The organism is Micromonospora antibiotica (assembly GCF_017599305.1).
Classification (GTDB): domain Bacteria; phylum Actinomycetota; class Actinomycetes; order Mycobacteriales; family Micromonosporaceae; genus Micromonospora; species Micromonospora antibiotica.
Genome location: NZ_JAGFWR010000003.1, coordinates 169136 through 226806, shown reverse-complemented (window position 1 = coordinate 226806; position 57671 = coordinate 169136). Strand labels below are relative to the sequence as shown.

The following is a 57671-nucleotide window of genomic DNA, read 5'->3' as shown; positions in this document are numbered from 1 at the left end:
ACAAGCGGTGGGAACCGTACGCCTCGACCAGCCCCCAGGCCACCGCGATCCTGCGGAAGACCACCCGACTGGGCTCATTCCTCGACGACATCGAGGGATTCGACGCGGACTTCTTCGGCATCTCTCCCCGGGAGGCGGACTTCCTCGACCCGCAGCAGCGGATCGTGTTGGAGTTGGCCTGGGAGGCGCTGGGCAACGCGGGTGTGCCGCCGTTGTCGCTGCGCGGTTCGGACGCCGGTGTCTTCGTGGCGGCCAACTCCAACGACTACGGCCGCCGCCTGCTGGAGGACATTCCGCGGACCGGGGCGTGGGCGGTCAACGGCACCACCTACTACGGCATCGCCAACCGCATCTCGTACTTCCTGGACCTGCGGGGCCCCAGCATGGCGGTCGACACCGCCTGCGCCGGTTCCCTCACCGCCCTGCACCTGGCCTGCCAGAGCCTGCGCGAGGGGGAGATCCCGCTGGCCGTCGTCGGCGGGGTCAACATCATGGCCAGCCCGACCCTGTTCGTCGCCCTGGACGCGGCCGGGGCGACCGCCCCGGACGGGCGCAGCAAGGCGTTCGCCGCCGACGCCGACGGCTACGGCCGGGGCGAGGGCGCCGGCGTGGTGGTGCTCAAGCGGCTGTCCGACGCCCGCCGTGACGGCGACGAGGTGCTCGCGCTGATCCCCGGCAGCGGGGTGTTCCAGGACGGCCGCTCCGACGGGATGATGGCGCCCAACGGCTCCGCCCAGGAGCACATGCTCCGGGTGGCCTACGAGCGTGCCGGCATCGCCCCGGAGACGGTGCACTACGTCGAGGCGCACGGCACCGGCACCCCGGTCGGCGACCGGGAGGAGGCCAAAGCGTTGGCCGCCGTCTTCGGCGCCGGACGGCCCGCCGACGAGCCCTGCCTGATCGGTTCGGTGAAACCCAACATCGGTCACGTCGAGGCGGGCTCGGGCATCGCCGGTGTGATCAAGGCGGTGCTGGCGTTGCGGCACGCCGAGATCCCGCCGAGCCTGCACCGCGAGCCGAACCCGGACTTCGACTGGGCCGGCTCCGGGCTGCGGCTGATCGGCGAGCGGTCCCCGTGGCCGGCCGGCGACAGCCCGCGCCGGGCCGGCGTGTCCAGCTACGGCGTCGGCGGGTCCATCTCGCACGTCATCCTCCAGGAGGCGCCGCCCGCCGTGGCCGCCTCGACCGGGGCCACAGCGGACCCGGCGCAGGCCGGAACCGCCTCGACCGAGGTCGTCGCCGGGGCCCGGCCGTCGGTGTACCCGCTCTCGGCGATGTCCGAGGCCGGGGTGGCGGCGCTGGCCGGCCGCACCGCCGACTGGCTGGTGGAGCACCCGGGGGCGTCCCTGCCGTCGGTGGGGCACACCCTGGCGCAGCGCCGCTCGCACCTGCCGCAGCGGGCCGCCGTACTGGCCGCCTCACCCGGGGAACTCGTCGAGCGGCTGCGGGAGGTGGCCGACGGCCGCACGACCCCGCAGGTCGCCCGGGGCCGGACGGTGGCCGATCCGGCCCCGGTGGTCTGGGTCTTCTCCGGCCACGGCGCGCAGTGGGCGGGCATGGGCCGGCAGCTGCTGCGCGACGAGCCGGTCTTCGCCGCCGCCGTCGACGCGCTGGCCGAGGTGTTCCGCGAGGAACTCGGCTGGACGCCCCGCGAGGCGCTCACCGCCGGCGGCCCGTGGAACGGCGTCGAGGTGCAGGCGTTGACCTTCGCCACCCAGGTCGCCCTGGCGCAGACCTGGCGGTCCCGGGGGCTCACCCCGGCCGCCGTGATCGGGCACTCGGTGGGGGAGATCGCCGCCGCCGCCGTCGCCGGCAGCCTGGACGTGCTGGCTGCCGCCCGGTTCGCCTGCCAGCGGGCGCGCGCCCTGGAACGCCTGCAGGGACAGGGCGGGATGGCCATGGTCGGGCTCGGCTTCGACGAGGCCCGGCAGCGGCTCGCCGGTTCGGTCGGCGTGGTCGCCGCCATCTCGGCCAGCCCCACCTCCACCGTGCTGTCCGGGGACCGGGAGACCGTCGAGCAGATCGTGACGCACTGGCGCGAGGAGGGGGTGGCGGTGTGGCGGGTCGACACCGACATCGCCTTCCACAGCCCGCACGTCGACGCCGCGGTGGCCGAGGTCGCCGCTGCGGCCGGTGCGCTGCGGCCCGGAACGCCCCGCACCCCCCTCTACAGCACCGCGTTGACCGACCCCCGGTCGACCGCGCCGCGCGACGGCGCGTACTGGGTGGCGAACCTGCGTGAGCCGGTGCGCTTCACCGACGCGGTGACGGCGGCGGTCGCCGACGGACACCGGGTCTTCCTGGAGGTCTCCACCCACCCGGTGGTCACCCACTCCATCGGGGAGACCCTCGCCCACCTCGGCGTCGAGGACGCCACCGTCGTGCACAGCCTGCGCCGCGACACCGACGAGGAACGTGCCCTGCTGGCCGGCCTGGCCCGGCTGCACTGCGCGGGCGCGGCGGTGGACTGGGAGCGGCTGCACCCGACCGGTTCGCTGCTGCCGATGCCCTCGGTGGCCTGGCAGCACCGGCCGTACTGGATCTTCCCGGAGGCCCGGGCCGAGTCCGGTCCCGGCGGGGGGCACGACCCGGAGCGGCACAGCCTGCTCGGCGGCCGGATGACGGTCTCCGGCGCCCCGCCCCGGCAGGTGTGGCAGACCTACCTGGACATGTCGTCGCGGCCCTACCCGCTCGACCACGAGGTGGTCGACGTCGAGATCACCCCGGCCGCCGTCCTGATCAACAGCTTCGCCCTGGCCGCCGCGGAGGACGGCCGGCTGCCCGCGCTGGCCGACATCGTGCTGCGTACCCCGCTGGCCGTCGCGCCGCCCCGGGTGGTGCAGATCGTCCTGTCGGAGAACACCGCCCGGCTGGCCACCCGGGTCGCCCCGCAGGACGGCGCCCCCGTCGTCGACGACGAGGAGTACGAGTGGATCACCCACTCGACGGCGACCATCGACTGGAGCACCGAACTGGTCGACGGCCGGGTCGACGTCGACGAGGTGCGGGCCCGGTGCCCGCAGGAGTGGTCCTGGCAGCGGGTCGACGAGATGTTCCGCCGGATGGGCGTCGGCGGCTACGCGTTCCCCTGGGACGTCGTGGAGCTGCGCCGCAACGACGAGGAGCAACTCGCCGACATCGTCATCGTGCCGCCCCCGGCGCAGACGGCCACCAGTTGGGCGCACGTCATCGACGGCGCGCTGACCATCAGCGCGGTGCTGGTCACCCCGGAGTACGCCAGGCACCAGTGGATGTCCTCGCACATCGAGTCGGTCGTCTTCTCGGGGGAACCACCGGCGCACATCACCGTCCACTCGGTGCGGTCGCCCAGGTCGCCGCAGGACACGGTGGACGTGCAGGTGGCGAACGAGCACGGCGAGGTCGTCTGCCAGGTGCGCGGCCTGCGGTTCTCCGCCATCTCGGACACCGACAGCGCGGTGGCCGCCCCCCGCGAGCTGGTGCACGAGGTGGTCTGGCGGTCGCTGGACCTCACCGTCGACGGCAGCAGCACCGAGCTGTCCCGGGTGGTCGTGGTCGGCGGTGACGCCGCCGCCGGTGACCTGGCCGGGGCGCTGGCCGGCACCGGGCTGCGTACCGTGCGGGTGGACGGCCCGGACGAGCTGGCCACGGTCGGTCTCACCCCGCGCGACGCGGTCCTGGTCGCACCGGGTGCCGGCGACGCCGGCGAGTCGGCCGAGCAGGCCGCCGAACGGTGCGGCTGGGAGCTGATCCACAGCGCGCAGGCGCTGATCGAGGCCCAGGCGGCCGGGGGCGACCCGGCGGCCGCCCAGCCCCGGCTATGGTGCCTGACCCGGGGTGTGCGGCAGGCGGTGGCGGAGCGGTCGCTGGCCCACGCCCCGCTGTGGGGCATCGCCCGGATCATCGCCGGGGAACACCCGGACCTGTGGGGTGGGGTCGTCGACCTCGCCGACGACGCCGACGTCCCCGCCGAGACCCTCGCGACGGTGCTGCGCCGGCTCACCGGCGACGAGGACGTCGTCTCGGTCACCGGTGGTGAGGTGGCGGTGCAGCGGCTCGGGCAGGTCGAGCGGCCCGCCGACGGCACCGCGTTGCAGTGCCGGCCGACCGACACCTACCTGATCACCGGTGGTCTCGGGGCACTCGGCCTGATGGTGGCCCGGTGGCTGGCCGACCGGGGGGCCCGGCGGATCCTGCTCGCCGGCCGCCGGGGCCTGCCGCCGCGCGCCGACTGGGACGGCGACCACGACGTGCGGACCCGCCGGCAGATCGACGGGGTGCTCGAACTGGAGGCGCTCGGGGTGACCGTCCGGACCCTGGCGTTGGACATCACCGACCCGGTGGAGGTCGCGGCGGCGCTCGACCCGGCCTCGCACGGCATGCCGGCGGTACGCGGCATCGTGCACGCCGCCGGCGTGGTACGCGACGCGATGGTGGACAAGGTCGACCGGGAGGGGCTGCACGACGTCCTCGGGCCCAAGGTGAACGGGGCGATGGTGCTGCACCGGCTCTTCCCCCCGGGCACGCTGGACTTCTTCGTGATGTTCTCGTCCTGCGGGCAGTTCACCCGGCTGACCGGGCAGACCACCTACGCGGCGGCCAACTCGTTCCTGGACGCCCTCGCGGCGCACCGGCACGCCGACGGTCACACCGAGACGACCAGCCTCGGCTGGACGTCCTGGCGCGGGGTCGGCATGTCCGAGTCGATCTCGTCGACCATGCTGGAGGCCAACTCCCGTGGCCTGGACGCGATCTCGGTGACCGAGGCGTTCCGGGCCTGGGCCTTCGCCGACCGGTTCCACAGCCCGTACCACGCGATCCTGCGGGTGCTGGCGCCCACCACCAACGCCCCCCGGCTACCGATGCTGCGGGAGCTGACCGCGACCAGGTCGACCACCGAGGGGGGCACCGGTCAGGCGTTCAGCGTCGACTGGGTCGACACCCCGGAGCAGGAGCTGCGGGAGCTGGTCACCGCCGACGTGCGGGAGCAGGCCGCCGCCGAGCTGAGCCTGGCCGCCGAGGACCTGGAGCTGCGCCGGCCGCTGGTCGAGCTGGGCGTGGACTCGGTGATGACGGTGGCGCTGCGGGTGCGGCTGCAGGGCCGGTACGGCCTGGAGCTGCCGCCGAACATCCTGTGGAACAAGCCGACCATCGCCGCCCTGGCCGACCACATCGTCGACAGTCTCCGCCCCGCGGAGCCCACCGACGACGACCCGGCCGACGACCCGGCCGCGTTGCGGGTGGGCTGACCCCCACCTGCGGCGATCCCGCCGTACCCCGGCCGGTGCACCCACCGGCCGGGGTACGGCTATTTCTCGTCCCGCCCCCGGAAACGATTTCTCGGAAACGGTCTCCGACATCGCAATCGGGGAGATGTCAGCGGTGTCGGACCGCCGGAGGATAGGGGGGACGGACGGACCGTTCGGGGGTGAATGTGTCCACTGTCCGCAGTAGTCCCAGGAGAGGAAGCGACCACGATGTCCACTGGTACCCAGGTGGCTCCGGCCATTGACGGAGAAAAGGCACTCGACGCGTATTACGGGTCGTTCACCAGCGACCAGGAAAAGGAGGTCCTCACCGTTCCGTTGCGCCTGGTGCAGGCCTGGTCCCGCAACGACGCCGCCGGGGTGGCGAATGCGTTCACCGAGGACGGCGTGATGATCCTGCCGGGTGACGTGTTCAAGAAGGGCCGCGACGAGATCCGCTCGTTCATGGCCGCCGCGTACGCCGGGCCGTTCAAGGGCACCGGGGTCACCGGCCGCCCGGTCGACGTGCGGATCATCGCCGACGACGCCGCCCTGATCCGTACCCACGGTGGCATCCTCGCCGCCGGCCAGACGGAGATCGCGGAGGAGCTGGCCGTGCGTTCCACCTGGGTCGTCGTCAAGCGCGACGGCCAGTGGCAGCTCGCCGGCTACCAGAACAGCCCGCGTGGCGCCGGCGCGACGCTGCGCTGGTGACCGGTCACCCACTCGGACAGGAGGAGACAGCATGAGCACCGAGGGCGCATCGCTCGTGGCCGGCGCCAAGCAGTGGGCCTCGTACTACGGCGACTTCCCCAACGGGGTGGAAGGGGCGGTGCTGACCGCGCCGCTGCGCTGCCGGGCGGCGTGGGACGCCAACGACGCCGAGGGCTTCGCCTCCCTCTTCATCGACAACGGCAGCATGCTGGTCGGCGACAACCAGCTGATGAGCCGCGACGAGATCCGGTCCTACCTCGGCGAGCTGTTCGCCGGCCCGTACAAGGGTTCCCGGTTGGCCCTGGAGTTCAGCGAGATCCAGGTCGTCTCGGAGTCGATGGCGCTGGCGGTCAGCGTCGGCGGGGTCGTCTACGCCGACGCCGCCGCCCTCGCCCCGGGCGACAACGTCCGCATCATGTGGGTCGTCGTCAAGCAGGACGGCGACTGGCGGATCGCCTCCTACCAGAGCAGCCCGGTCACCGGCTGAGACCGGTCCCGGCTGCGCCGGGGTGACCAGCGGGCCGTCCAGGGCCGGGACGACGAGGGGTCGGCCCGGCCCTGGACGACGAGAGGAGAAGAGGAACCGATGACCACGACCATGGCACCCTGGGGAGACGCCTCGGCGCTGCTGGCCGCCGCGGGCGTCCCCGAGGACCCGTCCTACTACCGGGGGTACACCGACGCCGACGAGCGGGCGGCGTTGACGGTGGCCATGCGTATCCAGGCGGCCTGGGCGGCCAACGACGCCGACATGTTCGCCGACGTGTTCACCGACAACGGCAGCCTGCTGATGCGCGACGAGCAGCTCACCAGCCGGGAGGAGATCCGGGCGTACATGTCCCGGGGTTTCGCCGGGCCGCTGCGAGGCGCCCGGGTGAAGGGTTGGCCGGTCGAGGTCACCTTCCTCACCGACGACGTCGCTCTGGTGGTGACCGAGGGCGGCATCATCATGGCCGGCCAGGACGACATCGCGCCGGAGAACTTCATCCGGGCCACCTGGGTGATGCTGCGCCAACCCGACGGCCAGCTCCGGCTGGTCTCGCACCAGAGCAGCCCGATCAGGGGCTGACGCCGACGCGGTCGACGACGACCGCCCGACCGCCGCGGTCGTGGTGACGACGGGATCCCGATCACGGATCACCACGGCCCCGGGGCACGCCCGGCGGGGACCGCCCGGTCCCCGCCGGTGGCGCGGAGACCCGCGACCGACAACCGAGAACCTGACCTTGGAGGGTGCAGTGGTGTACGACTACGTCATCGTCGGCGCGGGATCAGCGGGGTGTGTCCTGGCCGCCCGGCTCACCGAGGACCCCGACGTCACGGTGTGCCTGATCGAGGCGGGTCCCCGGGACACCGCCGACAACATCCACGTCCCGGTGGCCTTCGGCACCCTGTTCCGCACCGCCCTGGACTGGGACTACGACACCCACGAGGAGCCGGCGCTGGGTCGGCGGCGGGTCTACCTGCCCCGGGGGCGGGTGCTGGGCGGCACCAGCTCGATCAACACGATGGTCTACATCCGGGGCGCGCGCGGCGACTTCGACGGTTGGGCGCAGCCCGGCTGGGGCTTCGACGACCTGCTGCCGTACTTCAAGCGGTCCGAGGACAACGAGCGGGGGGCCTCGACCTACCACGGGGTCGGCGGGCCGATGGCGGTCTCCGAGGGGCGGGCCAACAACCCGATGTCGTCGGCGTTCGTCGAGGCGGCCACCGACGCCGGCTACGGGGTCAACGACGACTTCAACGGCGCGGGGCAGGAGGGTTTCGGCTTCTTCCAGCTCACCCAGCGCGACGGCCGCCGGGAGAGCACCGCGACCGCGTTCCTGCACCCCGCCCTCGACCGGCCCAACCTGACCGTGGAGACCAACGTCCACGTGCACCGGGTGCTGATCGAGAACGGTCGGGCGGTCGGGGTGACCGGGACCCGGCTGGACGACACGCTGACCGTCACCGCGTCCCGGGAGGTCATCCTCGCCGCCGGGGCGTACAACTCGCCGCAGCTGCTGATGCTCTCCGGGGTCGGCCCGGCCCCGCTGCTGGGCGCGCTCGGCGTGCCGGTGCTGCTGGACCAGCCGCAGGTGGGGCAGAACCTCCAGGACCACGCGCTGATCCCGCTGGTCTACACCCACTCGCAGCCGATCAGCCTGCTCGCCGCCAACCAGCCCGAGCACCTGCAACGCTTCATGGCCGAGGGGCGTGGCCCGATGACGGCCAACGGGCCGGAGGCCGGCGGCTTCGTGCGTACCCGCGACGACCTGACCGCCCCGGACGCGGAGTTCCTGGCCGCGCCGGTGATGTTCGCCGACAGCGGGCTCGGCACCCCCACCCACCACTCGATCTCGTACGGCCCGTCGATGATCGCCCCGCGCAGCCGGGGGTACGTGCTGCTGGCCTCGGCCGACCCGACGGCCAAGCCGAAGATCGTGCACAACTACTTCCAGGACGAGCGCGACCTCGACGACGCGGTCGCGGCGACCCGGATCGGCATCCGGATCGCCCAGCAGAAGGCGCTGGCCCTGTACACCGAGGGACAGTTCGCGCCGCCGGCCTCGGACTCCGACGAGGACCTGCGGCACTACGTCCGGCAGTACGCCCACTCGATCTTCCACCCGGCGGGCACCTGCGCGATGGGCACCGTGGTCGACGAGCAGTTGCGGGTCAACGGGCTGGAGGGGCTGCGGGTGGTCGACGCCAGCGTCATGCCCACCCTGGTCCGGGGCAACCCGAACGCCGCCGTGATCGCCATCGCGGAAAAGGCGGCGGACCTGATCGCCGGGGTCGCGCCGCTGCCCCGGCAGGCCGAGGCGGTCGCCCGGTGACCTGCCGCCCGCCCGCCGACCCGTCCGTTCCGGTGGGCGGTGTCCTGTCCGCCGACCGTACCCGCACAGGAGGAGTGAGATGACCAGCGCGACCGAGGCCCCCCCGAGGGAAGAACTGGTACGCCGCGCCAGCGAGCTGGTGCCGCTGCTGCGCCGGCACGCCAGCTGGCAGGAGGAGAACCGGCGGCTGCACGACGAGACGGTCGAGGCGCTGGCCGACGCCGGCCTGTTCCGGATGCGGGTGCCGCGCCGCTACGGCGGCTACGAGTCGGACACCCGCACCCTGCACGAGGTGATGGTGGAGCTGGGCCGGGGCGACGGCTCGGTGGCCTGGACGGCGTCGGTGTGGGCGATCCCCGGCTGGATGGTCGGGATGTTCCCCGACGCGGTGCAGGACGAGGTCTACTCCACCCCCGACGTGCGGATCTGCGGGACGTTGAGCCCGTCGGCCAGCGGCACCCCGAAGCCCGGCGGCGGGATGGTGCTCAACGGCAGCTGGAGTTTCATCAGCGGCGCCCTGCACAGCCACTGGCAGGAGGTCATCGCGATGGCCCCCGCCCCGGACGGGGTGAACCAGTGGCCGGTGATGGCCCTGGTGCCGCTGTCCGACCTGGAGATCGTGGACGACTGGTACACCGCCGGCCTGCAGGGTTCGGGCAGCATCACCACGGTGGCCCGGGACGTCTTCGTGCCGCAGGAGCGGATCGTGCCGATGCCCGCCGTGCTCCAGGGGCAGAGCGCCTCGGCGCTCAACCGGGACCTGCCGATGTACCGCAACCCGTTGCTCGGGGTGGCGAACGCCTCCTCGGCCGGTACGGTGATCGGGCTGGCCCGGGCGGCCCGGGAGTTCTTCCTGGAGCGGCTCGACCGCAAGATCACCTACACCGACTACGCGACGCAGCGGGAGGCCCCGGTCACCCACCTGCAGCTGGCCGAGGCGACCATGAAGATCGACGAGGCCGAGTTCCACGCCCAGCGGATCACCGACCTGGTCGACACCAAGGGCGTCAGCGGTGAGCCGTGGACGTTGGAGGAGCGGGCCCGCACCCGGGCCGACATCGGGGCGATCTGCCAGCTCGGGCGGGCCGCCGTCGACCTGCTCGGGATGGCCAGCGGTGGCTCGTCGATCCTGCGCCAGGCCCCGATGCAGCGGGTGGTCCGGGACATGTACGCGGTCAACCTGCACGCGCTGATGGTCCCGTCGACGAACCTCGAACTCTACGGTCGGGTGCTGTGCGGGCTGGAGCCCAACTCGCCGTACATCTGAGTGCCGCCCGCCGGGCACGGCGGACGGTGGAACGAAGAAACGGACCCGCGGCACCGGTCGGTGCCGCGGGTCCGCCCGCATGTGCGGGTCGTCACATGTCGGGGCCACCTGCGCCGAGCACCGGACGGACCTCGACGAGGCCGAAGTTGGCCTCCGGGATCCGGGCGGCGTGCCCGACCGCCTGCTCGATGGTGTCGCACTCGATCAGGTAGATCCCGGCGACGTACTCCTTGACCTCGGGGAACGGGCCGTCGGTGGTGGTGACCTTGCCGTCGCTGACCAGGACCTTCTTGGCCTGGCCCTGGTCGGCGAGGGCCTCGGAGACGATCAGCTCGCCCGACTCGGACAGATCCTCCACCAGCGACATGTGCGCCTTGAAGCCCAGCTCCCGCTCGGTGTCGGACATGTTCTGCCAGGCGTCCCGGGTCTGCTGGTTGTGGCTGATCATGATCAGGTACTTCATGGGTGCCTCCTGAAGGCTCGAACTATTTGCTTACCCGTATGTCGAAACCAACGAGCCAGCTTCGACATCCAGGCAGAAGCGCACGTGACGTGCGCCGATGTCGAGGAGGGCACATGAGCACCGGTACCACACCGAGTTCGGACGAGGCGCTTGACGCGTCCGCGGACCGGCCGGATCCCCGTCGGTGGAAGGCGCTGGCGCTGCTCGGCTTCGTCCAGTTCATGTTCGTCATCGACATGACCGTGGTCAGCGTCGCGCTGCCGCGCATCCAGGGCGAACTCGACATGTCCCGGACCGGGCTGGCCTGGGTCGTCAACGGCTACGTGCTGATGGCCGGCGGTCTGCTGCTGTTCGGCGGCCGGCTCGCCGACCTGTTCGGCCGGCGGCGGATCTTCGTCACCGGCGTGGTCATCTTCGCCATCGCCTCGGTCATCTCCGGGGCCGCGATGAACCCCGAGATGCTCATCTACAGCCGCTTCCTCCAGGGCGTCGGTGAGGCGCTGGCCGCCCCGGCCGCGCTGGGCATCGTCTTCCTGCTGTTCTCGGCCCCGGCCGACCGGGTCAAGGCGGTCGGCATCTGGGGTGGCCTGTCGGGCCTGGCCGGCACGCTCGGCCCGGTCGTCGGTGGGCTCATCGTCGCCGACGCCAGCTGGCGCTGGATCTTCTACGTCAACGTCCCGGTCGCGGTGATCGCGCTGGCCCTGGTGGGCCGGTTGGTCGGCGAGACCCGGATGGAGCGCACCGGGCAGAAGTTCAACTTCGCCGGCGTGCTGACCGCCACGGCGGGTCTGGTGGCCATCGTCTACGGCCTGCTCCAGGCCGCCGAGCGGTCCTGGCTGTCGACGCAGGTGCTGCTGCCGCTCTTCGGCGGTCTGGCACTGATCGGGCTGATGCTGCTGATCGAGTCGCGGGCCGCCGCACCGCTGATCCCGCTGCGGTTCTTCACCAACCGCACCCGCGCGGTGGGTTACCTGGTCGGTCTGACCCTCTCCTGCGCCTTCTTCGGGTTCACCTTCCTGACCACCCTCTTCGAGCAGCAGGTGCTCGGCTACTCGCCGCTCAAGGGCGGCCTCTCCTTCATCCCGGTGGGTCTGGGCATCGCCTTCGGCGTCGGGCTGTCCACCGGCATGATCCCGAAGTTCGGCGTCAAGCCGGTGATCATCGTGGGTCTGCTCGGGGTCACCGGCGGCCTGTTGCTGCTCAGCGGGATCTCCGTCGACACCCACTACGCCAGCGGCATCCTGCCCGGCATGCTGGTGCTGGGCGTCTTCTTCGGCCTGGCGATGCCCGGCACCGCCAACACCGCGCTCTACAAGGTGGGCACCCAGGACACCGGGCTCGCCTCCGCCATGCAGAACGTGATGCAGCAGGTCGGTGGCGCGCTCGGCCTGTCGGTCCTGGTGGCGCTGGCCCTGCGGTTGGGCGGGGACCGGCTCGCCGAGGGGGTGAACGCGAGGGTCGCGGCCACCGAGGGGTACGTGCTGTCCTACCGGGTCTCCGCGGTGCTGCTCCTGGTCGTCGCCCTCGTCGTGCTCCTGCTGCTGGAGAAGATCGGCATCCAGGGCGACTGGGCCACCCCCGACGACAAGACGCCGTCCGACAAGACCACCGCCGACGCCCCGTTGGCCGGTACCGGCGACGCCGACACCCCGTCGGGTGCCCCGGCCGCCGCCGACGACCGGACCGGTGCTCCACCCGCACGTTGACCGGTCGGCGTCCGGGTGGTTGCCGCCGCCCGGACGCCGTTCCCGCCCCGCACCGACCCACCCCCCCGGGTCGGTGCGGGACGGGCCGGCCGGCCCTTCCCCCGGGGCCGGCCGGCAGCCCGGGACCGGCCGCACCGGTCCCGGTGTGCCACCCGGACCGTCCCCCCGGTCCGGGCCGGAGAACCTGCCGTCCCCCCGGCAGGCGTCAGCCCCGCCGGATCCCCCTTCCGGCGGGGCTGACTCGGCCCACGCGAGCACCGGCGGCCGCGCGGCGCGGCGGTCGGTGTGCGGCGGTCAGTGTGCGGCGGTCTGCGGCACGGCCACCTCGGCCGGCTCCGCGCTCCGGCGACGCCGCCCGTTGATCAGCGCCCCGATGAACGTGTAACGGACCAGGTAGCGGTAGCTGAGCAGGGTGAGGGGATAGGTGACCAGCAGGATGGCCGGGAACTTGACGAACCACGGCACCGCCACCTGCGACACCGCCGCCTGCAGCGCCATCACCAGCGGGAGGTGGACGACATAGACCCAGTACGACGCGTCGGCCACGTACCGGATCGACGGGTTCGGCCGGGACAGGTGCCGCATGGCCGCCCCGATCAGGCCCATCGTCCACGCCCACACGGCCAGCGTGTAGACGACCGCGTAGGCGACCTTGTGCCAGCCCAGCGACTCGGGTTCGGTGTCCGGAGTGAGCCCCACCATGGCCAGCGCGATCGCGGTGAGCACGACCGCCGCCACCAGGTTACGGGGATACCGCCGCTCCCACACCCGGATGACGTCCACCTGGCGGTTGAGCAGCCAGCCGAAGCCGAACGCGCACCCGTAGGCGACCAGGCCCACCGGGTTGGGGATCAGCCCGTTCTCGGCCGGCGGCACCCCGTACCAGAGCAGCCAGTCCTGCTTGAGCAGGAAGGCGACGCAGAGCGGGGCACCGACGACCAGCGGGGTGAGGTCACGGGCGACGACGTTGCGGACGATCGGGTCGACCAGTCCACTGCGCCGGCTGCCGTCGGGGTCGAGCAGGTTGACCACCGCGCGGACGACCAGTGCCAGCACGTAGAGGACCAGCAGCCAGTAGAGGAACCACAGGTGGGTCAGCGGGAAGGTGCGCAGGGTCATCGGGGTGGCCCCGGGCACCTCCTCACCGGCCAGGTTCGCCGCGATGATGATCGCCACCACGGTGGAGACCATCACCACCGGCCAGAAGATCGCCAGTGGGGCGAGGATGCGCACCGCCCGGTTGCGGACGAACCCGGCGGTGCCGCGCCGGTGCAGCAGCAGCCGGGCGAAGAAGCCGGCGATCAGGAAGAACAGCGTCATCCGGAACACGTGGATGACGAAGTAGGTGCCGTTCATCACCGGGCTCGTCGACACGTCCCCCACCACCCAGGTGCGGGGCTCCAGGAAGGACAGTGTCGTGTGCAGCACGACGCCGAGGAGCAGGGCTCCCGCGCGTACCGCGTCGAGGGCGTGCAGTCGTTCGGAGGCGCTCGTGGCGGCGCCGGGGACAGGGGTCGAGGGGATGGCCATGTTCTGCTCTCCACTACCCGCGGTCTCGGGTCCGTCCCGATTCCGCGCGTTCGTCGGGCGTCGGGAATAGGCGGCGCCGGTAGCCCCGGAAGAGGTGGTGCGTGCTCCGGGCCGACCGGCCGGACAGCACTGAGGGAGTTGCTGTCGACCGCTAAGGGGAGGCTATAAAACATAGACAATCATGGTCATCCGCGCTTGCGTCAAAATTGTTTCATCTTTTGGTTGCCGGCATCGGCCTTTCGGCCTTTCCGGCTAATTCGTCGTTTCTGCGTCTCGGTCGGGAGCGAATTCGGGAGCCCGTGGGCCGCCGGACTCACCGACCGGTCAGGCCCGTTGGGTCGCGCGTAGCCGCAGGAACCGCTGCTCCGGGACGCTGAGCGTCGCCTGGGCGGCCAGCAGGTAGTGCCGCCGGGCCTCCGCCCGGTCACCGAGCAGGTCGAGCAGGTGGGCCCGCACGACGTGCACCCGGTGGTTACCGGCCAGCACCGGATCGGTCTGGGCGGCGGTCAGCTCCGCGAGCGCGGCCTGCGGCCCGTCCACCATGGCGACCGCCACGATCCGGTTCAGGGCGACCATCGGACCGGGCGCGATGCGCCGCAACAGGTTGTAGAGCCCGAGGATCTGGGGCCAGTCGGTGTCCTCGGCGCGGGCCGCCTCGTCGTGCACCGCCGCGATCGCCGCCTGCACCTGGTACGGCCCGACCGGAGCAGTCGCCAGGGTGCGGGTGATCAACGCGACGCCCTCTTCGATGGCCCGCCCGTCCCACCGGGACCGGTCCTGCTCGGCCAGCGGAATGAGCGCCCCGTCCGGGCCGGTGCGGGCCGGCCGTCGGGCGTCGGTGAGCAGCATCAGCGCCAGCAGCCCGGTGACCTCCGGTTCGTCGGGCAGGCGCTCGTGCAGTTGCCGGGTCAGCCGGATCGCCTCGGCGGTCAGCTCGATCCGGTTGAGCGCCGGCCCCGAACTGGCCGTGTAACCCTCGTTGAAGATCAGGTAAAGGACCTCCATCACGGCGGCCACCCGGGCCGGCCGATCCTGCGGCGCCGGCATCCGGAACTCGGCGCCACTGGCCCGGATGCGCTGCTTGGCCCGGCTGATCCGCTGGGCGACGGTGGACTCCGGCACCAGGAACGCCCGGGCGATCTCGGCGGTGCTGAGCCCGCCGACCGCCCGCAGGGTGAGCGCCACCTGGGAAACCCGGGTGAGCGCCGGATGGCAGCAGAGCATCAGCAGGGTCAGCGTGTCGTCCACGGCGGAGACCCGACCGGGCTCCGGGGCGGTCAGGGCGGCCACCGCACGCTCCCGGCGGCGGCGGGCGGCGTCGTTGCGCCACAACTCCGTCCAGCGGCGGGAGGCGACCGTGGTCAGCCAGCCCCGGGGGTTGGCCGGCAACCCTTCCTCCGGCCACTGCACGGCCGCCGCGAGCAGGGCCTCCTGCACGGCGTCCTCACAGGTGTCGAAGCCGCCGTGCAGGCGTACCAGGGTGGAGAGCACCTGCGGCGCGTGCTCGCGCAGCAGGTCCTCGACGTCGGTGGTGACGGTCACGCGTCCGGCCGGGCGGCGTCGAGGACCGGACGCACCTCGACCAGGCCGAGTTGCGCCTCCGGCACCCGGGCCGCGTGCGCCACCGCCTGCTCGATGGTGTCGCACTCCACCAGGTAGAAGCCGGCGAGATACTCCTTCACCTCGGGAAACGGGCCGTCGGTGGCGATGGTGCGGCCCCGGTCGACCCGGACCCGACGGGCCGTCGCCGGATCGGCCAACGCTTCGGAGACGATCAGTTCACCGGCGGCGGCGAGGTCTTCGACGAGGGTGGCGTGGGCCTTGACGCCCAGTTGCCGTTCGGTGTCGGACATGTCCTGCCACGCGTCACGAGCCTGCTCGTTGTGGCTGATCAGGATCAGATATTTCACCGCACCTCCAAGGTCGGAGATGATTGTCCCACCGGTAGGTCACAACCAGCACCGTCGCTACGACACAATACAGACGTGCAGCTCAGCGTGGGTAGGTCGACGCGGCCACAGGGTGCCGCGTCGTTTTCGTCGGTGGGGTCGGCGACATCGGGTCGGCTGGTCGGCGAGGGCAGCCGAAAAGGAATTCGTCCTCTCGACTTCAGGCGTTTCCCCGTCCGTCATCCCCGGGCGGCGACGAAATCCAGGATCGACGCTCCGACATAGTCGATCATCTCGTCGGTGAGTGCCGGATAGACCCCCACCCAGAGAGTCTGCTCGGTGACGATGTCGCTGTTGGTCAGCTCGCCGACCACCCGGTAATGCTGGTTCAGGTAGGCCGGGTGCCGGGTCAGGTTGCCGGCGAACAGCTGCCGGGTGCCGATCCGCCGGTCCTCCAGGAACGCCACCAGCTCGGAACGGGTGAACGGCGCCGCCGGGTCGACGGTGATGACGAACCCGAACCAACTCGGCTCGCTGTTCGGGGTGGCCTCGGGCAGCAGCAGGTGCGGCACCCCGTCGAGGCGCTCGCGCAGCCGACGCCAGTTGCGCCGCCGCAGCGCGGTGAACTCGTCCAGCTTGGCCAACTGGGTCAACCCCAACGCGGCCTGCAGGTCGGTCGCCTTCAGGTTGTAGCCGACGTGCGAGTAGATGTACTTGTGGTCGTAGCCCTGGGGGAGCGTGCCGAGCTGGTACTTGAACCGCTTCAGGCAGGTGTTCGACTCGCCCGGCGGGCACCAGCAGTCCCGACCCCAGTCGCGCAGCGACTCGACGATCCGGGCCAACGCCAGGTTCGAGGTGAGCACGCAGCCACCCTCACCCATGGTCAGGTGGTGGGCCGGATAGAAACTCACCGTGGACAGGTCGCCGAACGTGCCGGTCAGCGCACCGTCGTAGGTGGAGCCCACCGCGTCACAGTTGTCCTCGACGAAGAACAGGTCGTGCGCGTCCGCCAGCTCCGCCATCTCCCGGGCCGGATACGGGTTGCCCAGCGTGTGGGCCAGGATGATCGCCCGGGTCTTCGGGCCGATCGCCGCGGCCACCCGCTCCACACTGGTGTTGTAGGTGCCCAGATCGATGTCGACGAAGACCGGCACCAACCCGTTCTGCAGGATCGGGTTGACCGTGGTGGGGAACCCGGCGGCCACCGTGACCACCTCGTCACCGGGGCGCAGCTGCCGGTCCTCCAGCAGGTCGGAGGTGAGCGCGCTCACCGCCAGCAGGTTCGCCGACGAGCCGGAGTTGGTCAGGTGCGCCTTGCGGCGGTGCATCTTGCGGGCGAACTCCGACTCGAACCTGCGGGCCAGCGGGCCGGCCGCGATCCGCATGTCCAGCGCGGCCTCCACCAGCGCCACCCGGTCCTCGGCGTCGAGCAGCGCCCCGGAGGGCCAGATCTCGGTCACCCCCGGGATGAAGGGCTGGTTGGGCTGTGCGTCCTGGTGGAACTTACGGACCTCGTCGAGCAGCAGCGCTCTACGGTCACTCATGCCCGGACTCCTTCTCGTGATCGCGACAGGTGTGCGTACCGGTGGTGGGGCCGCGCCGGTCGCCGGTCCGGCCGGATGCCGGCGGGACCCGGCGGCCGTCGGCGCTCACCGCGGCCACCGGACGGCCGACCCGCCGGCCGGCGCGGCACCGGCGGTCTCCCGCCGGGCCAACCGCGTGAGCGCCCGGACGGTCTCGGCCGGGGACGGCTGGGCCGCGACCTCCCCGGCCACCGCACCGGCCGCGACCGCGAACCGGGACTGGCCCAGCACCAGCCCCGCCGCGTCGGCCACCCCGCGCGGGGTCGCCACGTCCAACCGGACGGCCAACCCCACCCCGGCGGCGGCGATCGCCTCCGCGTTGTCCAACGCGTCGTCGAACTTGGGCAGCACGAGCTGCGGACAACCCGCGGCCAGCGCGGTCAGGGCGGAACCCTGTCCGCCGTGGTGGATCAGCAACCGGCAGGTCGCCACCAGCTCCGACAGCGGAATCCGGCCCGCGTACCGGACCGCCGACGGCAGCGGTGGCAGCTGACGGGCGGCCTCGTCGTCGATGGCCAGGACCAGTTCGGCGTCGAGGGTCGCCAGCTCCTCGACCAGCCCGGTGAGCAGACCACCCATCCCGGCGTCGGTCAGGTGCGGCAGGACGGTCCCCATGGTCAGCCCGATCCGGGGCCGCGGCGGCGGGTCGAGCAGCCACTCCGGCACCCGGGCGGCACCGTTGTACGGCACCGGCCGCAACCCCAGGTGGGCCCGGGCGTGCGGCAGCCGCAGGCTCGGCGGCCACGGGTCGAGCACCAGATCGGCCCGGGGAAGCCGGGTCAACCCGAGCCGGTGCAGGTCACCCCGGAGCACCGTCTCGGCGGCGGCCCGGTACTCGACGAGTTCCGCGACACCCCAGTGCAGCTCGACGTACGGGACACCGGCGGCGCGGGCGGCCACCGGGCCGGCGTACTCGGAGCGCTCGGCGAGCACCAGGTCCGGTCGCCAGGACCGGACGGTCGCCAGGGTGCCGGCGAGGTTCCGCGACGCCATTGTCGCGAAGACCTCGCCGTGTCCGTAGGGGTCGTCCTCGATGCCGTGCGGCGAATCCGGCCGCACCAGCTCGCGGATGTCCATCCCCGGCCCGGCCGAGACCGCCGGCAGACCCGCCTGGGTCACGGTCGGCACGAAGTGCTCGGTGCAGGCGACCAGCACCTCGTGCCCCGCCGCCCGCAGCGCCCAGGCGAGCGGCACCAACGGGAAGAGGTGGCCGTGCATCGGTGCGCTGGTGATCAGCACGCGCATCTGCGGCTCCGACGGCTCAGGGCGCCGCCGGAACTGCGCGGCGACGGATACCGGTAGTGACCATTACCAGTAGATCGTGGCAGAGGCCGGGAGGCCGGACACCTCCCAGCGTGCCGTCGTACCCGCCGCCCGTAAGACCACTGTGGACCGGCGGTGGTCAGCCGGCCGGGCGGACCGTCACCACGCTCGGCAGCCCGTTGTCGGCCGCCGCCTCCAGCGGGGCGACCCGGGAGCCGGTCACCGCGATACCGTCCATCCGCACCACCGGGGCGAACCAGGCCAGTTCGGTGAGCCGGGCCACCGCCTGCTGGAACAACCCCGCCTGGGTGGTCGGCTCCGGCTCGGCGACCGCCCGCTGCAGCAACTGCTTCAACTGCGCGTCGTCGGTGGCGTACGGGTTGAACGGGTTGGCCACCGGCCGCATGAAGTCCAGAGAGGACAGGTAGGTCGGCAGATTGCCGTAGCCGAACGCGGTGACCGGGAACTTGCGCGACATCACGTGCTCCAGCCACTGCGGCACCTGGGTGTCGGTGGTCAGCTCGACGGTCACCCCGATCTTCTTCCACTGCCCGGCCACCACCTGCGCGACGGCGGCGATGCCGGGGGTGTGCGCCTCGGCCTTCACGGTGAAGCCGTTCGGGTAACCCGCCTCGGTGAGCAGCGCCTTGGCCCGGTCCGGGTCGTACGGGTAGCGGTCGTCCAGGGCCGCCTGGTAGCCGTCGAAACCGGGGGCGGCGATCTGACTGGTCGGGTGCGCGAACTCGCCGAAGATGGTCTTGGCGATCGTGGCCCGGTCGATGGCGTGGTTCAACGCCTGGCGTACCCGCACGTCGCGCAGCGGCGCGGCGACGGTGCCGTCGCGGTCGGCGAGCACCATGCCGAGCACCGCCACGCTCGCCGTGATGTGCTTGAGCCCGGCGGCGACGACCGCCGGACCGGCGTCGGCGTTGAGCGCGGCATAGTCGATCTGCCCCGCCTGGATGGCCTGCACGGTGGCGTTCGCGTCCGGCAGCACCCGGACCACGACCTTCTTCCAGTGCTGCCCCTCCTTGTTCCAGTACCGGGGGTTGGGCAGGTAGGTGTAGTGGTCGCCGGCCACCGTGCCGGCCGGGTCGAGCTGGTACGGGCCGGCCCCGAAGGTGCGCTGGGCGAGCTGGCCCGGATCGGTCAGCCCGGCGGGGGAGACCACCGAGCCGGACAGGATCGCCTGGCTGAACAGCTGCCGCATCACCGGGTTCGGGGCGCTGTTGGTGACCACCACCGTGGCGGCGTCGGGTGCGGTGACGCTGGTGATGGTGGCCGCCCAGGTCTTCGCCTTCGGGCTGACCGTCCGCATGTACTCCAGCGACTTGACCACCGCCGGGGCGTCCAGCGGGGTGCCGTCGGCGAAGGTCAGCCCCGGGCGCAGCTTGAGCTGGAAGACCTTGTTCTGCCGGTCGACGTAGCCGAACGACTCGGCCAGCTCCCCGGTGAACGTCCGGTCGGCGTTCATCCGGATCAGTGGGGCGTACGCCAGCGCTACCGTCGGAATGTTGTTCAGGTCGATGTTGGCCTTGTAGGGGTCCAGCGTCGGCGGGGCCGCCACCGCCATGGTCAGGACGGCGTCGTCGGCGCCGCCCCCCGGCTCGGCGGTGCCGGAACAGGCGGTCAGCGAGCCGACCGTGAGCAGCGCGGCGGCGACCAGGACTCGTACCTGGTGGACGCTTCGGCGCGGACGATGCGCGAACATGGCCATCCTTTCCCGGCGGACGCCGGTGTCGAGGGGGAGCAGGGTGTGTGGTCAGGAGGTCGGGTGCCGGTCGGCTGCCGGGTCGACCCCGAGGTCGGGGGCCGGACCGGCCGGGGGCGGCTGCCGGGCGAAGGCGGCCAGCGCGGCGCGGGCCCGGACGGGGTCCGGCACCGGCACGGCGGCCAGCAGCGCCCGGGTGTACGGGTGCGTGGGCCGCCGGTACACGGTCTCGGCGTCACCGGCCTCGACCACCCGTCCCCGGTGCAGCACCACCATCCGGTGCGACAGGTGCCGCACCACCGCCAGGTCGTGGGCGATGAACAGGTGACCGAAACCGAGCTCGGCCTGCAGATCGGCGAGCAGGTTGATGATCTGGGCGCGGACGGACAGGTCCAGCGCGGACACCGGCTCGTCGGTGACCAGCAGGCGGGGGCTGCCGACCAGGGCCCGCGCCAGGGCGATGCGCTGCCGCTGCCCACCGGAGAACTGCCCCGGATAGCGGTGCGCCGACTCGGCCGGCAGACCCACCCGGTGCAGCGCCTCGGCGACCAGCACCCGCCGCCGCGCCGGGTCGACGCCCCGCCGGTTGAGCAGCGGCTCGACCAGGCTGTCGCCGATCCGGCGGGCCGGGTTGAGCGAGCTGAACGGGTCCTGGAACACCAGCTGCACGTCGTCGCTGAGCGCCCGGCGCTGCCGCCGGCCGGCATGGGTGACGTCCACCCCGTCGATGAGGACCCGGCCGTCGGTCACCGGCGTGAGACCCAGGACCGCGCGGGCGATCGTCGACTTGCCCGAACCGGACTCACCGACCAGGCCGACCGTCTCTCCGGCGGCCACGGTCAGGCTCACCCCGTCCACCACCCGCGTCGCCGACCGTCGGCGTCCGAGGTCGACCACCAGGTCGTGCACCGCGAGCAACGGCCGCCCGCTCACGCCGCCACCCGGTCCTCGTCCGGCCGTACGCAGCGCACGGCGTGGGCCGGGCCGAGCCGGTCCAGCGGCACCGGGGCGTGCCGGCAGGACTCGGTGGCCAGCGGGCAGCGCGGCGCGAACCGGCACCCCGTCGGCCACTGCCCGGGGGCCGGCACCGTGCCGGTGATCGTGGGCAGCCGGCCCGCCCGGGACGCCCGGTGCGGATCGGCCGCCAGCAACCCCCGGGTGTACGGGTGCCGGGGGCGGGCGAACAGCTCGGTCACCGGGCAGGACTCGACGACCTGACCGGCGTACATCACCACCGCCCGGTCACAGAGCGCCGCCACCACCCCCAGGTCGTGGGTCACCAGCAGCACGGCCAACCGCCGTTCCCGGCTGGTCCGGGCGAGCAGGGCCAGGATCTCGGCCTGCCGGGTCACGTCCAACGCGGTGGTCGGCTCGTCGGCGATCAGCAGCTCCGGGTCCCCGGCCAACGCGAACGCGATCGCCACCCGCTGGGCCATCCCGCCGGACAACTGGTGCGGATACCGTCGCGCGGCGGTATCCGGTTCGGGCAGGCCGACGTCGCGCAGCAGCGTCAGCACCCGGGCCCGGGCCGGTCGTCGACCCAGCCCGGTGTGCCGGCGGACGGCCTCGGCGAGTTGCACGCCGACGCGCAGGGTCGGGTCCAGGCTCACCATCGGGTCCTGCGCGACGTAGCCGATCCGGCGGCCCCGCACCGTGCGCCACTGCCGGTCGTCGGCCCTGACCAGGTCGAGGCCGGCGAAGTGGCAGCTGCCGGTGAGCTGCCCGTCGCCCGGGGGCAGCCCGAGGATGCTCAGCGCGGTGACAGTCTTTCCGCAGCCCGACTCGCCGACCAGTCCGACGATCTCCCCCGGACCGACGTCGAGGTCGACGTCGCTGACCACGGTGGTGCCGGTCCGCGCGCCCCGGGCGGGACCACCCGGGAGCTGGACCGACAGGCGGCGTACCGACAGCAACGTGTCGGCGTGGCCCGGCCCGCCGGCCGGCGCCGGTTCGACGGGGTGGGCGGGCGCGGACCCTGTGGGGTGGCGCGGCGCGGGCACCGTGGGGTGGGTTCGGCGCCGGCCGGACCGCCGGCGTCGGCGGGCCAGTTTCGTCGTCGCCCAGGCGGCGGTCGCGCCGTCGCGGGCGGCGTCGCCGAGCAGCACGAAGGAGAGCACGGTCAACGCGACCGCCAGCCCCGGCGGAACCAGGGCCCACGGGTGGCGGACGATCACCATCCGGGCCTCGTCGATCATGCCGCCCCAGCTCGGCTCCGGCGGTGGGGGCCCGAACCCGAGGAAGGCCAGGCTCGCCTGCATCACCAGGGCGATCGCCGCGACCAGGGACGCCTGGACGATGACCAGACCGCGCAGCCGGGGCAGCACGTGGCGGCGCAGGATCTGCGGCGTGGAGAGCCCGGCCAGCCGGGCCGCCGCGATGAACAGCTCCTCCCGGGTCGACCGGGTGGCGGCCCGGACCACCCGGATCAGGCCGGAGGAGAGCAGCAACCCGAAGGTCAGCATGGCGATCGTGACGTCGCCCGGGAAGACGGCCACCACCACCAGCAGGATCACGATGGCCGGCAACGAGAACAGCAGGTCGGCCAGCCGGCCGACCAGCGCGTCGACGACCCCGCCGAGGTAGCCGGCGAGCAGGCCCAGACCCACCCCGACCACGGTGGCCGTCAGCACCGCCACCAGCACCCCCCACAGCGTGCCCGCCGCGCCGTACGCGAGCCGGCTGAGCAGGTCCTGGCCGAGGCGGTCGGTGCCCAGCGGGTGGGCGGCCGACGGCCCACCCAGGGCGGCCGGCAGGTCCTGGTCGACCGGGTCCCGGCCGGTGACCAGCTCAGGGTGCAGGGCGCAGGCCAGCACCAGCAGCAGCCACAGCACGGCGAGCAGCACCAGTGGGCGGCGCAACACCCGCACCGCCACCGCCGCCGGCCGGTTCACCGGGCCCCCACCCGGGGGTCCAGCCACGCCTGGGCGAGGTCGGCGAGCAGGCCGATCACCACGACGATCAGGGTGTAGCAGACCACCGCCCCCTGGAGGACCGGGATGTCGTGCTGGGCGGCGGCGAGCGCGGCCCCGGAGCCCAGGCCGGGCAGGCCGAAGATGTTCTCGATCAGCACGGTCGCGCCGAGCAGGCTGGCGGAGATCACCCCCAGCAGCGCGACCACCGGCACCGCGGCGGTCCGCAACGCGTGCCGGTAGACGATCGAGCGGACGGACAGGCCGTTGGCCTGCATCACCCGCACGAAGTCGCGGCTCAACACGTCCAACATGGAGTCGCGGGTCTGTTTGGCCACCGCGGTTACCGCCGCCAGCGACGTCGCGGCCACCGGCAACGCCAGCGACCGCAGCCACCCCACCGGGGACTCCCCGAAGGGGACGTAGCCGGTGGCCGGGAACAGCCGCCACCGCACCGCCAACCAGGTGATCAGCACCAGGGCCAGCCAGAATCCGGGTACGGCGAGACCCACCACGGAGGCGACGTCGACCAGCCGCCCGAGCGGTCCACCCCGGACGGCGCTGAGCACGCCGAGGGCGGTGCCGACCACGCCGACGGTCAGCGTGGCCAGCAGGATCAGCGACAGCGTCGGGGCCAACCGGCTGGCGATCAGCGGGCCGACCGAGGTGCCGGTGCTCACCGACCGGCCCAGGTCACCGTGCACGGCGGCGACCAGCCAGCTGAGGTACTGCACGGTCAGCGGGCGGTCCAGCCCCATCTGCCGGTGCAGGGCCTCGACCTGTTCGGGCGGGGCCAGCGGGCCGAGCACCGTGCGGGCCGGGTCACCGGGCACCAAGGAGATCAGCAGGAAGCACAGGACCGACACGACGAACAGCAACGGCCCGGTCCAGGCCAGCCGGCGCAGGACTAGCCGGACCATGGCCACCGGTGGCCGTCCGCACCGGCACCCCGCCGGGTGTCGATCCCCCCTGTGGACGTACGGCCGGCCGGGTCGCCGACGTGGTCGAATCTGATGGCGTCACGCTCCAGCCGTCGGTGGTCAGGGTCGACCCACCGACGTCCGTGATCAGCGGTGCGTCAGGGGCCGTGTCCACGCTGGCAGAGCGGAGGCGCGGTTGTCTTCCGCAGACGTGCTCACCCGGTGGGTTTCCCGGGGCCGCCACCGGTGTGCGCCAGGACTGCCGGCACGAGCGTGTCCCACGTCGCGCGGGGCGGCATCTGGTGCCCCACCCCGGGCAGCGGCAGCAGCCGGGCGACCGGCAGTTCGGCGGCCAGCGCCTCCCCGTGCCCGTACGGGAAGAGCGGGTCCTCGGTGCCGTGCACCACCAGGGCCGGTACGGTGATCCCGCCCAGCGCGTCGCGGTACTCCGCCCCGCCGTCGATCGACCAGTGGTTGGCCAGGCTGGCCCGGATGTCGACGGTGCGTGCCACCGCCCGCGCCACGAGTTCCCGAAGCTCCGCCCCGGCCAGCGCGACGCTGCCGGTCAACGGTCGCTGACCGGTGGCGATGTGCTCCACGACGGAGTCCGGGTCGGCCCAGTCCGGGTCGGGGCGGGACTCGCCGAAGCTGGCCATCAGCGACTTCGACATCGGCGGCAGGTCGTCGTAGGGGCGCTCGCCGATCCGCAGGGCGGGACTGGTCGAACTCAACGTCAGCGAGGCGACCCGCTGCGGATGCTCCACGGCCAGCCGCTGCGCGATCGCCCCGCCCATCGAGATGCCCCACACGTGGGCGGCCCCCAGGTCGAGCTGCTCCACCAGGGCGGCGGCGTCGGCGACCAGGTCGTCGAAGTGGTAGTCGGGGGAGCCGGCCGGCCAGCCGGTGGATCGGCCGGTGTCGCGGTGGTCGTAGCGCACCACGTACCGGCCGCCGTCGGCGAGGCGCCGGCACAACCCGTCGGCCCACCAGTCCATCGAGTTGGACGCCCCGCTGACCAGCAGCAGGGCCGGGTGCTCCGGCGAGCCGAAGGTGCCCACGCAGAGCCGCACGCCGTTGGCGGGGACGTGTCGTTCCGTCCCCGCCAACAGGTCCTCGTCGCCAACGGTCCGATGTGTACTCAAGACGGTCTCCTCATGCCCTCGGACCACGCGCGGGAATTCCGCGACCACCGCCGGTCACCGTGCGGGATGATTATCCGCCCCGCCGCCTGAGCAAACCGTGTAAAACGCCGGCTATGCCACGAGATGTTCCAACGAGCGGAGCAACTCGTCGAGGTCGTCGGTGACCACGGTCCCGTCCCGCCAGCGGGCCAACGGGTCCGTCCGTAGCGCCGCCCGCAGCCGCCCGGCCCGCTGCACCGTTGGCTCCGGGTCCGTCCCGTCCCCGGTGGCCCGGTGGGCCAGGGCCGCGTCGATCCGGTCCAACCGTGCCCCGGCCGTCTCCCACACCGCCTCCGCCGCCGTCACCACCTCGGCGATGCCCCGGAACAGCTCGTCCATCCGGGCCACCGCCGCCGCGACCGTCAACTCCACCCGGCCGTCGTCGGTGATCCGCCGCCGCGCCAGCGGCGGAGGCGGGCCGGTGACCACCACCGACGCCTGGTCGAGCAGGGCACTGACCCGGGCCAGCTCGGCCCCCGAAGGCTGGCCGGGGCCGGCGAACGGCCCGACCACCTCGTCGACCACCGCCGAGTAGGCGTGGTAGACGGTCCACAACTGCGCCAGATCCGCCCGCGCGGCGGCCCACCGGCGGGCCGACTCCCCGGTCAGCTCGGCGGCGGCCAGCAGGTGCCGGTCCAGGTGCCGTTCCAGGTCCACCAGGTTGGCCTGGATGGCGTCCCGGTCGGTGACCGCCGCCGCCACCGCCGCCCCGGCCTGCGGCGGGGACAGCACGTCGACGGTGGCTGCCGCCAGCAGCGGAGCCCGCAGCAGCGCCGGTGGTCGCGGCGTCGACCGTCGTCGCCGGGCCAGCGCGGCGTCCACCAGGGCGGCCAGCGGCTGCTCGAACAGCCGGTGGCTGAGCGTGGCCAGCAGCACCGCACCGAGCAGGGTCACCGTCTCCAACTCCCAGAACCCGGCCGTGCCGTACAGCTCGCGGATCGGGCGGACGGCGCCGCTGAACACCGCCCCCGGCTGGAGGTAGAAGTGCATCACCGCGAAGTGCCACAGGTAGACGCCGTAGGAGACCTTGCCGAGATGGACCACCGGGCGGGCGGTCAGCACCGCGTCCACCATCCGGGTCCGGGCCGCGCCCGGCGACACCAGCGGCAGCGACGCGAACAACCCGAACAGCGCCACCATCAGGTACGTCATGAACAGGCCACTGGTCGAGTAGATCGCGTCCATCCCGATCACACTGAACGGGCGGGCGCAGTTGACCAGGTAGACCGCGATCGCGGCGACCCAGAACAGCCCCGGGCGCAGCGCGGCGAACCGCAGCAGCCGGGGGGTGTCCCCGGGCGACACCTGCGACAACGCCAGCAGTACGGCCAGGCCGAGGCCGATGCCGATGGTCGGCGCGAACCCCTGCGGCCACCAGAACACCATCCGGTTGTCCCAGCCGTTGCCCTTGACGAAGAAGAGCCAACCGACACCGATGGCGATCAGCACCGGCACCGGCAGCAGCAGCCGTCGCGCCCGCGCCACCGGGGTCGCCCCCCGGGCGGCGAAGCGGTGGCTCGCCCAGGCGATCAGCGGCAGCGCCAGGTACCACTGCACCATGCTCGGCACCGTCCAGCTGACCTCCATCCCGTTGATGAAGTGCGGCGCGAACGGGCTCGGCGAGTAGATCTGCAACAGCAGCAGCGGGCGCAGCACGTACCAGGGGCCGTCGATGGCGTCCCGGTTCAACGCCACCAGCACCACCAGGTACATCAGGTAGTACGCCGGCAGCAGCCGCATCAGCCGGCGGACCATCGTCGCGCCCTGCGGCGGACGCGGCCGGCCCGCGATGATCGCCCGCGCCAACGGCAGGTAGAGGTAGAGCGCGGGCAGGACGAAGAACACCCCGATGAACGAGGGCAGCCCGCTGACGAAGAACGCGCCGAGGAAATTGCTCGGTGGTCGGGGCGTACCCAGCGCCTTGGTGCCCAACAGCCCGGAGAACATCGCCACGTGCACCGTCAGCAGCGCCAACGCCGCCAACCCGCGGATGCCGAAGATCGCCGGGTCCCGGTCACCGCCCGCCCTGCCCGCGGTGGCCGAGGCCCCGCCGTCCCTGGTCGTCACGCTCATCTACTCGTCCTTTCGGTCCGGCCGGCGGTGCGCCGACCGGAAGCCGGCCGGGACCCACGGCACGCGGGATGGTCGTCGCCGGCGTCCTGCGGGCCGGAGGTCAGCGGATGACGGACCGCACGAACCGCAGCGTCGTGCGCACCTCGGGGCTCTCCGCCAGCTCCACCGCCCGCTTCAGCTCGGGCACCCGGTCGAGGACCAGGTCCCGCAGCCGGCGCAGCTCGGCGGAGTTGATGCTGAAGGTCGTGGTCCCGTCCTCGTTCTCGGTCACCTGCGGCACGTGTCCGCCTCCTCGTCTCGGCCGTCCGCGCGGTGCCGGTGCCGGCACCGCGCCGCCGGGGCCGCGACTGTCGGCGGCACCCGTCGTACCCGGTTCGAGGATGGAACCGCCGAGGTGGGGGGTCATCTCCGAGCGTGCTCAGCCCCGGCGGGCCGACTCCGCCGGCCGGCCCGCGCCGTGCCGACCGGCGGGGCCGCCGCGGCACCGGTGACCGTCCGCATTGGGCACGTTCGAGGAAGTGCGGCACCCGCGTCCTCTGCTTCCATGGGCAGCACACCTGGCGAGCCGCACGCCCGGCGGTGTGCGCGGCGGGGCGCTTCCCGTCCCCGCCCCGCGTGGGCCGCCGACCGAGTTCAGGGAGGCACCGCAGATGGGCGACCACGTCGCAGCGAGCAGTACCGCGCGAAGCGGTGGGGTGACCGACCGGCTACGCGCCGTCTTCGGCGGTCGGCCGGCGGCCCCGGTGACGCCACGCATCCTGGGCGACCGGGCGGTGGTGGCCGGCGGCAGCATCGCCGGCACGCTGGCCGCCCGGGTGCTGTCCGACTGGTACCGCGAGGTCGTCGTCGTGGACCGCGACGAGGTGCTCGGGGTCACCGGCATGCGCAAGGGCGCGTCGCACGCCGTGCACGCGCACGGGCTGCACGCCCGGGGCTACCTGATCCTGTCCGACCTCTTCCCCGGCCTGCTCGACGACGCCAAGGAGTTGGGCCTGCCGGTACGCGACTTCGGGCTGATGCGCTGGTACTTCAACGCCCGCCCGATCGCCCGTACCGAGACCGGGCTGCTCTCCGTCGCCGGTAACCGGCCGGTGCTGGAGAACTACCTGCGCTCCCGGGTGGCCGGGCTGCCCAACGTGACCTACCGGCAGCACACCGACGTGCTGGGGCTGGTGGCCACCGGGGACCGGGGCCGGGTCACCGGAATCCGCATCCAGGAACGCACCCCGGGCAGCCCCGAGGAACGCCTCGACGCCGACCTGGTGGTCGACGCCACCGGCCGGGGGTCCCGGCTGCCCGTCTGGCTGACCGAGCTGGGCTACGAACGGCCGGTCGAGGAGCGGATGACGATCGGGCTGGCGTACACCACCCGCACCTACCGCAGACGGCCCGGCACCTTCGACGGCCCGGTGGCGATCAACCCGGTGGCCTCTCCCGAGCACCCCCGGGGGGCGTTCTTCGGGCAGACCGCCACCGGCGACTTCCGGCTCAGCCTCACCGGCATCCTCGGCGACCACCCACCGACCGACCCGGCGGGCTTCGAGGAGTACGTCCGGACCCTGCCGGTGGCCGACATCCACCAGGCGGTCCGCGACGCCGACCCGACCGGCGACGCGGTGTCGTTCACCTTCCCGGCCAGCGTCTGGCGGCACTACGAGCGGCTGTCCCGGTTCCCCGCCGGGCTGGCCGTGCTCGGCGACGCGGTGTGCAGCTTCAACCCGGTCTACGGCCAGGGGATGACGGCCGCGGCGATGCAGGTGACCGCGCTGCGCCGGTTCCTCGACCGGCAACCGGCCGCCGACGGCCGTTCCTACCTGCGGGACGTGGCGCGGCTGATGCGCCACCCGTGGCAGCTGTCCACCCGCACCGACCTGGACTTCCCCGGGGTGGGGCCGCGGTCGCTGCCGATCCGGCTGCACAACGCCTATCTGGTCCGCCTCCAGTACGCGATGACCAAGGACCCGGAGGTCACCCGGGCGTACATGCGGGTCGCCGGACTGGTCGACCCGCCGCGCACACTGTGGCGGCTGCCGCTGCTGGTGCGGGTGCTCCGCCTGGCCCGGGACATGCCGGCCACCTCCCCGGTCCCGTCACCCGCACCGGGTCTCTCGCCCGCACCGGTCCTGTCGGCCGCGCCGGATTCCTCACCCAAGCCGGTCCTGTCGCCTCCGTCGGGTGGCCCGTCCATGCCGGTCCCGTCGCCTGCGGCTGCCCCGGTGCCCTCGACGGGTGCCGCGTCGACGCCGCCGTCGGCCCCGTCGGCGGCCGGGGTGGAGGACGGCCCGGTGGACGCCGGGCAACGGTCGGGGTCCTGACCGGCCCAGGGACAGCAGCCGGAGCCGGCGCGGGAACCGGCTCCGGCTGCGCCCTGCCCGCCCACCCCGACCCGCGCCGAGCTGCCATAGGACGGGGCCGTTGCTCGAACTGCCCACCGAGACCGGGACGACGACGAGTGCCGTAAGACGGGCCAAGCGAGGTGAGGCGGTCATCCGGCGTGCCCGGACGGCATGGTGTGCCGGGAAGGTGTGACATGAGCCGGCCAGCGGGCCAGCCGGCCACTCGGTGTGCCGGGAAGGCATGGTGTGCCGGGAAGGTGTTATGCCTGAGCGTCATAAATATGACGGACAGGCATAACCGTTATCGGGGAAGGTAGTCCCCTCCGGGAGCCGCAACCCGCCCAGCTCGCCCCTGCCCAGCCTGACACCGCGCTCTGGTTCCGGCCGCGTGTCGGCTCCGCGCTACCTCTCGGCTCCACGCCGCACCCCGACCCACGGTCGGGGACCCAGCTGCGGGGCTGGTCCGAGGCGAGCGGGCGTGGGCCGAGGGCCAAGGCCGGGTGCGTGGGCCGAAGGTCAAAGCCGGGGTGCGTGGGCCGAAGGTCAAAGCCGGGGTGCGTGGGCCGAGGGTCAAAGCCGGGACCGGGCCGCAGCCAGGGCCGGAGGGCGTGAGCCGGGGCGTGGGCCAAAGCCGGGGCCGGGGGGGCGTGGGCCGGGGGGCGTGGGTCAAAGCCGGAGCCAGGGCCGGGGGCGTGGGCAGGGCGATCAGGTGCCGGAGGGTCGGAGCCGGGGGACCGAGGGCTCGGGCGGGGGCCGGGGCTGGGGGTCAGCTGGTCGGGTCCGGCACGTCCGGGACACCGGCCAGTGCCGGGCCGTAGCGGCGGGCCGCGGTCAGGGCCGCCCAGGCGGTGAGCGTCACCAGGGCGTCGTCGCCGGGGTGGTGCGCCCGGAAGTCCGCCACCACGGCGTCGCTGACCTGATAGGAGGCGAACGCGGTGAGCAGGGCGAGTCGTCCCGCCGGGCGCTCCACCGGGGACAGACCGGCGACGACGTCCTCCACCCAGGGGCGGGCGCTGATGCCGGTCGGACCGTCCTTCGGGTCGGCGCAGCGGGCGGCGACCAGCTCCCGTACCCCGGCGGGGACGACCTGCCGGCCGCCGTCCTCGATCGTGGCGTAACCACGGGCCAGCGCCTCGGCGAGCACCGTCGGACCGGCCCAGACCAGGTCGGCCGGGCGTGGGGCGGCCGGGAGCAACACCACCGCCGCCCCCGGCGGGCAGGGCCGGCGGGCCAGCGCCCCCATCACCCGGGCCGCCGTCCGCTGCACGACACCCCGGGCCACCGACGGGGTGTCGGGCAGCGGGGAGTCCCGCAGGAACACGTTGACCATCCGGTTCAGGTAGTGGAAGACCACCGCCACGCCGACCAGCTCCGGCAGCTGGTCCGGGGGTGCCGGCGGCGGCCCGGCCGGGCCGTGCGGGGACGGCCGCCGGGCCCAACGGGCCAACGGCCCCCACGGCCCGTCGTCGAGCCCCGCCACCGCCGGGCCGGCCCCGCCACCACCGGGTAGCAGTCCGACCAGGGCCGCCCCGTGCACGTCGACGCAGTACGGGCAGCGGTTCGCCGCGGAGACCGCCGCCGCCACCGCCTCCTTCGCCGGCCGGCCGGCCGGACCGGTGGCCACCAGGGTCTCCCGCAGCATCGTCCAGCTCGCCGCCAGCACCCGCGGGGCGGGGGAGTGCAGCGCCACCGGTGGCGCCAACATGCCGAAGTCCCGCTCGACCTGCCCGTACACCTGGGCGACGAGGCCGTCCGCCCGATGGGGGGCGACCGGGCGGACGTGCCGGACGTGGGCGAGCACGGTGCGCCGGGTGGCGCGGGCCAACAGGGTCGCCACGGTCATCCCCTTCCAGGTCGGGGCGGTCCCCCGGCCGGATGCCGGGGGACCGTGGTCGGGTCAGCGGGCCTGGAGCACGGCGCGGCGGCCGGCGGTCGCGCCGTCCGGCGCGGGAGCGCCGTAGGTGACCGCGACCCCACGTTCCCGGGCGGCCCGGACGATGCCCGGGACGGCCCGTTCGGCCAACGCGCTGATCGTCAGGGCCGGGTTGACGGTGAGGGCGCCGGGCACCGCAGACCCGTCGGTGACGAAGATGCCCGGGTGCCCGCGCAGCTCGTGCCGGTCGTCCAGGGCCGACGTCGCCGGGTCGTCACCGATGCGGCACGACGCCAGCGGGTGCACGGTGTACGCGCCCACCAGGTCGTTGGTCCACGGCATCACCTTCGCCAGGCCGTCGCGTTCGACGATGTCCTTGACGTCGGCGTCGGACAGGTTCCAGCCCCGCCACGTGTTGGCGGTGGGCTGGTAGCGCAGCGGGCCGTGCCCCAGCATCTGCTGGGAGAAGCGGTGCGCGTTGCCGGTCTCCGGCGGCGGGCCGAACACGCCCTCGTTGTCGTCCTCGGACATGGTGAAGACGGTCAGCCACGACTTGAAGTGCCGCATCAGCTCCTTCTTCTCCACCCCGAACCAGCTCGGGCCGGTCGCGTCGGGCACCTGGGCGAGGATGGTGCCCAGGCCGGGCGGGAAGTAGAGCTGCTCCAACGAGTACCGCTCGTACTCGGGCAGGTTGGCGTCGAGCTTGTCCCAGCTGGCCACCGTCGGCCCCCGGCCGATCTGGTACGCCTCGTAGGCGACCCCGTCGCCCCGGTCCAGGCCCAGTACCTCACGGACCCGGTCCTCGTCGAACACGGCGGTGTTGAGCCGTTCCCCGTTGCCGGAGAAGTAGCGGCCGACCGCCGACGGCATCTTGCCCAGCGTCGCCTCGGAGCGTTGCAGGATGACCGGGGTCGCCCCCGCGCCGGCCGCGACGATGACGATCTTCGCGTCGATGGTGCCGGCGTCGTGCAGGACGCGGTAGTCCTCGTCGTCGACGACCCGGTAGTGCACCCGGTAGCCGCCGTCGTCGGTGCGCGACAGGTGCTGCACCTCGTGCAGCGGCCGGATCGTCGCCCCGTGGGCCAGCGCCGCCGGTAGGTAGTTCAGCAGCAGCGACCGTTTGGCGTCGAACCGGCAGCCGGCCATCATCCAGTTGCAGTTGGTGCACTTGTCCAGGTCGATCGCCGACGGCACCGGGTTGGCGGTGCGACCCGCGTGGGCGCAGGCCGCCGCCCACAGCCCGCCGGGGTACGGCACCTGGTCCCAGCTCTGGCCGGTGACCGGCAGGGCCTCGACCACCCGGTCGTACCACGGGTCCAGGGTGTCCCGGTTGATCGCGGCCGGCCACATCCGCCGGCCGATCGAGCCCTGGCGTTCGAAGACGAACCGGGGCGCCCGGGGCATGGTGGCGAAGTAGACGACGCTGCCGCCGCCCACGCAGTTGCCGCTGAGCACGCTCATCCCGTCCCCGACGACGAAGTCGAACGCCCGGGTGTACGACGAACCCAGCTCGAAGTCGTGGTCGAAGTCCTGACCGGACAGCCACGGCCCGCGCTCCAGGATCACCACCTTCGCGCCCCCGGCGGCCAGGTGGTAGGCGGTGATCGCGCCACCGAAACCACTGCCGATGATCAGGACGTCGGTCTTCTCGGTGCTGCTCATGCCGGGCTCCCGGTGGGGGTGGTGTCGGGGTGCAGGGGGGCCAGGGGGCGGCCGTAGGAGTAGTTCGGGTAGCGCCACAACCCGTCGGCGTCCGGCCGGTGGTAGCCGATGTGCAGCAGGCCGGGGTGCCCGTCGGCGAGCGCCGCCACGGTCGGCAGGTGCGCCGCGCTGTCGAAGGCCATGTTGCTGAACAGCGCCAGGCCCACCCACATCTGCTTCTCCGGGTGCTCCGGGTCGGTCAGCCGGCGGACCAGCTCGGTGCGGTGCGCGAACGGCAGGGCCACGAACGCCGGCAGCGCCGGGTCCAGGGTGATCCCCTGCTCGGCGGCGTACTCGCCGGCGTGCATGTCGAGGGTGAGGGCCAGCCCGTCGAGCGAGTCGGCCAGGCCGCCGGCCGGCAACTCCAGCAGCTCCACCGCCCCGGCGGCGACCGCACCCCCACCGGGGGCGGCGCCGGCCACGGCCTGGTCGTCCGGGCTTCTCTTCTCGCCCGGAACAATGGTGTCGGCAAAGGCCTCGATGGTCATAGTCCGCGCTGTGTCTGCGTCGGTGGTACTGGACTGCACGGCGACGCCTCCTGTCCGGTGCGAAATTGTTCCGGGCGGTTCCGGGAATACTCTTTCCCCGCGTACACGACGGGTCGCGCGAATGTCGGTGCCGGCCGGTCGGTGGTGGAATCCGGGCACCGCCCCGCGCGATTCCGCTGCCGCACATCGTGCACGCATCGGGGGCACCGAAACACCTTCCGAAGTGCGGTGGGTGCCGGGACCCGACGCCGGTGCGGCCGGCACCCCCCGGTGACCCGCCACCGACGGTCCGGTCCACCCCGCCGTGCACCGTCCGGGTGGACACCTGCGCACGTCGGGAGAAGCGGGGAAACGGGTGCGGCCCGGACGATGAGTGCACCCGTGACCGGCGTGCGCCCCGAGGTGCCCCGGCGGGTCCCGACCGTTGCCGACTCCGGCGTTGCCCAGGGAGATGCCCATGCCGACCACCCTTGGTTCGATCCGCAGGCTGCTGCTCACCCCGTCGTTGGCCGAGGTGAGCTTCGCCCGGCGCGGCTTCCCCGTCGAGGAGTCGGCGGTCACCCGGCGGTTGGAGGCCATCCCGCAGACGGTGATCTGCGGGTTCGAGTGGGCGATCGACGCCCGCGACCAGTGGGAGGTGGAGCGTCGCCTGGAACTGGTCGACGTCGAGTTGCGCGGGTTCGCCTACGAGGGGGCGACGATGGCCTGCACGGTGCGTGACGCGATGGCCGGCGGACGTGGCCACCGGGCCCGGGACCTGCTGCGGGGCCGGGCCGAGCGGCACACCTTCCTCACCTACATCGGGATCGGCTTCGCGATGGCCCGGCTGCCCCGCCCGCTGTGGCGGCGGGTCCTGCCCGACCTGACCGGCATGCGGTACTACCCGACGATGAGCTGGCTGGCCGTCGACGGGTACGGCTTCGACCGGGCCTACTTCGACACCGACCGTTGGGTGGGTGGGCAGTACCGCCCGTCGCCGTACCCGTGGCAGGGGCACCCCGACTACTTCGCGCGCGCCTGCGACCAGGGCGTCGGCCGGGCGCTGTGGTTCATCCACGGTGCGCAGCCGACCCAGGTGGCGGCGGCCGTGCAGCGGTTCGACCGGTCCCGGCAGGCCGACCTGTGGAGCGGCGTCGGACTGGCGGCCACCTTCGCCGGTGGCTGTGACGCGGAGGGGTTGGCCCTGCTGGCCCGGCTCAGCGGCGTCGACCGCCCGCACCTCGGTCAGGGCGCGGTGTTCGCCGCGAAGGCCCGCGACTACTCGGGTCACATCCCCGGGCACACCGGGGTGGCGCTGCACGCCCTCGCCGGGATGACGGTGGAGCACGCCTCCGTGTTGGCCGACGAGGTCGCGGTGGACTCCGCCGCCGGGCCGGGCCTGCCGGCGTACGAGCTGTGGCGGGCCCGGGTGCGCGACCGGGTGCCGGTCGCCGACCCGGCGACCCCGGCCTGATCCGGTCGGCGCGCAGCCGGCGGCCCCCGTCCCGGCTCGGGACGGGGGCCGCCGGCCGGTCAGGCCCGGACGCTGTCGAACTGGCCCGGGGTGCGGCCGGGACCGGCCGGGCCCCGGTAGGCCTGCGCCAGGTCCAGCCAGCGGTCGGCTTCCGCCCCGACGGCGGTGAGCGCCAGGTCGGCGCGGTGCCGGCGGCGGGTGACGAGCAGGCACAGGTCGGCCGCCGGCCCGCTGATCCGCTCGGTGGCGTCCGCCGGCCCGAACTCCCAGACCGCGTCGCCGGACGGGGCGGTGATCTCGAAGCGGAACGCGACGTCCGGGGTGTCCAGCCCGCGCGCCTGGTAGCCGAAGTCCCAGGTGCGGACGGCGAAGTCGACCAGGTGCCGGAGCCGGTCGGTGCGTTCGGGGCGCAGCCCGAGCGCGTCGGCGATGTCCTGCCCGTGGCCGAACAGTTCCATCATGCCGGCGGCGGCCAGCACCGGCGCGGGCAGCGGCCGGACCAGCCAGGGCACCGTCTGCCCGGCCGGCACCGCGGCCAGGGCCTGCTCGGCGGTGGCCCGTTCCTCGCGCCACTTGGCCAGCAGCGCCGGTGGCGGTGCGGACAGGTACGGCGACAGGGCGGTCCGCACGTTGCGGTTGAAGTCGGGCCCGAACTGCCCGGCGAGCGCGACGAACCCCGCCGGGTCCGCCGCGGCCAGTCCCGCCAGCCGGAAGGTCGCCGCCAGGTGGGCGATCTGGTGGGCGACGGTCCACTCCGGCGCAGGGGTGTCCAGCGCCCACTGCGCCTCGTCGAGGTCGGCGACCATCCGGTCGACGGCGTCACCCTCCAGGCCCAGGTCGACGAAGACGTCGTTTTGTGCGCTCACGCGGCTGTCCTCTCGCTCGTCAGCAGTGGCGAGCGTGGCCCGGCGCGTCCGAGGGCGCCGGTTGCCACGCACGACGCCGATCCCGTCGCCGCCGCGTCGGGCGGCCGGTGGCCGGGCCCGCGCCGACGGCGTCACGTCAGCACCAGCAGCATGCGGGCCGGGCGTGGGCGCTGTCTTCTCTCGTCATGCGCTGCGGCCGGGCCGTACCCCGGTGTCACCGCGGTCACGGGCCGCGCCCGCGGTCGATGGTGGACCCGCGTCAACGGGACGCATCCGGGCCCGTGCGCCGGGTTGCGCACCGTGGAAGAACCGCCGGCCGGGCCGCGCGGCGCATGCTGACCACGATGGGCCCGGCCGTCGACGTCCGGCCAACCCCGGCACGCCGGCGGGCCCGCCAGGGGGAGGGACCATGGTCGCCGCACGGGTCGCGTCATCGGTGGTACGCCGCCAGGTCAGGTACGTCGCGCCGGTGCCGGCCGGCACCGCCCGGGGCCTGGTGGCCGAGGTGTACGCCCAGGCGCAGGACGAGCAGAAGCTGGTGGTTCCGCCGGTGCTGCTGCACTCCCCGGCGCCGCCGGTGCTCGCCGCGTACTGGATGTTGATGCGGGAGCCGCTGATCGCGGGCCGGGTGGTGGACCGGCGCACCAAGGAGGCGGTGGCCGCCGGGGTGTCCGTGGCCAACACCTGCCCGTACTGCGTGGACATGCACAGCATCAGCCTGTACGACCTGGCCACCGAGGACGACGCGGAGGCCGTCGCCGACGACCGGATGGCCGACCTGGGTGATCCGGTGGTGCGGGCGGTGGCCGGTTGGGCCCGGCAGGCCCACACCGGTGCGGTGGTCCCCCCGTTCCCGGCCGCCCACGGCCCGGAGCTGGTGGGCGTGGTGGTGGCCTTCCACTACCTGGCCCGGGTGGTCAACGTCTTCCTGCCCGACCATCTGCTGCCCGCCGGCCTGTCCGGTGCCGCCCGCCGCCGGTTCAAGCGGGCCGTCGGTCGGTTGCTGCGACCCACCCTGCGGGCCGCGCCCCGGCCGGGTCGGTCGCTGGCGTTGCTGCCGGTGGCGGCGTTGCCGCTCGACGCCGGGTGGGCCGCCGCCGATCCGGTGGTCGCCGGTGCGGCGGCCCGCGCCTACCGGGCGTTCGACCTGGCCGGTGCGGAGGCGGTGCCGGCGTCGGTACGGGCGCTGGTGCGCGACCGGCTCGACGGTTGGGACGGGCAGCCGCCGGGACCCGGTCGACGCTGGTGCGACGAGGCCGTCGGCGGGCTGCCGGAGCGGGACCGGGCGGCCGGTCGACTGGCGCTGCTGACCGCGTTCGCCTCCTACCTGGTCGACGACGAGGTGGTCGCGGGGTTCCGCCGGGTCGAGCCGACCGACCGGGCGCTGGTGCAGGCGGTGGCCTGGGCGGCGTACGCGGCGGCGCGGGAGGTCGGCCGACGCTGTGCCGGCCCCGCCACCCGATGACGTCGCCGATCAATTCCGGGGCCATCGGGTAATGCGCCGGTGGCGCACCTTTGAAGTAGACGATCTGTTTCGCCGCTGAAAACATAACTTCAGGAGGCATCCCTCCTGACGTGCGAGAAGATAGGGGGACGCCAGGTGTCGAATACATTCCGGAGATTGCGGCGACGCATTCTCACGCCCTCGTTGTCGGAGACCAAACTGGATGTGCGCGGTTTCCACCGTAAGGACCCGGCCGCCGTCGAACTGTTGGAAACCGTCGGTGAGTCATTTCTGACCGGGTACGCCGCGGCGGCCGAGGCCCGGGAGCCCGCCGACGCGGAGCCGGCACTGGAGGCGGTGCGTGCGCAGTTCCGCGGCTTCGCCTACGAGGGTGCCGCGATGGGCTTCGCCGTGCTGGACGCCCTGCCCGGCGGCCGGTCGGACCGGGTGGCGACGTTCCTGTCCGGCCGGGGTGCCGACCACGTCTACATGGCCTACGTCGGTGTCGGCTGGGCGATGGCCCGGGTGCCCCGGTTCCGCTGGTCGAAGCTGTTCGCCCCGGACCCGCTGCTGCGCTGGCTGGTGCTCGACGGGTACGGCTTCCACCAGGCGTACTTCCACACCCGTCGGTACGTGCACGAGCACTACCAGGAGTCGGACTTCCCGTGGCCGGCCGACGGCCCCCGCTGGTACGCCCAACGCGCCATCGACCAGGGCATCGGCCGGGCGATGTGGTTCGTCGGCGGCACCGACGCGGCGGTGGTCGCCGATCTGATCGACAGGTTCCCGGCCGAGCGCCGGGCCGACCTCTACGGCGGTGCCGGCCTGGCCGCCACGTACGCCGGTGGCGTCGACGCCGACGAACTGCGCGTGTTCCTCGACCGGGCCGGTTCGCACCGTGCCCAGGTCGCCCAGGGCAGCGCGTTCGCGGCGACCGCCCGGCTGACGGCCGGCCTCCAGACCCCGCACACGGCCCGGGCCACGGCGGTGCTGGCCGGCACCACCCCGGCGGAGGCGGACCGGATCTGCGCCGCGCAGCGGCCGACCGGCGCCGACAGCCCGCTGGAGCCCGCCTACGAGGTCTGGCGTCGTGCCATCGCCGACGAACTGCGGGTACGCGGAAGGCACTGACCGGGACTCCGTCCCCGTCCCTGTTCCCGTCCCGCCGGACGCCGGGTGGTCCCGGCGCAGCCTCCCCACACCTGCCCACGACTCGGCAGGCGCCTCGCCACGCCCGTGGCGACCCGAACGGTAAGGAGATCGTGCCCGCATGACCAGGATCGCCATCGTTGGCATGGCGTGCCGATACCCGGACGCCACCTCGCCCCGAGAACTGTGGGAGAACGCCCTCGCCGGTCGCCGGGCCTTCCGCGCGCTGCCCGACGTCCGCATGCGGTTGGCGGACTACTGGGACGCGGACCCGAGCGCCCCGGACCGGTTCTACGCCCGCACCGCCGCCGTCATCGAGGGGTACGAGTTCGACCGGCTGGCCTACAAGATCGCCGGTAGCACCTACCGCTCCACCGACCTGACCCACTGGCTCGCCCTGGACATGGCCACCAAGGCGTTGGGCGACGCCGGCTTCCCGCTGGGGGAGGGGCTGCCCCGCGACCGCACCGGTGTGGTCGTGGGCAACACCCTCACCGGTGAGTTCGCCCGCGCCAACGTCATGCGGCTGCGCTGGCCGTTCGTCCGTCGTACCGTCGCCACCGCGCTCCAGCAGCAGGGCTGGGACGACGACCGGTTGGCGACCTTCCTCGACGGGTTGGAGCAGCGCTACAAGGCGCCCTTCCCGGAGATCGACGAGGACACCCTCGCCGGTGGCCTGTCCAACACCATCGCCGGCCGGATCTGCAACTACTTCGACCTCAACGGCGGCGGGTACACCGTCGACGGCGCCTGTTCCTCGTCGCTGCTGTCGGTCGCCACCGCCTGCCGGGCCCTGCTCGACGGCGACCTCGACGTCGCGGTGGCCGGCGGGGTGGACCTGTCGATCGACCCGTTCGAGATCGTCGGTTTCGCCAAGACCGGCGCGTTGGCCCGCGACGAGATGCGGGTCTACGACCGGCACTCCAACGGTTTCTGGCCGGGGGAGGGGTGCGGGATGGTGGTGCTGATGCGGGAGGCCGACGCGCTCGCCGCCGGCCACCGCAGCTACGCCACCATCGCCGGCTGGGGCATCTCCTCCGACGGTAAGGGCGGCATCACCCGTCCCGAGGTCAACGGCTACCAGCTCGCCCTGCGCCGGGCGTACGAGCGGGCCGGGTTCGGCATCGAGTCGGTGCCGCTGTTCGAGGGGCACGGCACCGGTACGGCGGTCGGGGACGCCACCGAGTTGACCGCCCTGTCGGAGGCCCGCCGGCAGGCCGACCCGACCGCCCCGCCCGCCGTGATCACTTCGATCAAGGGCATGATCGGGCACACCAAGGCGGCTGCCGGGGTGGCCGGCCTGATCAAGGCGGCGCTGGCCGTGCACCACCAGGTGCTGCCGCCCGCGCTCGGCTGCGTCGACCCGCACGAGCTGCTCACCCGCGACGACGCGACGCTGCGGGTGCTGCGGGCGGCCGAACCGTGGCCGGACGGTCAGCCGGTGCGTGCCGGCATCACCGCGATGGGGTTCGGCGGCATCAACACCCATGTGGTGCTGGAGCGGGCCGGGACGGCCCGTCGGGTCGCCTTCGACACCCGGACGGCCCGCCTCGCCACCTCCGTGCAGGACGTGGAGCTGTTCCTGGTCGACGGGTCCTCGCGGGACGAGCTGCGCGACCGGCTGGGGGAACTGCTCGAGCACGTGCCGACCCTGGCCCAGGGGCAGCTCGCCGACGTGGCGGCCACCCTGCACGACCAGTTGGCCGACCGGCCGTACCGGGCGGCGGTGGTGGTTTCCTCGCCCACCGACGCGCAGCAGCGGCTGCGGCGGCTGTGCGAGTTGCTCGACTCCGGCGAGACCCGGCTGGTCGACGGCGACGGGCGCAGCTTCCTCGGCCACGTCGGCGGCGCCGGCCGCATCGGTTACCTCTTCCCCGGTCAGGGTGCCGGCCGCGGGACCAGCGGCGGGGCACTGCGCCGCCGGCTGACCGAGGTGGACCAGGTGTTCCGCCGGGCCGACCTGCCGGTCACCGGGGACATGGTGGCCACCGCGCTGGCCCAGCCGCGCATCGTCACCGGGTCCCGGGCCGGCCTGGCCGCCCTGGACCTGCTGGGTCTGGACGCGACCGTCGCGGTCGGGCACAGCCTCGGTGAGTTGTCCGCCCTGCACTGGGCCGGCGCGATGGACGACGAGACCCTGCTGCGGGTGACCCGCGCCCGGGGCGCGACGATGACCGAGCACAGCTCCTCCGGGGTGATGGCCAGCGTCAACGCCGGGCCGGAGCGGGTCTCCGCGCTGGTGGCCGGCGTGCCCGTGGTGATCGCCGGGTACAACGGGCCGGAGCAGACGGTGGTGGCCGGCACCGAGGACGCGGTCCGGGCCGCCCTCGACCTGGCCGCCGACGCCGGGATCGGGGCGTCCCTGCTGCGGGTCTCGCACGCCTTCCACTCACCGCTGGTGGCACCGGCGGCGGACGCGTTCGCCGGGCACCTGACCCGGGAGTCCTTCGGCCCGGTCCGCCGCCGGGTGGTCTCCACCGTGACCGGCGAGACCCTGGCCGCCGAGACCGACCTGCGGGGGCTGCTGCACCGCCAGATCACCGACCCGGTGCTGTTCGCCCAGGCGGTGGCGTTGGCCGCCAAGGACATCGACCTGTTCGTGGAGGTCGGTCCGGGGCGCATCCTCAGCGGCCTGGCCGGGGCGATCACCGACGTGCCGGCGGTGGCCCTGGACACCGACGACGAGTCGCTGCGCGGGCTGCTGCGGGTGGCCGCCGCCGCGTTCGTGGTGGGTGCCGCGCACGACTACCCGGCGCTGTTCGACGACCGGCTGCGTCGGCCGCTGCGTATCGGGGCCGAGCAGCACTTCTTCGCCAGCCCCTGCGAGCAGGCGCCGCTGGTGGACCTGCCGGAGGCGACCCGGGTGGACCGTCCCGCCCCGACCGACGCCGACGGGCCGGTCGACGGCGAGTCCACGGTGCAGATGCTGCGCCGGCTGGCCGCCGAGCGGGCCGAGCTGCCACTGACCATGGTGCACGGCGAGAGCCGGCTCCTGGACGACCTGCACCTCAGCTCGATCACCGTCGGGCAGATCATCAACGAGGCGTCCCGGTTGGTGAACGTGCCGCCGGCCCAGGCCCCCACCAACTTCGCCACCGCCACCGTCGCGGAACTCGCCGTGGCGCTCGACGAACTGTCCGCGACCGGCCAGGCCGGCGACCATGACCGTTCGCCCGCCGTGACCGGCGCGGCTACCTGGACCCGGGCCTTCACCGTCGACCGGGAGCCGGCCGCACCACCGACCCCGGTGGGCGGTGGCGCACCCGGTCGGTGGCAGGTCTTCGCCCCCGACGGTCACCCGCTGGCCGCGCCGCTGCGGCACGCCCTGGAACGGGCCGCCGTCGACTCCGGTGTGCTGGTGTGCCTGCCGGCCGAGTGCACCGAGGAGCACCTCGCGCTGGCCCTGGACGGGGCGAAGCAGGCCCTGGCCGGGCCGGCCGGCACCCGGTTCGTGCTGGTGCAGCGCGGTCGGGGCGCGACCGGGGTGGCCAAGACGTTGCGCCTGGAGGCGCCGCAGCTACGGGTGACGGTGGTGGACACCCCGGCGGGACCCGGGGCCGTCGAGCGGGTGGTCGCCGAGGTCGGTGCCACCACCGGCTACCAGGAGAGCCACTACGACGACGCGGGTACGCGCCAGCTGCCCGTGCTGCGGGCCCTGCCGGTACGCGCCGCGCAGACCCGGCCCGCCCTCGACGACTCCGACGTGCTGCTGGTCACCGGTGGGGGCAAGGGCATCACCGCCGAGTGCGCCCTGGCGGTGGCGGAGCAGACCGGGGCCCGGCTGGGGCTGGTCGGCCGCTCCGATCCGGCCGAGGACACCGAGCTGGCGGACAACCTGCGGCGGATGGCCGCCCGTGGGGTGACCCTGCACTACACCCGGGCCGACGTCACCGACGCCGGGCAGGTCGCCGCCGCGGTGGCAGAGGTGCGGGCGGCGTTGGGTCCGGTGACCGCGGTGCTGCACGGCGCGGGACGCAACGAGCCGGCCGCGCTGACCGCGCTGGACCAGGCGGCGGTCCGGCGGACCTTCGCCCCCAAGCTGGACGGCCTACGGGCGGTGCTCGCCGCGGTCGACCCCGGGCAGCTGCGCCTGCTGGTCACCTTCGGCAGCATCATCGGCCGGGCCGGCCTGCGTGGTGAGGCGCACTACGCCACCGCCAACGACTGGCTGGCCGGCCTCACCGAGGAGACCGGCCGACGGTTGCCCCACTGCCGGGCGCTGTGCCTGGAATGGTCGGTCTGGTCCGGGGTGGGGATGGGTGAACGGCTGTCGGTGGTGGAGTCGCTCAGCCGGGAGGGGGTCGTCCCGATCAGCCCCGACCAGGGCGTCGAGGTGCTGCTGCGGCTGCTCGCCGACCCGGATGTGCCGCCCGTGGTGGTGGTCAGCGGCCGGGCCGAGGGGATGGACACCCTGCGTTACGACCGTCCGCCGCTGCCGTTGCTGCGGTTCGTGGACAAACCGCTGGCGTACTACCCGGGTGTCGAACTGGTCAGTGAGGTCGAGCTGACCGCCGGCACCGACCGCTACCTCGCCGACCATCTGCTCGACGGCAACCTGCTCTTCCCGGCGGTCTTCGGGATGGAGGCGATGACGCAGGTGGCGGTCGCGGTCACCGGCCGGTCCACGGTGCCGGTCGTCGAGCAGGTGGAGTTCCCCCGGCCGATCGTGGTGCCGCCCGACGGCAGCACCGTCATCCGGGTGGCGGCCACCGTCACCGACGACGCCGTCGTCCAGGTGGCGATCCGCAGCGCCGAGACCGGGTACGCCACCGACCACTTCCGGGCCCGGCTGCGGTTCACCGACACCGCCGTCCCCGACGGCCCGCCCGGACGCACCGACCCGGGCCTGCCGCAGGTGCCGCTGGCACCCGAGCGGGACCTCTACGGCGAGTGGCTGTTCCAGGGTGGCCGGTTCCAACGGTTGCGCGGGTTCCACCGGGCCGCCGCCCGCGACGTGGACGCCGAGGTGGCCGTCGGTGGGGGTGACGCCTGGTTCGCCGGCTTCCTCCCCGACGAGCTGCTGCTCGGCGACCCCGGCACCCGGGACGCGTTCATGCACGGCAACCAGGTCTGCGTACCCGACGCCACTCTGCTGCCGGTGGGCGTGGAGCGGATCTGGCCGGCCGGGGCACGGATGTCGGGCACCGGCACGGTGCGCTGCTGCGCCACCGAACGCAGCCGCGACGGCGACACCTACGTCTACGACATCGCGGTGCGCGACGAGTCCGGGGCGGTCGTCGAACGCTGGGAGGGCCTGCGGTTGCAGGCGGTCCGGCACCGGGGCGGCCGGGGACCGTGGCTGCCGGTGCTGCTCGGCTCGCACCTGGAACGCGGGCTGGGCGACGTGCTCGGTGCCCGGGTCGCGGTCGCCGTGGAACCCGACGGCGCGGCGGACACCCCCCGCCGGGACCGGACCGCCGTCGCCGTCGGCCGGGCCCTCGGCGCCCGGCACGAGGTGCGTTACCGCCCGGACGGCCGGCCGGAGGTCGACGGTGACCGCGGTGTCTCGGCGGCGCACGGTGCCGGGGTCACCCTCGCGGTCGCGGCGACCGGGACGGTCGGCTGTGACGTCGAGCCGGTGGCCGAGCGGTCGGCGGCGGACTGGGCGGGCCTGCTGGGCGTCCACGCCGGTCTGGCCGCGTTGATCGCCGGGGACCGCGAGGAGAGCGCGCACACCGCGTCGACCCGGGTGTGGGGCGCGGTGGAGTGCCTGCGCAAGGTCGGCCTGCCGGCGGATTCGCCGCTGACCCTGACGCCTGGCGGACCCGACGGCTGGGTGGTCCTGGCCTCGGGTGCGCTGCGTGTCGCCACGTTCGCCACGAGCCTGGTGGACACCCCGCAACCGGTGGTGTTCACCGTGCTCACCGACGGGTGGAGTTGATCATGGACAAGTTCTTCGAGTATCCGCACACGGTCGGTTTCGAGGAGACCAACATCGTCGGCAACGTCTACTACGTCAACTACCTGCGCTGGCAGGGACGGTGCCGGGAGATGTTCCTCAAGCAGCACGCCCCGGACGTGCTGGCCGACCTCCAGGACGACCTGAAGCTGTTCACCCTGAAGGTCGACTGCGAGTTCTTCGCCGAGATCACCGCCTTCGACGAGCTGTCGATCCGGATGCGCCTGGTCGACCTGGTGCAGACCCAGCTGGAGTTCAGCTTCGACTACGTACGCCTCGACCCGGGCGGCGGCGAGACGCTCGTCGCCCGGGGTCGGCAGCGGGTGGCCTGCATGCGCGGGCCCAACAACCGGACCGCGCCCACCCGGGTGCCGGAGGCGCTGACCCGGGCGCTGGCGCCCTACACGGCCACCGTCCGGGCCCAGTGACGGCGAGGGGACCAGGATGGACATCTCTGCGGGCGCTGACGACGCGGTGGTCGACCCGGCCGCGCTGCGGCGGGCCTTCGCCGCCTTCGCCACCGGCGTCACGGTGGTCACCGTCGGGGGACGCACCCCGCACGGGATGACCGCGAACGCCTTCACCTCGGTGTCGCTGGACCCACCGTTGCTGCTGGTCTGCGTGGACCGGGAGGCGGTCATGCACCGTCACCTGGTGGCCGCCGGCAGCTTCGCGGTGTCGGTGCTCGCCGCCGACCAGGAACACGTGGCGCGGCACTTCGCCGACCGCCGCCGGCCGCTCGGCGCCGCCCAGTTCGACGTCGTCGACTGGCGGCCGGGCCGGCTCACCGGAGCGCCGCTGATCACCGGCGCGCTGGCCTCCTTCGAGTGCGCACTGTGGCGCGACTACGAGGGCGGCGACCACACCATCTTCGTCGGCCGGTTGCTGTCGGCCGAGAAACTTCACGAGGAGGACGCGGTGCTGTTCCTGCACGGGCGGTTCCGGCAGATCACCCCCATGCCGAGCGGGGTGGTCCGGTGACCACGGTCGCGCCCCGGGTGGTCCCCCGGGGCCCGACCGGGGTGGCGATGCTCGGCACACTGTGGAAGCTGGGCCGCGACCGGCTCGGCCTGATGCGCTCCGCCGCCGAGACCTACGGCGACGCGGTACGTCTCGGCCCGGGGCGGGGGCTGCACTTCTTCAACCACCCCGACCACGCCAAGCACGTGCTGGCCGACAACAGTCAGAACTACCACAAGGGCATCGGGTTGATGCACGCCCGGCGGGCCCTGGGTGACGGGCTGCTGACCAGTGAGGGCGAGTTGTGGCGGGAGCAGCGTCGGGTGATCCAACCGGTGTTCCAGGCCCGCCGCATCGCCCAGCAGGCCGGGATCGTCGCCGAGGAGGCCGGCCGCCTGGTCGACCGGCTGGAGACGTACGCCGGTGGTGAGCCGGTCGACATGATGCGGGAGATGACCGGGCTCACCCTCGGGGTGCTCGGGCGTACCCTGCTCGACGCCGACCTCAGCGGCTTCCGGTCGCTGGGGGCGGCCTTCGAGTCGATGCAGGACCAGGCCATGTTCGAGATGGCGTCGATGAACATGGTGCCGATGTGGGTGCCGCTGCCGCAGCAGATGCGCTTCCGCCGGGCCCGCCGCGAGCTGGCGGAGATCGTCGACGAGTTGGCGGAGCGGCGGCGTGCCCGGCCCGGCCACGAGGACAACGACGACGCGCTGTCGCGGTTGCTGGCCTCGACCCGCCGGGAGACCGACCCCGCGGTCGGCCGGCGGCGGCTGCGCGACGAGCTGACCACCCTGCTGCTGGCCGGGCACGAGACCACCGCCAGCACCCTCGGCTGGACCTTCCACCTGCTCGACCGGCACCCACAGGTCTGGGAGCGGGTACGGGCCGAGGCGCTCGAGGTGCTCGGTGACCGGGCGCCGACCTATGAGGACCTGCCCCGGTTGACGTACACCTCGATGGTGCTCAGCGAGGCGATGCGTCTGTACCCGCCGGTGTGGATGCTGTCCCGCCGGGCGCAGGAGGCCGACGAGGTCGGCGGCTACGCGGTGCCCGCCGGCACCGACGTGCTGATCTGCCCGTACACCCTGCACCGGCACCGGGCCTACTGGGACGAGCCGGACCGGTTCGACCCGGAGCGGTTCTCGCCGTCGGTGTCGGCCGGCCGGCCCCGCTACGCCTACGTGCCGTTCGGCGCGGGCCCCCGGTTCTGCGTCGGCAACCACCTCGGTCTGATGGAGGCGGTCTTCGTGGTGGCCATGGTGAGCCGCCGGTTGCGGCTGCACACCCCGGCCGGACACCGGGTGGTGCCCGAACCGATGCTGTCGCTGCGCATCCGGGGCGGTCTGCCGATGACGGTGCAGGCCCTGACGTGACCCTCGGGGCACAGCCACGAAGTGCGGTTCAGCAACATCGAATAACCGGCACGCAGGCCACACTGGTTACTATTGCGCTGAGCAACTCTCAGGTTGCTCATCGTGCTGGGGGAGGTGCGATGAGTCCCGGATGCGCGGCGACCACCCCGGCCGGTGAGGCCCGAGGTGCCCGCCCTGTCCCAGGAGCCGCCGTCGCACCGACGGGCGGCTGCACCGCCGTCATCGCGAACGCGCCGACGGCCGTCACCCGCCGTGCTGTCCGGCGCCCGCTGTCCGCGGCGGCGTCACCGCCGATACGTTCGGACCGGCCGCTGCCGGGCGGCGCAGTCCCGCCGCTGGCGGCGTCCGGCGGTGGTCACCGGGACCCTGGGGGGACGGATGCGCATCTCAGATCTGGCCAGGATCAGTGGTGTTCCACTTCCGACGATCAAGTTCTACATCCGGGAGCGGCTGCTCCCACCGGGCCGACCCACCGCGCGTAACCAGGCGGAGTACGGCGAGGAGCACCTCGCCCGGCTCCAGCTGATCCGGGTGCTGGCCGGCATCGGACGGCTGAGTCTGTCCTCGGTCCGTCGGGTGCTGGCCGCCCTCGACGACAAGGGGCTCTCGCTGGGCGCCCAGTGCCGGGCCACGATCTGGGCGCTCTTCCCGGACCAGCCCGAGGAGGACGCCCCGGACGTCGGCCCGGCCCGGGTCCAGGTCGACGACTTCATCGACCGCCTCGGCTGGGAGGTCGACGCCGCCTCACCCGGTCGGGACACCCTCGCCCACGTGCTGACCGCGTTGCAGCGGCTCGACGCCAACTGCGACATCGACGTGTTCAGTGAGCACGCCGAGAGCGCGGCGCGGATCGTGACGCACGAGTTCGGGCACGAGTCGGCGCACTCCGCCACCGCCATGGCGGTCTGGAACGTGCTGTCCGAGGTGGCCTTCGAGGCGATGCGCCGGATGGCGCAGGAGAGCCACCTGGCGCACTGCTGCGCCACCTCCGCCGACCGGGCGGCGGGTGGCTGACCGTCCACCACAGTGGAACGTCGGCACGTTGGAAGACGACACCGGGTCGCGCGGGTCCCAGCCTGGAGAGGCGGCGTGCTGCCGTCCCCCGGCCCGCTGCGGTGCCGGTGTCCGTCGACCGAGGGGGAGACCACCCGACATGTCCAACCAAGCCGTACCCCGCCCTTCCCGATCGGGCCCGCTCGGCCGGCTCAACGGCCCCTACCACCGCACGGCGCTGAACCTGTACATGGTCGTGGTGCTGGCGCACTGGGCCGAGCACCTCGTCCAGGCGTTCCAGATCTGGGTGCTGGGCTGGCCGGTGCCGCAGTCCCGGGGCGTCCTCGGGCTGGCCGTGCCCTGGCTGGTCACCTCGGAGTGGCTGCACTACGGGTACGCCATCGTGATGCTCATCGGGCTGGCCCTGCTGCGCCCCGGTTTCGTCGGTCGGGCGCGTACCTGGTGGACGGTGGCGCTGGCGATCCAGTTCTGGCACCACATCGAGCACCTGTTGCTGCTGCTCCAGGCGCAGACGGGGCACTTCCTGTTCGACCGTCCCGTGCCGACCAGCGTGCTGCAGCTGGTCTTTGCCCGGGTGGAGCTGCACCTGTTCTACAACACGATCGTCTTCCTGCCGATGGTGGTGGCGATGTACCTGCACCTGCGACCCACCCCCGCCGAGCAGGCGACGATGGCCTGCACCTGCGCCCCCCGCTCGGTCAGGGCGCTCACGCCGGCATGACCGCCGCCGGACAGGACGGCCGCCGCCGTGGCTTCGGGCCGCGCGCGGCGGCCGTCGCCGTGGTGCTGGTGACCGTGGTGACCGCGCTGTGGCTGCGCTCGCCGAACCCGCCGGGACCGGCCGAGACGGTCGCCGCCGTCGTGGTGCCTGCGGACGGCAGCCGGTTGCCCACCGGGCCGACCGAGGTGCGGCTGCGCTTGGCGGGAACTCCGGATCCGAACGAGGCGCACGTGTCGTTGACGCCGGCGGACGGCCCGCAGGTGCCCACCGGTGCCTCCCGCCGCGACGGCAGCGACCTGGTGGTGTCGGTGCCGGCCCTGCCGCAGGGCAGCTACACCGTCGCCTACCACGTGTGGCTCACCGACGGTCGGCAGAGCACCGGGCGCAGCGTGTTCGCCGTCGGCGCCGCACCGCTGCTGCCGCCGGCCGCCGTCGTGCCCGAGGCCGGACACCAGCACGTCGGTACCGACCCCCTGGACGGTCTGCTGCTGGTGCTGGACCTGGTGCTGCTGATCGCGCTGTCGGTGCTCCTGCTGCGCCGGCCCCGGGTCGCGTCCGACCCGGAGGAGCCCCAGGACCGCTGATCCGCCGCCTGGCGTCCGGGCCCGCTGGTGGTCCCGGGCGTCGGGTGGTCCACCGTGCGGGCCCCCTCGAACCCTGTGGTCCGGCGTGTGTGGTCCGGCCGGTGGTCACCTCGACCGCCCGTGGTCCCGGCCCGGCGCGACCGGGGTCGAACCGCCGGGCCGTGCCCGGCCGACCGTGACCCGTCCTGTGCGGCCCGGTCCTGTGCGGCCCGGCCCGGCCCGGTCCTGTGCGGCGCGGCTCGGTCTGGCTCGGCCCGGCCCGGGCCGACCGGCTGACACGGCGATGCGGCGCATCCCACCTTTCGTGGGATGCGCCGCTGGCTCCGGTCGGTTCGCGGTCCGACCCGCCGTCAGGCCGCTTCGACCCGGTAGCCGACCTGGTCCAGCGCCATCCGGCGGATGTCGAGCAGGGCGAGCAGCACCGGCGGATCGATGGACCGGGCCGGCTTGAGGCCCATCTCGATCGGGGGTACGGCCTGGTCACGCCGGACGATGATCGGTCCGTGCGAGCCGACGAAGATGTCCTCGGGGTCCAGGTCGTGGGCGTCCGTGGGGGAGCCGTCGGTGCGTACCGACTGGACGAGCAGGTACCAGTGTCCCTCGGGGACCGTCTCCAGCTCGAACGCGCCCGCGCCGTTGAGCACCGCACAGCGGACGGGCCGGCCCTCGGGCAGCGGGTCGGGGAAGAGCCCGACGAAGACGAAACCGAGGTCCTCGTCGTCCGGTCCGGTGACGGTCCCCCGTACCGTCGAGGTGCGTCCGGCCGAGCCGCCCCTGGTCTCGTCCTGCGGAATGCGCGTGCTGAAGCCCCGGTAGCGCCGGTAGGCGGTGGGGGACATGCCGACGCTGCGGGTGAAGCGTGAGCTGAAGGTGCCGACACTGTTGTAGCCGACCCGCAGGCTGATGTCGGCGACGTTCAGGGTGGTGGAGACGAGCAGGTGCTTCGCCTCCTGGAGGCGGATGGCGGAGAGGAAGCGTCCGGGCGAGACGCCGGTGACCCGGCGGAAGATCCTTGAGAAGTGGAACTTGCTGAACATTGCGGCACGGGCCATGTCGTCGATGGTGAGCGGCTCGGCGATGTTGTCCCGCATCGTGACGATGGCCCGCTCCACCGCCCGTTCAATGACGTCTTCCACGGTCTCCCCCAGGTGTTCGATTCGTCGGTCGGTGGCATCCCCGGGCACAGTTGTGGCGACTGTGTGCCTACGGTGTCTATGCCGGCTGATTGACGGAGCGTTAAATCTCGATCAATGCATAAACGCGGATGCGGCCGTCGAAATTGCCTTGGCCGTCGGGGCCGTGTTGATGCTAGCGCGACCAAAGATAGGCGGCAATGAGCGCCGATGCCGGCGGGATGGATAGCCATGCTATCGATCCGGGCCGTATTTGCCAGCGGAGATCCTCGCTATCCGTCCGGCCGCCCCTGATGTCGTCCGCGCAGCGTACGGCCATTGTTGGGCTGGGTGTACCGGGCGGGCCGGGGGCGGTGCGAGATGATTCGTCCGATCTGCTGGGTGGGCTGGAGGCGCTCCCATTCGGCGGGCATTAAACCGGCAATAGCCATATTTCAGGGTGTATCGAGGCAGCCGCATCGCGGTCAAGCGGGCGTTCAGGAGAGCAAAGTCAGAGAACTTTGACGCATCGCGACCGGCGAGAGACTCGCTGTGATGGCACGATCGGGCCCCGGCCGTCCGGTCCGTGCCGGCGGGAGAGCACGCTCTGAGAAGACTCCATTGGTCTTCTGGCTGACGATGTTCGTGGCCCCCGAAAGGGCTCCAGTCATCTGATGGGCGGTTAATCCGTTGGTTATTCACCCCGCCGCGGAGGGTGGTAATCATCAGTATCCCCGCCCCGGTCGGTGGCACTTCCGAGTGACCAGTCAACGGGCGAACGACGCGCCCACTAAAACGTAGGGGGACTGTTGCCGTCTCAATCTGCCGGCTTCCTTCGCCGCGCAACTCCCGCAGCCTTTGTGCTCGTTCTGCTGAGCATTCTCTTCGTCGTGGCACAGCGCCCGGAGGCGTCCGCCGCCGAGCGGTCGGAGCTGGCCGCACGGTTCCAGTTCGCCGAGCTGCCGATCGCGCTGCCACCCGCACCGACCACCCGCACGGTCCGCGAGGTCAATCCGGAGTACGAGCACATCAAGTCCTGGGTGTCCTCGGTCGGGGCGGCGATCGCCCTCAACGACCTGGACGGTAACGGGGTGGCCGACGACCTCTGCCTGGTCGACACCCGTAGCGACACGGCCGTGGTGACTCCGGCGCCGGACAGCGGGGCCCGCTACCAGCCCTTCGTCCTCGATCCCCGGCCCCTGCCCACCGACACCACCATGGCTCCGATGGGCTGTGTGCCCGGCGACTACAACCTCGACGGCCGCACCGACCTGCTGGTCTACTACTGGGGTCGGACGCCGGTGCTCTTCCTGCACCGGGCCGCCGCCACCGACCTGCGCCTGGGCAGCTACGCGCCGACCGAGCTGATTCCCACCCAGCCCGGTCCGGCCAACCGCTACCAGGGTGCACTGTGGAACACCAACGCGGTGGCGGTCGCCGACTTCGACGGCGACGGCCGGCCGGACATCGGCGTGTTCAACTACTTCCCCGACACCCAGGTGCTCGATCCGGACGGGCAGCCGAACGTCCAGATGAACGCCTCCATGTCGCACGCCCGCAACTCCGGCGGGGCGCACGTGCTGCGCTGGGACGCGGCCACCGGTGGTGACCAGCCCTCGGTGCGGTACGTCGAGCAGAAGGCGGTCCCCGGCCCGGTCTCCACCGGCTGGACCCTCGGCGCGGCGTCGGCCGACATCGACGGTGACCTGCTGCCCGAGCTGTACCTGGCCAACGACTTCGGCCACGACCACCTGCTGCACAACGTCTCGACCCCGGGCCGGATCAGGTTCGCCCAGACGCAGGGCCGGCGGGGCGCGTTCACCCCGAAGTCGATGGTGCTCGGTCAGGACTCCTTCAAGGGCATGTCGATCGACTTCGGTGACCTCGACAACCGGGGCAGGTTCGACATGTTCGTCAGCAACATCACCAGCTCCTGGGGGCTGGAGGAGAGCAACTTCGTCTGGATGAACAACGCCGGCAGTCCGCAGGACGCGCGGGCCAAGCTCACCCGCGGCGTGGCGCCGTACGACAACAAGGCGTCCAAGCTCAACATGGCCTGGACCGGCTGGGGTTGGGACGCCAAGATGGCCGACTTCGACAACAACGGTTCGCTGGAGGTGGTGCAGGCCGACGGGTTCGTCAAGGGCACCACCAGCCGGTGGGCCTGGCTCCAGGAGCTGGCGATGTCCAACGACCTGATGCTGCGCAACCCGGCGATGTGGCCGAAGGCGGAGCCGGGCGACGACATCGCCGGTAACGACAAGCTGGCGTTCTGGGTGCGGCAGGGCAAGACGTTCGTCAACCTCAACGCCGAGCTTGGCCTCGACGTGCCCATCCCGACCCGGGGCGTGGCGGTGGCCGACACCAACGCCGACGGGGTGCAGGACTTCGCCGTGGCCCGCCAGTGGGGACCGCCGGCGTTCTACCGCAACACCGCCGCGTCCCCGGGTGGCTTCCTCGGGTTGCGCCTGCACCGGCCGACGGTGGGTGGCCCGGCCGACGCCCGGACGCCGGCCTACGGCGCCCAGGTCAAGATCCGTACCGCCGACGGGCTCACCCAGGTCGCCCAGCTCGACGGCGGCGGCGGGCACTCGGGCAAGCGCAGCTTCGACGTCTTCTTCGGGCTGGGCTCCGCCGGGGACCGCCCGGTCTCGGCCGAGGTGTGCTGGCGTGACCTGACCGGTGCGACCCACAAACAGACCCTCTCGCTCACCTCCGGTTGGCACGACCTGATGCTGACCGCCGACGCCCAGGAGATCACCCGATGACTGACGTCAAACAGGAAGGCGTGACCGACGCCGCGGTGCGTACGGTCCCGGGCGGGGTGCGGCCCGTCGACGCGGCGACCCCGCCCACGGCCCGACCGGCGGTTCCCCGGGTGGACGGCAAGGACCCGCGCTATCTGGCGCTGCGCAACTTCGCCATGTCGATGTCGATCTTCAACATCATCGGCTACACCCTGCTCGGTTTCGAGCAGCCGTGGACCTGGCCGTTCTTCGCCCTGCTGGTGGGCTACACCGCCGAGATCGGGATCGAGATGGTGTCGGCGTGGGCCGGCAAGCGGCGACCCGCCTTCAGCGGCAACGGGGTGTGGGGGATGTACACCTTCCTGCTGCCCACCCACATCACCGCGCTGGCGGCGAACATGCTGCTCTACGCCAACGACCGGTTCTGGCCGGTGGCGTTCGCCGTGGTCGTCGCGATCGGGGCCAAGACCGCCCTGCGGGCGCCGGTCAACGGGCGGATGCGGCACTTCATGAACCCGTCGAACTTCGGGATCACGGTGACGCTGCTGGCCTTCTCCTGGGTCAACATCGCGCCGCCCTACCAGTTCACCGAGAACGTGCCGGACGCGATCAGCATCATGGTCCCGCTGGTCATCATCACCGCCGGTACGGTGCTCAACGCCATGCTCACCCGCAAGGTGCTGCTGATCGTCGGTTGGCTCGGCGGTTTCGTCATCCAGGCGGTGGTCCGGGCGTTGGTGCTGGACGTGGCGATCTGGGCCGCGCTGGTGCCGATGACCGGGGTGGCCTTCGTCCTGTTCACCAACTACATGATCACCGACCCGGGTACGACGCCGTCGCGGGGCCGCAACCAGTTCATGTTCGGCTCCGCGGTGGCCGGGGTCTACGGGGTGCTGGTCGCTTTCAACGTGGTCTACACCCTCTTCTTCGCCGTCACCATCGTCTGTGCCGTCCGTGGCCTGATGTGGTGGGGCATCTGGTGGCGTGACCGCAGTCGCGAGCGCGCTCGGGGGTCGGTGCCGGTCAGTCCGGCGGCGCCGGCGCTGGTTCGCTGATCCGGTCCGTGACGACGTGGGGCCGTCCCGCCGGGGCGGCCCCACGTCCGTCCCGGCGGGACGGACCGCCGCGACCGGCTGCCGGCCGGTGGCGGGGGAGCCCGGTGTGCCGCCCGGTCAGCCGGTGCGCAGCAGCGGCGGCAGGCCGGCCGCGTGCACCACGGGCGGATCGAAGGTGCGCATGGGGCGCAGGGTGAGGTCGGCCCGGATCGACCGGGACGGGCAGCCGACCGTCACCGGCCCGTGGTGGCCGACCAGCAGCGGTCGCACCCCGGTGGTCGACCGGCGGCGGTGCACCGCGTGGGCCAGGACGAACCAGGTGCCCGGCGGCACCGGGCCCAGCAGGTACGCGCCGGGGCCGGGCAGGACCGTGGAGCTGACCGGCTTTCCCTGCTGGATCCGCTCCGGGAACAGCCCCACGAAGATCCAGTCGGGCGCCTCGCCGGGAAGCGTCCTGATCTGTCCCCGCACGGTCGGGCCGGTGGCGTCGGCCGGGTCGGGGCGGATCGGGCACGGCGGCCGGTAGGGCAACTCCCGGCCGAGGGCGCGGCCGAGCCGGCGGAAGCTGGAGGGGGGCAGACCGACGCTGCTGCTGAACCGCGCGCTGAACGTACCGACACTGGTGTAACCGACCTGGTGGCTGATGTCGGTGACACTCCACGAGGTCGCCAGCAGCAGGTGTTTGGCCCGCTGGAATCGGATCGCCGACAGAAAGCGCCCTGGTGACACTCCGGTTACCCTGTGGAACACCCGGCAGAAGTGGTACTTGCTCAGTAGGGCGGTTCGCGCCATCTCGTCCACGCTGAATTGCTTCCCCAGATTCTGGTGCATTTCGGCGATGACCCGCCGGACCGCCCTGCTGCTGTGGTCTTCCATCGTGCCCCCGGCGAGCGTAATGGTGGGTGCTGGTCTGTACGACGTGGATCGTCTGGCTGAGCTGCGACGATGCAGCGTCGTTCCGGTTCCGCGACGTCCCCCGGGGCGGAATCGGCAAATGGCGGTTGACGCCGACAAAAGGGTTTTGTCGGTTTTGTCGAATCAGCTGACCTCAATGCTAGGGCACCCTCTGAGCATGGTCAACGGCGCAGAATCCGAATGGCACTAACAGGTGTCTTTTCCGGATGCGTACCCCCTGTCTATCCGGTGATGATTGCCGTCATGGCCCGATGCGCCCGGCTCAATGATTGATGTCGGAAAAGCGCTGCGGGCGGATCGCCCGTCGCCATCCGGCGATTCGACCGTTGACCTGGGCAACGAGGAAGGTGCGCCGGACCCGGTGCCGGCGTCACGATGAGAGGCGTCCGCAAATGGGCAACGTGAGGACCGACAACGCCGACGACGAGGAGGCCCGCCCCCGGCCCGGCCGACCCCGTACCGCCGGAGCGGACGGGGCGCACCGGACGCCCTCCGCCCTGGACGCCTGGGCGCGGGCGAACCGGCGCGGGCAGTGCGACTGGTCCGACCCGGAGACCGAGCCGCACCTGATCCGCGGCCTCGACTGAACCGGACCACCACGTCCGCGCCGGCCTCTGGAGGGAGAAGGACCGTGAAGGGAATCGTCCTGGCCGGAGGGTCGGGCACCCGGCTCTACCCGATGACCGTGCCGGTGTCCAAGCAGCTCCTGCCCGTCGGTGACAAGCCCATGATCTACTACCCGCTGTCGGTGCTCATGCTGGCCGGCGTCCGCGACATCCTGGTCATCGCCAAGCCGGCCGACCTGCCACAGTTCCGCCTGCTGCTCGGCGACGGCACCCACCTGGGGCTGGACATCTCCTACGCCGCGCAACCCGAGCCGCGCGGCATCGCCGAGGCATTCCTGATCGGCGCCGACCACATCGGCGGCGAGCCCAGCGCGCTGATCCTCGGCGACAACATCTTCCACGGCACCGCGTTCTCCCGGCTGCTGCGGCAGGAGACCGCCACGGTGACCGGCTGCACCCTGTTCGGCTACCCCGTCCACGACCCTGAGCGGTACGGCGTCGGCGTCACCGGCCCGGACGGCACCCTGCTCGACATCGAGGAGAAGCCCTCCCACCCGCACTCCAACCGTGCCGTCACCGGCCTGTACCTCTACGACCACGAGGTCGTCGACATCGTCAAGAACATCCGACCGTCCCGGCGCGGCGAGCTGGAGATCACCGACGTCAACCGGGTCTACGTCGCCCGGGGTCGCGCCCGCCTGGTCGACCTCGGGCGTGGGTTCGCCTGGTTGGACGCCGGCACCCCCGAGGCGCTGCTGAAGGCCAGCCTCTACGTGCAGACCATGCAGGAGCGGCAGGGCGTCCGGATCGCCTGCCTGGAGGAGACGGCGTTGCGGATGGGCTACATCGACGCGGCGGCCTGCCACCGGCTGGGCGCCGCGATGGCCGGCTCCGACTACGGCCGGTACGTGATGGACATCGCCGAGGAGTTCGGCGCCTGACCCACCGGTGCGCGCCGACCGCCGCCGGGGGACCGGGCCAGCGGCAGCCGCACCACGAACCGGCAGCCCTCGGCGACGTTGTGCACGTCCACCCGGCCGCCGTGCGCCTCGACCAGGCCGCGCACGATGGCCAGCCCCAACCCGCCGGAACCCGCCATCGGGCCGTTGCCCGCGTGCGGGGTGCGGGCCGGCTCGCCACGGAACGCCACGTCGAACAACCGGGGCAGGTCGGCCTCGGGAATGCCGCCGCAGGTGTCGGCGACGGCCAGCCAGGCGACGTCGCCGTCGCGCCCGGCGTCGACCCGGACGGTGCCGTCGGCCGGCGTGTAGCGCACCGCGTTGAGCAGCAGGTTGCCCACCACCCGGCTCAGCTCGCGCTCGCTGGCGGTCACCGTGGGCCAGCCCGACTCGGCGGACAGCAGCCGGATGCGGCGCGCGGCGGCCAGCGGCGCGGTCCCGGCCAGGGCGTCGGAGACCACGTCACCCAGCGGCACCGCCGACAGTGACAGCCGCAACGCCCCGGCGTTGATCCGGGACAGCTCGAACAGGTCGTCGACCAGCCGGGTCATCCGGTCGGTCTCCACCCGGATCCGGCGGTGGTACTCGTCGACCGTCACCGGGTCGGCGACCACCCGGTCCTCCAGCGCCTCCGCCATCGCCCGTAACCCGGCCAGCGGGGTCCGCAGGTCGTGCGACACCCAGGCGACCAGGTCCCGGCGGCCCTTCTCGATCCGCCGCTCCCGGGCCCGCGCCTGGTCGGCCCAGACCGCCGCGGTGGCGAGCCGGCGGGCGAACAGCCAACCCACCGCGAGGCTGACCAGCGCCGCCGCCGAGACGGTGATCAGCACCACCTCCAGGTCGTGCGGGGAGAGGAACATCGCCTCGGCGATCACCGCGACCCCGGCCACCACGGCGCTCACCGTCATCGCCAGCAGCACCGTGACGTGCACGGTGATGGACCGGCCGCGCAGCAGCCGCAGCACCCCCGCGCCGAGCAGCCCCACCCCGCCGGCCGCGGCCAGCGCCGCCCCGAAGATCAACGCCAGGTCAGTCATCGGCCGGCTCGTACCGGTAACCCACACCCCAGACCGTGACGATGCGGCGCGGGTTGGCCGGGTCGTCCTCGATCTTCTCCCGCAGCCGGCGGACGTGCACGGTCACCGTGGACTGGTCGCCGAACCGCCACCCCCAGACCCGTTCCAGCAGCTCGGCGCGCGA

43 protein-coding genes (2 of these 43 running past the window's edge) are annotated in these 57671 nt (G+C 72.9%); 22 read left to right on the top strand and 21 right to left on the bottom strand.

Annotation, left to right across the window (positions count from 1 at the left end; genetic code table 11):
• The 6 genes from JQN83_RS09250 to JQN83_RS09225 form a co-directional block, all read left to right on the top strand.
• On the top strand, window positions 1–5228 hold the 3' portion of the coding sequence (locus tag JQN83_RS09250) for a type I polyketide synthase (RefSeq protein ID WP_307799114.1). It extends 106 nt beyond the left edge of the window; only the last 5228 of its 5334 coding nucleotides appear in the window; the start codon falls outside the window, past its left edge; its stop codon occupies window positions 5226–5228.
• Between the two features lie 228 nt (window positions 5229–5456).
• On the top strand, window positions 5457–5939 hold the full coding sequence (locus JQN83_RS09245) for an SgcJ/EcaC family oxidoreductase (RefSeq protein ID WP_208566652.1): 483 nt from the start codon (window positions 5457–5459) through the stop codon (window positions 5937–5939).
• Between the two features lie 31 nt (window positions 5940–5970).
• A complete protein-coding gene (locus JQN83_RS09240; RefSeq protein WP_208566651.1) occupies window positions 5971–6426 on the top strand; it encodes an SgcJ/EcaC family oxidoreductase in 456 nt (151 codons plus the stop codon).
• Between the two features lie 99 nt (window positions 6427–6525).
• Window positions 6526–7008 carry an SgcJ/EcaC family oxidoreductase gene (locus JQN83_RS09235; RefSeq protein WP_145919654.1) on the top strand — a complete coding sequence of 161 codons (483 nt, stop codon included), beginning with the start codon at window positions 6526–6528 and terminating at the stop codon, window positions 7006–7008.
• Window positions 7009–7180: 172 nt separating this feature from the next.
• A complete protein-coding gene (locus tag JQN83_RS09230) occupies window positions 7181–8758 on the top strand; it encodes a GMC family oxidoreductase (protein WP_208566650.1) in 1578 nt (525 codons plus the stop codon).
• A 79-nt stretch (window positions 8759–8837) separates the two neighbouring features.
• Window positions 8838–10025 carry an acyl-CoA dehydrogenase family protein gene (locus tag JQN83_RS09225; protein ID WP_208566649.1) on the top strand — a complete coding sequence of 396 codons (1188 nt, stop codon included), beginning with the start codon at window positions 8838–8840 and terminating at the stop codon, window positions 10023–10025.
• Between the two features lie 91 nt (window positions 10026–10116).
• Here the strand turns inward: JQN83_RS09225 and JQN83_RS09220 are convergent, their stop codons facing one another.
• A complete protein-coding gene (locus JQN83_RS09220; protein ID WP_208566648.1) occupies window positions 10117–10488 on the bottom strand; it encodes a YciI family protein in 372 nt (123 codons plus the stop codon).
• Window positions 10489–10601: 113 nt separating this feature from the next.
• Between JQN83_RS09220 and JQN83_RS09215 the strand changes: the two genes are divergently transcribed.
• Window positions 10602–12194: a DHA2 family efflux MFS transporter permease subunit gene (locus JQN83_RS09215; protein ID WP_208566647.1), complete on the top strand. Its 1593-nt coding sequence runs from the start codon at window positions 10602–10604 to the stop codon at window positions 12192–12194.
• A gap of 294 nt (window positions 12195–12488) precedes the next feature.
• On the opposite strand, the gene JQN83_RS09210 is transcribed toward JQN83_RS09215, so the two are convergent.
• The 12 genes from JQN83_RS09210 to JQN83_RS09155 all read right to left on the bottom strand — a co-directional run bounded on the left by JQN83_RS09210 (window position 12489) and on the right by JQN83_RS09155 (window position 27533).
• Complete coding sequence (locus tag JQN83_RS09210; RefSeq protein ID WP_208566646.1) at window positions 12489–13724, bottom strand: acyltransferase family protein; 1236 nt, start codon at window positions 13722–13724, stop codon at window positions 12489–12491.
• Between the two features lie 324 nt (window positions 13725–14048).
• On the bottom strand, window positions 14049–15266 hold the full coding sequence (locus JQN83_RS09205) for an RNA polymerase sigma factor (protein WP_208566645.1): 1218 nt from the start codon (window positions 15264–15266) through the stop codon (window positions 14049–14051).
• Window positions 15263–15634 (bottom strand): YciI family protein, encoded by a 372-nt coding sequence (locus tag JQN83_RS09200; protein ID WP_208566644.1) that lies wholly within the window; start codon window positions 15632–15634, stop codon window positions 15263–15265. Before JQN83_RS09200 ends, JQN83_RS09205 begins: the two co-directional genes overlap by 4 nt.
• A 218-nt stretch (window positions 15635–15852) precedes the next feature.
• Window positions 15853–17157 (bottom strand): lipopolysaccharide biosynthesis protein RfbH, encoded by a 1305-nt coding sequence (gene rfbH, locus JQN83_RS09195; protein WP_208566643.1) that lies wholly within the window; start codon window positions 17155–17157, stop codon window positions 15853–15855.
• Between the two features lie 105 nt (window positions 17158–17262).
• A complete protein-coding gene (locus JQN83_RS09190) occupies window positions 17263–18441 on the bottom strand; it encodes a nucleotide disphospho-sugar-binding domain-containing protein (protein ID WP_208566642.1) in 1179 nt (392 codons plus the stop codon).
• Window positions 18442–18598: 157 nt separating this feature from the next.
• The gene (locus JQN83_RS09185; protein WP_208566641.1) at window positions 18599–20170 is read right to left on the bottom strand and encodes an ABC transporter substrate-binding protein; all 1572 of its coding nucleotides are present in this window, start codon (window positions 20168–20170) and stop codon (window positions 18599–18601) included.
• Window positions 20171–20221: 51 nt separating this feature from the next.
• Entirely contained in the window at window positions 20222–21103 is an 882-nt protein-coding gene (locus JQN83_RS09180) for an ATP-binding cassette domain-containing protein (protein ID WP_208566640.1), read from the bottom strand.
• Entirely contained in the window at window positions 21100–23061 is a 1962-nt protein-coding gene (locus JQN83_RS09175; RefSeq protein WP_208566639.1) for a dipeptide/oligopeptide/nickel ABC transporter permease/ATP-binding protein, read from the bottom strand. Before JQN83_RS09175 ends, JQN83_RS09180 begins: the two co-directional genes overlap by 4 nt.
• Window positions 23058–23999, bottom strand: a complete 942-nt coding sequence (locus JQN83_RS09170; protein ID WP_208566638.1) for an ABC transporter permease — start codon at window positions 23997–23999, stop codon at window positions 23058–23060. Before JQN83_RS09170 ends, JQN83_RS09175 begins: the two co-directional genes overlap by 4 nt.
• A gap of 215 nt (window positions 24000–24214) precedes the next feature.
• Window positions 24215–25141, bottom strand: a complete 927-nt coding sequence (locus JQN83_RS09165; protein ID WP_208566637.1) for an alpha/beta fold hydrolase — start codon at window positions 25139–25141, stop codon at window positions 24215–24217.
• 111 nt (window positions 25142–25252) lie between these two features.
• The gene (locus JQN83_RS09160) at window positions 25253–27253 is read right to left on the bottom strand and encodes an acyltransferase family protein (protein WP_208566636.1); all 2001 of its coding nucleotides are present in this window, start codon (window positions 27251–27253) and stop codon (window positions 25253–25255) included.
• A 100-nt stretch (window positions 27254–27353) separates the two neighbouring features.
• Window positions 27354–27533 (bottom strand): hypothetical protein, encoded by a 180-nt coding sequence (locus tag JQN83_RS09155; RefSeq protein WP_204960481.1) that lies wholly within the window; start codon window positions 27531–27533, stop codon window positions 27354–27356.
• A gap of 370 nt (window positions 27534–27903) precedes the next feature.
• On the opposite strand from JQN83_RS09155, the gene JQN83_RS09150 reads away from it, so the two are divergent.
• Window positions 27904–29568, top strand: coding sequence for an FAD-dependent oxidoreductase (locus tag JQN83_RS09150; RefSeq protein ID WP_244252063.1), 1665 nt, complete (start codon window positions 27904–27906; stop codon window positions 29566–29568).
• 787 nt (window positions 29569–30355) lie between these two features.
• On the opposite strand, the gene JQN83_RS09145 is transcribed toward JQN83_RS09150, so the two are convergent.
• The 3 genes from JQN83_RS09145 to JQN83_RS09135 are packed head-to-tail and all read right to left on the bottom strand — an operon-like array spanning window position 30356 to window position 33690.
• The gene (locus tag JQN83_RS09145; protein WP_307799112.1) at window positions 30356–31426 is read right to left on the bottom strand and encodes a carboxymuconolactone decarboxylase family protein; all 1071 of its coding nucleotides are present in this window, start codon (window positions 31424–31426) and stop codon (window positions 30356–30358) included.
• Between the two features lie 60 nt (window positions 31427–31486).
• Window positions 31487–33124, bottom strand: a complete 1638-nt coding sequence (locus tag JQN83_RS09140; protein ID WP_208566634.1) for an FAD-dependent oxidoreductase — start codon at window positions 33122–33124, stop codon at window positions 31487–31489.
• The gene (locus JQN83_RS09135; protein ID WP_372443991.1) at window positions 33121–33690 is read right to left on the bottom strand and encodes a DUF5987 family protein; all 570 of its coding nucleotides are present in this window, start codon (window positions 33688–33690) and stop codon (window positions 33121–33123) included. The genes JQN83_RS09140 and JQN83_RS09135 overlap by 4 nt, the downstream gene beginning before the upstream one ends.
• Window positions 33691–34108: 418 nt before the next feature.
• Here JQN83_RS09135 and JQN83_RS09130 point away from each other — a divergent pair, with 418 nt between their 5' ends.
• Window positions 34109–35104 carry a DUF1702 family protein gene (locus JQN83_RS09130; protein WP_208566632.1) on the top strand — a complete coding sequence of 332 codons (996 nt, stop codon included), beginning with the start codon at window positions 34109–34111 and terminating at the stop codon, window positions 35102–35104.
• Between the two features lie 59 nt (window positions 35105–35163).
• On the opposite strand, the gene JQN83_RS09125 is transcribed toward JQN83_RS09130, so the two are convergent.
• The gene (locus tag JQN83_RS09125) at window positions 35164–35910 is read right to left on the bottom strand and encodes a TIGR03084 family metal-binding protein (RefSeq protein ID WP_244252128.1); all 747 of its coding nucleotides are present in this window, start codon (window positions 35908–35910) and stop codon (window positions 35164–35166) included.
• A gap of 469 nt (window positions 35911–36379) precedes the next feature.
• Here JQN83_RS09125 and JQN83_RS09120 point away from each other — a divergent pair, with 469 nt between their 5' ends.
• The 9 genes from JQN83_RS09120 to JQN83_RS09080 all read left to right on the top strand — a co-directional run bounded on the left by JQN83_RS09120 (window position 36380) and on the right by JQN83_RS09080 (window position 49117).
• A complete protein-coding gene (locus JQN83_RS09120) occupies window positions 36380–37435 on the top strand; it encodes a carboxymuconolactone decarboxylase family protein (protein ID WP_208566630.1) in 1056 nt (351 codons plus the stop codon).
• Window positions 37436–37570: 135 nt separating this feature from the next.
• Window positions 37571–38545 carry a DUF1702 family protein gene (locus JQN83_RS09115; RefSeq protein ID WP_208566629.1) on the top strand — a complete coding sequence of 325 codons (975 nt, stop codon included), beginning with the start codon at window positions 37571–37573 and terminating at the stop codon, window positions 38543–38545.
• Window positions 38546–38684: 139 nt separating this feature from the next.
• Window positions 38685–44444 (top strand): type I polyketide synthase, encoded by a 5760-nt coding sequence (locus JQN83_RS09110; RefSeq protein ID WP_208566628.1) that lies wholly within the window; start codon window positions 38685–38687, stop codon window positions 44442–44444.
• A gap of 2 nt (window positions 44445–44446) precedes the next feature.
• Window positions 44447–44890, top strand: a complete 444-nt coding sequence (locus JQN83_RS09105; protein WP_208566627.1) for an acyl-CoA thioesterase — start codon at window positions 44447–44449, stop codon at window positions 44888–44890.
• A 16-nt stretch (window positions 44891–44906) separates the two neighbouring features.
• Window positions 44907–45443 carry a flavin reductase family protein gene (locus tag JQN83_RS09100; protein ID WP_208566626.1) on the top strand — a complete coding sequence of 179 codons (537 nt, stop codon included), beginning with the start codon at window positions 44907–44909 and terminating at the stop codon, window positions 45441–45443.
• On the top strand, window positions 45440–46798 hold the full coding sequence (locus JQN83_RS09095) for a cytochrome P450 (RefSeq protein ID WP_208566625.1): 1359 nt from the start codon (window positions 45440–45442) through the stop codon (window positions 46796–46798). The genes JQN83_RS09100 and JQN83_RS09095 overlap by 4 nt, the downstream gene beginning before the upstream one ends.
• A gap of 378 nt (window positions 46799–47176) precedes the next feature.
• A complete protein-coding gene (locus tag JQN83_RS33725) occupies window positions 47177–47812 on the top strand; it encodes a MerR family transcriptional regulator (protein ID WP_208566624.1) in 636 nt (211 codons plus the stop codon).
• A 139-nt stretch (window positions 47813–47951) separates the two neighbouring features.
• The gene (locus JQN83_RS09085) at window positions 47952–48533 is read left to right on the top strand and encodes a hypothetical protein (RefSeq protein ID WP_208566623.1); all 582 of its coding nucleotides are present in this window, start codon (window positions 47952–47954) and stop codon (window positions 48531–48533) included.
• Window positions 48530–49117: a copper resistance CopC family protein gene (locus tag JQN83_RS09080; protein ID WP_208566622.1), complete on the top strand. Its 588-nt coding sequence runs from the start codon at window positions 48530–48532 to the stop codon at window positions 49115–49117. Before JQN83_RS09085 ends, JQN83_RS09080 begins: the two co-directional genes overlap by 4 nt.
• A gap of 350 nt (window positions 49118–49467) precedes the next feature.
• Here JQN83_RS09080 and JQN83_RS09075 read toward each other — a convergent pair whose 3' ends face one another.
• Window positions 49468–50253, bottom strand: a complete 786-nt coding sequence (locus JQN83_RS09075; RefSeq protein WP_208566621.1) for a helix-turn-helix domain-containing protein — start codon at window positions 50251–50253, stop codon at window positions 49468–49470.
• 836 nt (window positions 50254–51089) lie between these two features.
• Between JQN83_RS09075 and JQN83_RS09070 the strand changes: the two genes are divergently transcribed.
• Together JQN83_RS09070 and JQN83_RS09065 are read left to right on the top strand one after the other, a co-directional pair.
• Window positions 51090–52997 carry a CRTAC1 family protein gene (locus JQN83_RS09070; RefSeq protein ID WP_208566619.1) on the top strand — a complete coding sequence of 636 codons (1908 nt, stop codon included), beginning with the start codon at window positions 51090–51092 and terminating at the stop codon, window positions 52995–52997.
• Window positions 52994–54031, top strand: coding sequence for an enediyne biosynthesis protein (locus JQN83_RS09065; protein ID WP_208566618.1), 1038 nt, complete (start codon window positions 52994–52996; stop codon window positions 54029–54031). Before JQN83_RS09070 ends, JQN83_RS09065 begins: the two co-directional genes overlap by 4 nt.
• Before the next feature lie 117 nt (window positions 54032–54148).
• Here JQN83_RS09065 and JQN83_RS09060 read toward each other — a convergent pair whose 3' ends face one another.
• On the bottom strand, window positions 54149–54862 hold the full coding sequence (locus tag JQN83_RS09060) for a helix-turn-helix domain-containing protein (protein WP_279632697.1): 714 nt from the start codon (window positions 54860–54862) through the stop codon (window positions 54149–54151).
• Between the two features lie 476 nt (window positions 54863–55338).
• On the opposite strand from JQN83_RS09060, the gene JQN83_RS09055 reads away from it, so the two are divergent.
• Together JQN83_RS09055 and rfbA are read left to right on the top strand one after the other, a co-directional pair.
• Entirely contained in the window at window positions 55339–55533 is a 195-nt protein-coding gene (locus tag JQN83_RS09055) for a hypothetical protein (protein ID WP_208566616.1), read from the top strand.
• A 44-nt stretch (window positions 55534–55577) separates the two neighbouring features.
• Window positions 55578–56453, top strand: a complete 876-nt coding sequence (gene rfbA / locus JQN83_RS09050) for a glucose-1-phosphate thymidylyltransferase RfbA (protein ID WP_208566614.1) — start codon at window positions 55578–55580, stop codon at window positions 56451–56453.
• Here the strand turns inward: rfbA and JQN83_RS09045 are convergent.
• On the bottom strand, window positions 56408–57508 hold the full coding sequence (locus JQN83_RS09045) for a sensor histidine kinase (RefSeq protein WP_208566613.1): 1101 nt from the start codon (window positions 57506–57508) through the stop codon (window positions 56408–56410). The genes rfbA and JQN83_RS09045 overlap by 46 nt on opposite strands.
• A protein-coding gene (locus JQN83_RS09040; protein WP_208566612.1) for a response regulator transcription factor crosses the window boundary here: on the bottom strand, window positions 57501–57671 show its final stretch. 525 nt of this gene lie beyond the right edge of the window; the window shows 171 of its 696 coding nt (coding positions 526–696); the start codon falls outside the window, past its right edge; it ends in the stop codon at window positions 57501–57503. Before JQN83_RS09040 ends, JQN83_RS09045 begins: the two co-directional genes overlap by 8 nt.

Bases quoted from the DNA above. Each gene is read 5' to 3' on its own strand.
- JQN83_RS09245 (WP_208566652.1), top strand. From the start codon at position 5,457: ATGTCCACTGGTACCCAGGTGGCTCCGGCCATTGACGGAGAAAAGGCA.
- JQN83_RS09240 (WP_208566651.1), top strand. From the start codon at position 5,971: ATGAGCACCGAGGGCGCATCGCTCGTGGCCGGCGCCAAGCAGTGGGCC.
- JQN83_RS09235 (WP_145919654.1), top strand. From the start codon at position 6,526: ATGACCACGACCATGGCACCCTGGGGAGACGCCTCGGCGCTGCTGGCC.
- JQN83_RS09225 (WP_208566649.1), top strand. From the start codon at position 8,838: ATGACCAGCGCGACCGAGGCCCCCCCGAGGGAAGAACTGGTACGCCGC.
- JQN83_RS09220 (WP_208566648.1), bottom strand. From the start codon at position 10,488: ATGAAGTACCTGATCATGATCAGCCACAACCAGCAGACCCGGGACGCC.
- JQN83_RS09215 (WP_208566647.1), top strand. From the start codon at position 10,602: ATGAGCACCGGTACCACACCGAGTTCGGACGAGGCGCTTGACGCGTCC.
- JQN83_RS09210 (WP_208566646.1), bottom strand. From the start codon at position 13,724: ATGGCCATCCCCTCGACCCCTGTCCCCGGCGCCGCCACGAGCGCCTCC.
- rfbH (WP_208566643.1), bottom strand. From the start codon at position 17,157: ATGAGTGACCGTAGAGCGCTGCTGCTCGACGAGGTCCGTAAGTTCCAC.
- JQN83_RS09190 (WP_208566642.1), bottom strand. From the start codon at position 18,441: ATGCGCGTGCTGATCACCAGCGCACCGATGCACGGCCACCTCTTCCCG.
- JQN83_RS09185 (WP_208566641.1), bottom strand. From the start codon at position 20,170: ATGTTCGCGCATCGTCCGCGCCGAAGCGTCCACCAGGTACGAGTCCTG.
- JQN83_RS09170 (WP_208566638.1), bottom strand. From the start codon at position 23,999: ATGGTCCGGCTAGTCCTGCGCCGGCTGGCCTGGACCGGGCCGTTGCTG.
- JQN83_RS09160 (WP_208566636.1), bottom strand. From the start codon at position 27,253: ATGAGCGTGACGACCAGGGACGGCGGGGCCTCGGCCACCGCGGGCAGG.
- JQN83_RS09150 (WP_244252063.1), top strand. From the start codon at position 27,904: ATGGGCGACCACGTCGCAGCGAGCAGTACCGCGCGAAGCGGTGGGGTG.
- JQN83_RS09140 (WP_208566634.1), bottom strand. From the start codon at position 33,124: ATGAGCAGCACCGAGAAGACCGACGTCCTGATCATCGGCAGTGGTTTC.
- JQN83_RS09130 (WP_208566632.1), top strand. From the start codon at position 34,109: ATGCCGACCACCCTTGGTTCGATCCGCAGGCTGCTGCTCACCCCGTCG.
- JQN83_RS09125 (WP_244252128.1), bottom strand. From the start codon at position 35,910: ATGGTCGCCGACCTCGACGAGGCGCAGTGGGCGCTGGACACCCCTGCG.
- JQN83_RS09120 (WP_208566630.1), top strand. From the start codon at position 36,380: ATGGTCGCCGCACGGGTCGCGTCATCGGTGGTACGCCGCCAGGTCAGG.
- JQN83_RS09110 (WP_208566628.1), top strand. From the start codon at position 38,685: ATGACCAGGATCGCCATCGTTGGCATGGCGTGCCGATACCCGGACGCC.
- JQN83_RS09105 (WP_208566627.1), top strand. From the start codon at position 44,447: ATGGACAAGTTCTTCGAGTATCCGCACACGGTCGGTTTCGAGGAGACC.
- JQN83_RS09100 (WP_208566626.1), top strand. From the start codon at position 44,907: ATGGACATCTCTGCGGGCGCTGACGACGCGGTGGTCGACCCGGCCGCG.
- JQN83_RS33725 (WP_208566624.1), top strand. From the start codon at position 47,177: ATGCGCATCTCAGATCTGGCCAGGATCAGTGGTGTTCCACTTCCGACG.
- JQN83_RS09085 (WP_208566623.1), top strand. From the start codon at position 47,952: ATGTCCAACCAAGCCGTACCCCGCCCTTCCCGATCGGGCCCGCTCGGC.
- JQN83_RS09080 (WP_208566622.1), top strand. From the start codon at position 48,530: ATGACCGCCGCCGGACAGGACGGCCGCCGCCGTGGCTTCGGGCCGCGC.
- JQN83_RS09065 (WP_208566618.1), top strand. From the start codon at position 52,994: ATGACTGACGTCAAACAGGAAGGCGTGACCGACGCCGCGGTGCGTACG.
- JQN83_RS09060 (WP_279632697.1), bottom strand. From the start codon at position 54,862: ATGCACCAGAATCTGGGGAAGCAATTCAGCGTGGACGAGATGGCGCGA.
- JQN83_RS09055 (WP_208566616.1), top strand. From the start codon at position 55,339: ATGGGCAACGTGAGGACCGACAACGCCGACGACGAGGAGGCCCGCCCC.
- JQN83_RS09045 (WP_208566613.1), bottom strand. From the start codon at position 57,508: ATGACTGACCTGGCGTTGATCTTCGGGGCGGCGCTGGCCGCGGCCGGC.